Origin of the sequence: Amycolatopsis ponsaeliensis (assembly GCF_030182635.1) — a bacterium.
GTDB lineage: Bacteria > Actinomycetota > Actinomycetes > Mycobacteriales > Pseudonocardiaceae > Amycolatopsis > Amycolatopsis ponsaeliensis.
The window spans coordinates 1-45644 of sequence record NZ_JAPZLD010000068.1 but is presented as its reverse complement, the minus strand read 5'-3'; the positions used below and the strand labels follow the sequence as shown (position 1 = coordinate 45644).

At 70.6% G+C, this 45644-nt stretch carries 41 protein-coding genes; 26 read left to right on the top strand and 15 right to left on the bottom strand.

Translation table 11 applies throughout. The features are described 5' to 3' along the window. On the top strand, window positions 1–1798 hold a 1798-nt coding region (locus QQ657_RS51670; protein ID WP_284749827.1), incomplete at its 5' end, for a GH92 family glycosyl hydrolase. Then, complete coding sequence (locus QQ657_RS51665) at window positions 1795–3879, top strand: FUSC family protein (RefSeq protein ID WP_284749826.1); 2085 nt, start codon at window positions 1795–1797, stop codon at window positions 3877–3879. The genes QQ657_RS51670 and QQ657_RS51665, both read left to right, overlap by 4 nt. A 55-nt stretch (window positions 3880–3934) precedes the next feature. On the opposite strand, the gene QQ657_RS51660 is transcribed toward QQ657_RS51665, so the two are convergent. The 4 genes from QQ657_RS51660 to QQ657_RS51645 all read right to left on the bottom strand — a co-directional run bounded on the left by QQ657_RS51660 (window position 3935) and on the right by QQ657_RS51645 (window position 6430). Then, entirely contained in the window at window positions 3935–4537 is a 603-nt protein-coding gene (locus tag QQ657_RS51660) for a DUF4360 domain-containing protein (protein ID WP_434056864.1), read from the bottom strand. A 269-nt stretch (window positions 4538–4806) separates the two neighbouring features. Next, window positions 4807–5661 (bottom strand): LLM class F420-dependent oxidoreductase, encoded by an 855-nt coding sequence (locus QQ657_RS51655; protein ID WP_284749825.1) that lies wholly within the window; start codon window positions 5659–5661, stop codon window positions 4807–4809. Between the two features lie 2 nt (window positions 5662–5663). Then, on the bottom strand, window positions 5664–6029 hold the full coding sequence (locus tag QQ657_RS51650; protein WP_284749824.1) for a VOC family protein: 366 nt from the start codon (window positions 6027–6029) through the stop codon (window positions 5664–5666). Continuing rightward, on the bottom strand, window positions 6026–6430 hold the full coding sequence (locus QQ657_RS51645) for a nuclear transport factor 2 family protein (protein WP_284749823.1): 405 nt from the start codon (window positions 6428–6430) through the stop codon (window positions 6026–6028). The genes QQ657_RS51650 and QQ657_RS51645 overlap by 4 nt, the downstream gene beginning before the upstream one ends. 98 nt (window positions 6431–6528) lie before the next feature. Here QQ657_RS51645 and QQ657_RS51640 point away from each other — a divergent pair, with 98 nt between their 5' ends. The 3 genes from QQ657_RS51640 (at window position 6529) to QQ657_RS51630 (ending at window position 9322) form a co-directional block, all read left to right on the top strand. Continuing rightward, complete coding sequence (locus tag QQ657_RS51640) at window positions 6529–6972, top strand: MarR family winged helix-turn-helix transcriptional regulator (protein WP_284749822.1); 444 nt, start codon at window positions 6529–6531, stop codon at window positions 6970–6972. A 79-nt stretch (window positions 6973–7051) separates the two neighbouring features. After that, window positions 7052–8242 (top strand): Kelch repeat-containing protein, encoded by a 1191-nt coding sequence (locus tag QQ657_RS51635; RefSeq protein WP_284749821.1) that lies wholly within the window; start codon window positions 7052–7054, stop codon window positions 8240–8242. A gap of 99 nt (window positions 8243–8341) precedes the next feature. After that, window positions 8342–9322, top strand: a complete 981-nt coding sequence (locus QQ657_RS51630; protein ID WP_284749820.1) for a malate dehydrogenase — start codon at window positions 8342–8344, stop codon at window positions 9320–9322. 207 nt (window positions 9323–9529) lie between these two features. Here QQ657_RS51630 and QQ657_RS51625 read toward each other — a convergent pair whose 3' ends face one another. After that, the gene (locus QQ657_RS51625; protein WP_284749819.1) at window positions 9530–10066 is read right to left on the bottom strand and encodes a DUF305 domain-containing protein; all 537 of its coding nucleotides are present in this window, start codon (window positions 10064–10066) and stop codon (window positions 9530–9532) included. Further along, window positions 10063–10995, bottom strand: coding sequence for a DUF1996 domain-containing protein (locus QQ657_RS51620; RefSeq protein ID WP_284749818.1), 933 nt, complete (start codon window positions 10993–10995; stop codon window positions 10063–10065). The genes QQ657_RS51625 and QQ657_RS51620 overlap by 4 nt, the downstream gene beginning before the upstream one ends. A gap of 214 nt (window positions 10996–11209) precedes the next feature. Between QQ657_RS51620 and QQ657_RS51615 the strand changes: the two genes are divergently transcribed. Further along, a complete protein-coding gene (locus QQ657_RS51615) occupies window positions 11210–13345 on the top strand; it encodes a discoidin domain-containing protein (RefSeq protein WP_284749817.1) in 2136 nt (711 codons plus the stop codon). Between the two features lies 1 nt (window position 13346). On the opposite strand, the gene QQ657_RS51610 is transcribed toward QQ657_RS51615, so the two are convergent. Further along, window positions 13347–13694 (bottom strand): VOC family protein, encoded by a 348-nt coding sequence (locus QQ657_RS51610; protein WP_284749816.1) that lies wholly within the window; start codon window positions 13692–13694, stop codon window positions 13347–13349. Window positions 13695–13767: 73 nt separating this feature from the next. On the opposite strand from QQ657_RS51610, the gene QQ657_RS51605 reads away from it, so the two are divergent. The 5 genes from QQ657_RS51605 (at window position 13768) to QQ657_RS51585 (ending at window position 18250) form a co-directional block, all read left to right on the top strand. Continuing rightward, window positions 13768–14613 (top strand): AraC family transcriptional regulator, encoded by an 846-nt coding sequence (locus QQ657_RS51605; protein WP_284749829.1) that lies wholly within the window; start codon window positions 13768–13770, stop codon window positions 14611–14613. A gap of 229 nt (window positions 14614–14842) precedes the next feature. After that, window positions 14843–15895 carry a hypothetical protein gene (locus tag QQ657_RS51600; RefSeq protein WP_284749815.1) on the top strand — a complete coding sequence of 351 codons (1053 nt, stop codon included), beginning with the start codon at window positions 14843–14845 and terminating at the stop codon, window positions 15893–15895. A 215-nt stretch (window positions 15896–16110) separates the two neighbouring features. After that, the gene (locus tag QQ657_RS51595) at window positions 16111–16545 is read left to right on the top strand and encodes an XRE family transcriptional regulator (protein WP_284749814.1); all 435 of its coding nucleotides are present in this window, start codon (window positions 16111–16113) and stop codon (window positions 16543–16545) included. A 97-nt stretch (window positions 16546–16642) separates the two neighbouring features. Further along, window positions 16643–17155, top strand: a complete 513-nt coding sequence (locus QQ657_RS51590) for a hypothetical protein (RefSeq protein ID WP_284749813.1) — start codon at window positions 16643–16645, stop codon at window positions 17153–17155. Window positions 17156–17164: 9 nt separating this feature from the next. Beyond that, window positions 17165–18250 carry a hypothetical protein gene (locus QQ657_RS51585; RefSeq protein WP_284749812.1) on the top strand — a complete coding sequence of 362 codons (1086 nt, stop codon included), beginning with the start codon at window positions 17165–17167 and terminating at the stop codon, window positions 18248–18250. 300 nt (window positions 18251–18550) lie between these two features. On the opposite strand, the gene QQ657_RS51580 is transcribed toward QQ657_RS51585, so the two are convergent. Both QQ657_RS51580 and QQ657_RS51575 read right to left on the bottom strand, forming a co-directional pair. After that, window positions 18551–19036: a 2'-5' RNA ligase family protein gene (locus QQ657_RS51580; RefSeq protein WP_284749811.1), complete on the bottom strand. Its 486-nt coding sequence runs from the start codon at window positions 19034–19036 to the stop codon at window positions 18551–18553. 68 nt (window positions 19037–19104) lie between these two features. Beyond that, the gene (locus tag QQ657_RS51575; RefSeq protein WP_284749810.1) at window positions 19105–19524 is read right to left on the bottom strand and encodes a hypothetical protein; all 420 of its coding nucleotides are present in this window, start codon (window positions 19522–19524) and stop codon (window positions 19105–19107) included. Window positions 19525–19679: 155 nt separating this feature from the next. On the opposite strand from QQ657_RS51575, the gene dinB reads away from it, so the two are divergent. Continuing rightward, window positions 19680–20951, top strand: coding sequence for a DNA polymerase IV (gene dinB, locus QQ657_RS51570; protein ID WP_284749809.1), 1272 nt, complete (start codon window positions 19680–19682; stop codon window positions 20949–20951). A gap of 13 nt (window positions 20952–20964) precedes the next feature. Here dinB and QQ657_RS51565 read toward each other — a convergent pair whose 3' ends face one another. Next, window positions 20965–21864 (bottom strand): class I SAM-dependent methyltransferase, encoded by a 900-nt coding sequence (locus QQ657_RS51565; RefSeq protein WP_284749808.1) that lies wholly within the window; start codon window positions 21862–21864, stop codon window positions 20965–20967. A gap of 218 nt (window positions 21865–22082) precedes the next feature. Between QQ657_RS51565 and QQ657_RS51560 the strand changes: the two genes are divergently transcribed. The 3 genes from QQ657_RS51560 to fdhD all read left to right on the top strand — a co-directional run bounded on the left by QQ657_RS51560 (window position 22083) and on the right by fdhD (window position 25202). After that, the gene (locus QQ657_RS51560) at window positions 22083–22493 is read left to right on the top strand and encodes a histone-like nucleoid-structuring protein Lsr2 (RefSeq protein WP_284749807.1); all 411 of its coding nucleotides are present in this window, start codon (window positions 22083–22085) and stop codon (window positions 22491–22493) included. A gap of 563 nt (window positions 22494–23056) precedes the next feature. After that, window positions 23057–24367 carry an OFA family MFS transporter gene (locus tag QQ657_RS51555; protein ID WP_284749806.1) on the top strand — a complete coding sequence of 437 codons (1311 nt, stop codon included), beginning with the start codon at window positions 23057–23059 and terminating at the stop codon, window positions 24365–24367. Between the two features lies 1 nt (window position 24368). Next, on the top strand, window positions 24369–25202 hold the full coding sequence (gene fdhD / locus QQ657_RS51550; RefSeq protein WP_284749805.1) for a formate dehydrogenase accessory sulfurtransferase FdhD: 834 nt from the start codon (window positions 24369–24371) through the stop codon (window positions 25200–25202). Here the strand turns inward: fdhD and QQ657_RS51545 are convergent. Genes QQ657_RS51545 through sucC form a run of 4 tightly spaced genes read right to left on the bottom strand, consistent with a single transcriptional unit; the run spans window position 25190 to window position 28481 of the window. Beyond that, window positions 25190–26026: a LysR family transcriptional regulator gene (locus QQ657_RS51545; protein ID WP_284749804.1), complete on the bottom strand. Its 837-nt coding sequence runs from the start codon at window positions 26024–26026 to the stop codon at window positions 25190–25192. The two genes, fdhD and QQ657_RS51545, sit on opposite strands and share 13 nt — an antisense overlap. Next, complete coding sequence (locus QQ657_RS51540) at window positions 26026–26451, bottom strand: beta-class carbonic anhydrase (protein ID WP_284749803.1); 426 nt, start codon at window positions 26449–26451, stop codon at window positions 26026–26028. The genes QQ657_RS51545 and QQ657_RS51540 overlap by 1 nt, the downstream gene beginning before the upstream one ends. Beyond that, window positions 26451–27332 carry a succinate--CoA ligase subunit alpha gene (sucD, locus tag QQ657_RS51535; RefSeq protein WP_284749802.1) on the bottom strand — a complete coding sequence of 294 codons (882 nt, stop codon included), beginning with the start codon at window positions 27330–27332 and terminating at the stop codon, window positions 26451–26453. The genes QQ657_RS51540 and sucD overlap by 1 nt, the downstream gene beginning before the upstream one ends. 3 nt (window positions 27333–27335) lie before the next feature. Beyond that, window positions 27336–28481 carry an ADP-forming succinate--CoA ligase subunit beta gene (sucC, locus tag QQ657_RS51530; RefSeq protein WP_284749801.1) on the bottom strand — a complete coding sequence of 382 codons (1146 nt, stop codon included), beginning with the start codon at window positions 28479–28481 and terminating at the stop codon, window positions 27336–27338. A gap of 284 nt (window positions 28482–28765) precedes the next feature. Between sucC and QQ657_RS51525 the strand changes: the two genes are divergently transcribed. From QQ657_RS51525 to QQ657_RS51510, 4 genes are all read left to right on the top strand, one after another. Then, the gene (locus QQ657_RS51525) at window positions 28766–30502 is read left to right on the top strand and encodes a thiamine pyrophosphate-binding protein (RefSeq protein WP_284749800.1); all 1737 of its coding nucleotides are present in this window, start codon (window positions 28766–28768) and stop codon (window positions 30500–30502) included. Between the two features lie 11 nt (window positions 30503–30513). Then, window positions 30514–31743, top strand: a complete 1230-nt coding sequence (frc, locus tag QQ657_RS51520; RefSeq protein ID WP_284749799.1) for a formyl-CoA transferase — start codon at window positions 30514–30516, stop codon at window positions 31741–31743. Beyond that, window positions 31744–33870, top strand: coding sequence for an acetate--CoA ligase family protein (locus QQ657_RS51515; protein ID WP_284749798.1), 2127 nt, complete (start codon window positions 31744–31746; stop codon window positions 33868–33870). A gap of 102 nt (window positions 33871–33972) precedes the next feature. Further along, a complete protein-coding gene (locus tag QQ657_RS51510; protein ID WP_284749797.1) occupies window positions 33973–35352 on the top strand; it encodes an OFA family MFS transporter in 1380 nt (459 codons plus the stop codon). Window positions 35353–35441: 89 nt separating this feature from the next. Here QQ657_RS51510 and QQ657_RS51505 read toward each other — a convergent pair whose 3' ends face one another. Beyond that, on the bottom strand, window positions 35442–36179 hold the full coding sequence (locus tag QQ657_RS51505) for a GntR family transcriptional regulator (protein ID WP_284749796.1): 738 nt from the start codon (window positions 36177–36179) through the stop codon (window positions 35442–35444). Between the two features lie 185 nt (window positions 36180–36364). Between QQ657_RS51505 and QQ657_RS51500 the strand changes: the two genes are divergently transcribed. The 7 genes from QQ657_RS51500 to gcl all read left to right on the top strand — a co-directional run bounded on the left by QQ657_RS51500 (window position 36365) and on the right by gcl (window position 45616). Continuing rightward, entirely contained in the window at window positions 36365–37360 is a 996-nt protein-coding gene (locus QQ657_RS51500; protein ID WP_284749795.1) for a 2-dehydropantoate 2-reductase, read from the top strand. A gap of 13 nt (window positions 37361–37373) precedes the next feature. After that, window positions 37374–39293, top strand: coding sequence for a molybdopterin oxidoreductase family protein (locus tag QQ657_RS51495; RefSeq protein ID WP_284749794.1), 1920 nt, complete (start codon window positions 37374–37376; stop codon window positions 39291–39293). Window position 39294: 1 nt separating this feature from the next. Next, window positions 39295–41037 (top strand): NAD(P)H-dependent oxidoreductase subunit E, encoded by a 1743-nt coding sequence (locus QQ657_RS51490; RefSeq protein WP_284749793.1) that lies wholly within the window; start codon window positions 39295–39297, stop codon window positions 41035–41037. Beyond that, a complete protein-coding gene (locus tag QQ657_RS51485; RefSeq protein ID WP_284749792.1) occupies window positions 41034–41891 on the top strand; it encodes a 2Fe-2S iron-sulfur cluster-binding protein in 858 nt (285 codons plus the stop codon). Before QQ657_RS51490 ends, QQ657_RS51485 begins: the two co-directional genes overlap by 4 nt. Window positions 41892–42220: 329 nt before the next feature. Next, window positions 42221–43033 carry a hydroxypyruvate isomerase family protein gene (locus QQ657_RS51480; RefSeq protein WP_284749828.1) on the top strand — a complete coding sequence of 271 codons (813 nt, stop codon included), beginning with the start codon at window positions 42221–42223 and terminating at the stop codon, window positions 43031–43033. Next, window positions 43030–43917 carry a 2-hydroxy-3-oxopropionate reductase gene (locus tag QQ657_RS51475; protein WP_284749791.1) on the top strand — a complete coding sequence of 296 codons (888 nt, stop codon included), beginning with the start codon at window positions 43030–43032 and terminating at the stop codon, window positions 43915–43917. The genes QQ657_RS51480 and QQ657_RS51475 overlap by 4 nt, the downstream gene beginning before the upstream one ends. A 1-nt stretch (window position 43918) precedes the next feature. Next, window positions 43919–45616 (top strand): glyoxylate carboligase, encoded by a 1698-nt coding sequence (gene gcl / locus QQ657_RS51470; protein WP_284749790.1) that lies wholly within the window; start codon window positions 43919–43921, stop codon window positions 45614–45616. Window positions 45617–45644: the final 28 nt, after the last annotated feature.

Below are 45644 nucleotides of genomic sequence, written 5' to 3'. Positions count from 1 at the left end.
GTCCGGGGTGTTCCTCTACCCTAAGGTCGCCCCCGAGAACACCCGGCCGGGCACCGGGCCCGCCTGCCGGGGGGTGCGCGGGGGGTGGCGGAGCCCCCGCGGGCGCACCGGCGCGAAGGTCGTCGACGGCGAGCTGTACGTCAACAACGGCTTCTGGGACACCTACCGCACCACCTGGCCGGCGTACGCGCTGCTGACTCCGGAGCACTGCGGCCGGATGGTCGACGGGTTCGTGCAGCAGTACCGCGAAGGCGGCTGGATCTCCCGCTGGTCCTCACCGGGCTACGCGGACCTGATGACCGGCACCAGCTCCGACGTCGCCTTCGCCGACGCCTACCTCAAGGGCGTCCGCGACTTCGACGTCGAAGCCGCCTACGACGCGGCGCTGAAGAACGCCACCGTCACGCCGCCGCACCGCTCGGTCGGGCGCAAGGGCCTCGACCGGTCGATCTTCCTCGGCTACACCCCGGCGTCGGTCCACGAAGGACTGTCCTGGGCACTCGAAGGCTGCGTCAACGACTTCGGCCTCGCCAACCTCTCCGACGCACTTTCACGTGAAAGTGCGGGGCCGCGGGCGCGGATGTACGCGGACTACGCCGCCTACTTCCGCGAGCGCGCGAAGCACTACGTCCACCACTTCGACCCGAAGATCGGCTTCTTCCAGGGCCGCCATCGCGACGGCCGCCGCAAGTTCGCCCCCGAGGGCTACGACCCGGCCGCGTGGGGCGGCGACTTCGTCGAGACCAACGCCTGGAACACGGCCTTCACCGCACCCCACGACGGCCCCGGTCTCGCGGCGCTGCACGGCGGCAACGCCGGTCTCGAAGCCAAGCTCGACGAGTTCTTCGCGACTCCGGAGACCGGCCGCCGCCCGGGCGCGTACGGCGGCCTGATCCACGAGATGACCGAAGCCCGCGACGTCCGCATGGGCCAGTACGGCCACTCCAACCAGCCCTCGCACCACATCCCGTACATCTACAACTACGCGGGCGCGCCGGCGAAAGCCCAGCGCGTGGTGCGGGAGGTCCTGCGACGGCTCTACCTGGGCAGCGAGCTCGGCCAGGGGTATCCCGGCGACGAGGATAACGGCGAGATGTCCGCGTGGTGGCTGTTCAGCGTCCTGGGCTTCTACCCGCTGGCCGTCGGCAGCCCGCGCTACGCCATCGGCTCGCCGCTGTTCGAAAAGGCGACCGTGCACCTGGGCGAGGGCAAGAAGCTCGTCGTCCGTGCCCCCGGCAACACCGACGAGACCGTCTACGTCCGCGGCCTCACCGTCGACGGCGAACCGCACGACGCCACGACCATCGCCCACGCCACCCTCGCCGGCGGCGCCGAGCTGGTCTTCGACCTGACCACCGAACCGGCCGAGTGGGGTGCCCCGCCACCGCCCGCCGAACAACCGGACCCGGTCTCCGACCTCACCGGCACCGCCACCAGCGAGGACGCCAAGAGCGTCGACGCCCTCTTCGACGACACCACCCGCACCCAGGTCACCTTCCGCGGCGCCACCCCGGCGATCGAGTTCACCGTCACCGGCGAGCCCCGCGAGGTCACGATGTACACGCTCACCTCCGGCGACCGCGGCGGCGACCCCAGCGCCTGGGTCCTCGAAGGCTCCGACGACGGCACCGAGTGGACCACCCTGGACGAACGCACCGGCGAGCTGTTCCGCTGGCGCCGCCAGACCCGGCCCTTCACGCTCGACACCCCCGCCGCCCACCCGCACTACCGGCTGCGGATCACCGCCACCCGCGGCCGCCGCGCCACCCTCGCCCAGTGGGAGCTGCTCGCCCGATGAACCACTTCCGCACCGCCGCCCTCGACCGGCTGGCGGCGGCCGACCCCGGCCTCGTCCGGCTGCGGCTGGCCGGGTCCGCGGTCCTCGGCATCGTCCTCGCCGTGACCGCCCTGCTGCCCGCGCACGTCCCGCTCACGGTGATGCTGGTCGGCGCGATCGCCGCGATGATGACCGCGTTCACCGTCAACGACCCGACGCCCGGCAGCCAAGCCGTCACGCTCGTGCTGGCGTTCCTCACCGGAGCCGCGTCCATCACGGTCGCCAGCCTCGGGTCGGCGCTGCCGCCGATGGACAGCATCGTGTTCGTCCTGCTGATCTTCGTCGCCGTCTACGCCCAGCGCTTCGGCGCCCGCGGCACCGCGCTCGGCTCGATCGGCTTCTTCCTGTTCTTCTTCCCGATGTTCCTGCAGGCCCACCTCACGCAGGTCCCGCAGCTGCTGATGGCGCTCGGCGTCGGCGTGCTCGCCAACGCCGTCGTCCGGTTCGTCCTCCTGCGCCACAACGCCGAAGCCGAGTTCCTGCGCGTGCGCCGGGCCTTCCGCGCCCGGCTGGCCGCCGTCGTCCGCGCCACCGAGGCCCACCTCGCCGTCGGTGGCAGCGAGCGCACCCGCAAGCAGCTGCGCAGCACGCTCGCCCGGCTGCACGAGTGCGTCCTGCTCATCGAGGACGCCGCACCCGACGTCGTCGACGCCCGCGCCGCGGACCGCCTGCGCCGCCGCGCCATCGAGGTCGAGCTCGCCCTCGAGTGGCTGGTCAGCACCGTCCAGCGGACCTGCTCCGACGAACTCACCGCCGAAGTCCGCGACGACCTCATCGCCCGGCTCGCGCGCTTCCGCGCCCTGATGGAACGCGACCCGCGCGAGCTCCCGCTGATCAGCCAGACCGGCGAGTACAGCCGCATGCTGGTCGAAGGCAGCCGCATCGACGAGCACGCCGCGCCCGGCGACGGCGTCCGCAAGGCGCTGGCCGAGCTGGCGTTGGCCGACGACCGCGCCCAGCGCGCCGCCGCCCCCGAGTCCACAGTGGATCCGCTCGACGAAGAGGACGACGAGCCGACCCCCGCGTTCGCCTACGACAACCGCACCCGCAGCGCCATCCAGGCCGTCGTCGGCGGCGGGCTCGCTGTGGTCGGCGGCGAACTCGTCTCCCACCAGCGCTGGTACTGGGCGGTCCTCACCGTCTTCGTCGTGTTCATCGGCGCCTCCAGCGCCGGCGCCACCTTCGTCAAGGGCGTCCGCCGCCTCGGCGGCACCCTCATCGGCATCGTCGGCGGCGTCCTGCTCGCCCTGCTGGTCGCCGGCAGCACCCCGGCCACGCTCGCGCTGATCCTGGTCTGCGTCTTCGGGATGGTCTACACCGCCCGCGTCTCCCAGGTCGTGATGGCCTTCTTCATCACCAGCATGCTCGGCCTGCTCTACAGCCTGCTCGGCACGTTCAGCCTCGAAGTGCTCTGGATCCGCGTCGCCGAAACCGCGGTCGGGGCCGCCGCGGGCATCCTCGCCGCCGTCGTCATCGTCCCGGTCCGCACCCGCTCGGTCATGCTCGACGACATCGGCGCCGTGCTCGACGAGCTGGCGGAGTTCCTCGAACACACCCGCGACCTCCTCGCCGGCGAAGAGAACGTCAACATCATCGAGCTCTCCCGCGACCTCGACCGCGCCGTCGAACAGGTCCGCACCACCATCGAACCGCTGACCCACCCGGTCAACCTCCGCAGCGCCCGCCGCGACTACGGCTGGCACGTGCTCACCACGCTGGAGACCATCGCCTTCCGCGCCCGCCACGTCGCCGCCCGCGCCCAGCCCGGGCAGCTCGCCGGCGAGAACGCCGACCGCCTGCGCCAGTTCACCGGACGGCTGCTGGCCAACATCGACGTCCTGCGCAAAGCACTCGACGCACCGGGTGGCCCCACACCCGGCACGCTCGTGCGCGACGACGGCACCCCGGTGTCCGACCGCATCGAACAGGCCGAAACCCGGGCCGTCCTCTCCAGCCTCAGCCACCTCGACGAAGCACTCGTCTCCCTCGGCCGCGTCTTCGACGTCCAGGCCACCGATCCCCGCGCCCCCGCGAAGAAGTGACCCGCCGGGGCGGCGCGGTACCGAGCCGCGCCGCCCCGGGTTCACCGGTTCCCGGTCACGGGCAGGACAACCACGCGAAGTGGTACGTGGTCGTGATGCTGCCGTCGGTCGAGTCCATCGTCACGAAGCTCGTCGTCTTCTTCGGATCCGACGTCCCGGCCGCGGCCCGCAATTCGGTGTTGACGTTCAGATTGCGTTCCTCACCGCACGGCTTGAACACGATCGCACCGACCTCCGTGGAATCGGTGAAATGCCAGTCGTCCTCGAACGGCCCGGTCAGCGGGTGCTGCATGAACGCCGTCGGGGAATTGCCTTGGAAATAGTAATTCGCTCTCTCCAGGCCGGTCGCACCCCGTTCCAGATGGGCGAATCCGCGGTAGTCCGCTTGCGCGATTCCGTAGGTGAACCCCTGTGGCACGTGCACCCGCAGGCCGATCTGGCAGTTCTTCCGGGCGTCCAGCGGCCCGGCGCCGACCCCGACCAGCGCCGTGTAGGCGCTGTAAGTCACGGTGAACGCCGTGTTGTCCTGCGACACCGCCACCGCGGACGTGCCGGCCGGGCAGCCCGTGCCATTGGCGTTCACGACGTCGATGACGATTTTGTCGGGCGGCGGAGGGGTGTTCCACGAATGCGGGGTGACCACAGAGGACAACGCCATTACGGCAGCAACGACCGCAGACAGCATGGGAATCCTTCCCAATACATTCGAATTGGGTACGGGGGCGCCGACCATGGTAGCGAATGGATCATGGTCCGAAACCCCGCTGAACGGAGCAACAAGCCGTAGCCGTCCCACCACGCGGTATACCGATAATTTCGGGCCGTCATTCCCGCGGAAACGGAGAAATGCGACCGGAAAACGATTTCGCGCCCCCGGACCGCCGCCCGCCGTCCGCGATCACCCCGCGACGTCCGGGCTTGATCGTTTCACTCCGCCACGAGACCCGCGACCCGCCCGAGCGTCGCCACCCCGGCGGCCGACCACGGCCCGGCCGTGATCACGACCGCGTGGCCGATCCCCCACTCCGCGAACTCCCCGCACCGCCGCGCGAACGACTCCGCGGACTCACCCGGCTCCAGGCGCGTGCTGATCGTCTTCTCGATCTCCCCGTACGGCCGCCCGGCCTCCTCGCAGTGCCGCGCGAGCACCGACAGCTTGTGCCGCACCGTCATCCCGCCGTCGGGGATGTCGAACACGTTGCACGCGTCGGCGTAGCGCGCGACCAGCCGCAGCGTCTTGCGCTCACCGGCGCCGCCGATCAGCACCTTCGGCCGCCGCACCGGCCGCGGAATCCCGATCGGACGGTCCAGGCGGTAGTGCTCGCCCTCGAACGCCGAGTCGTCGCCGGCCCACATCCGCAGCGCCAGCCGGATGGTCTCCTCCATCCGCTCGAAGCGCTCTCCCACCGGCGGGAACGGCAGGCCCATCGCCCGCGCCTCGCCGTCGTGGTGCCCGGTGCCGATCCCGAGCCGGGCCCGGCCGCCGGAGAGGACGTCGAGCGTCGTGACGGCCTTGACCAGCAGCGCGGGCGGCCGGAACGTCACCGCCGAGACCATCGTGCCCAGCCCGATCCGGCTGGTCCGCGCGGCCAGGAACCCCAGCGTCGTGTACGCCTCGAGCATCGCCGAATCCGGCGTGCTGTGCGGGTCGGCCTGCAGCAGGTGGTCGGCCACCCACAGCGTGTCCAGTCCGGCGTCGTCGGCCGCGACGGCGATGTTCGCCAGTTCGTCCGTCAGCTTGTCCGGCCACGAGAAGTCCGTGACCCCGATGCTCAACCGCATGGCTACCCCCTCGTGAGCAGTTCCAGGTTGTGGCCGTCGGGGTCCTCGAAGTAGACCCCGCGGCCGCCGTCCAGGTCGTTGATCTCGCCGGCCCGCTCGTGGAACGGGTCGGCCCAGTAGGTGAGGCCGGCCCGTTCGATCCGCGCCATCGCGGCGTCGAAGTCGTCGTCGCCGACCAGGAACGCGTAGTGCTGGCCCGTCACGCGGTCCACCCGCAGGTAGTCGAGCGTGACGCCGTTCGCGAGCCGGACGGGCACGAACGGGCCGTCGACCGGCTCGGTCCGCAGGCCCAGGATCCCGGCGAGGAACTCCGCCGACTTCTCCCGGTCGGTCGCGCACACGATCGTGTGGTTCAGCTCGACGCTCATCGCCCCGCCCCTGCCGGTGCGAACGGCGGCGGGCCACCGATCGGGCTCAGGTGGATGCCGGCCAGGCGCCAGCGGTCCTCGTCGCGGACCAGGACGTGCGTGGCGCGGAACCGGCCGTTCACCGGGTTCCCCTGGTGCTTCGCGACCTGGGCGTGCACGCCGATCGCGATCGCGGTCGTGCCGAAGTCGCGGACCTCGACCTCGGCCCAGTCCAGCTTCTCGGTGACCAGGGCGCCGCCGCTGTAGCGGGCCAGCCACTGGTCGCGGTCCAGGACGAAGCCGAGCGGGCCGACCAAGCGGAAGCCGTCGGCGGCCAGACCGGCCAGGACCTCGGTGTCCCCGCGCTCCTCGGCCGCGGCCCAGACCCGGCCGAACTCGCGGACCTGCTCTTCGGTGCTCATCGCGTTTCCCCTTCCGGTTCGATGAGCACAACGTTAGATGTCTAACCATTAGATGTCAAACGCTTAGATGCCTCTCCATCTGCGGTAGGGTCCGACCCGTGCCAGCACCCACCACCACCCCCATCGGCGTCGTCCTCGCCCACACCGCCAAGACCGCAGGCCGCGCCTTCGACCACGCCCTCGCCGCCGCCGGCGGCTCCCAGCCCGTCTGGCAGATCCTCATCTCCCTCAAAACCAGACCCGTCGCCAACCAACGCGAACTCGCCGACGCCGTCGGCATCCAAGGCGCCACCCTCACCCACCACCTCAACAGCATGGAAACCACCGGCCTCGTCACCCGCCGCCGCGACCCCGCCAACCGCCGCGTCCACCTCGTCACCCTCACCCCCGACGGCGAACAGCTCTTCCTCCGCCTCGCCTCCGCCGCCATCGCCCACGACGAACGCATGCGAAAAGGCCTCACCGACGCCGAGATCACCCAGCTCGCCGACCTCCTCCACCGCCTCGCCGGCAACGTCACCGACAACCCGGACTCCCCATAGAAACCGTTGCACCGCCCCAAAAGGCCGGCCTTCGGGCGATCCCTTGACGATGATTCCCCGCACCCGCGATGGTCGGATCATGACCGCACAGACGGAACTCCCGACCACCACGACCACCGGCTGGGCCCCCACCGGCGACCTCCCCTGGCCGCGCCAGTGGGACCACCCCTACGAAGGCCCGGTCCTCCTCCACGACGGCCGCGTCCTCGCCGCGGGCGGCGGAAACAACCGCGGCTCCCAGACCTTCGCCGACGCCGCCCTCTACGACCTCGCCACCGGCCAATGGACCCCCACCGGCCCGATGCTCACCAGCCGGCGCATCCACACCCTCACCACGCTCGCCGACGGCCGCGTCCTCGCCGTCGGCGGCGGACACGGGCACCCCTCGGTCAAGCCGTTCATCCTCGCCTCGGCGGAAATCTACGACCCCGCCACCGGGACCTGGACCGAGACCGGCTCACTGCACCAGAGCCGCTGCCTCCACTCCGCCACCCTCCTGCCCGACGGCCGGGTCCTCGTCGCCGGCGGCGCCACCGACCAGCCACCCCTGCCCGCCCAGATCGTCACCACCACCGCCGAGATCTACGACCCCGCGACCGGCCAGTGGACCCCGGCGGCCCCGATGCTCCACCCTCGCGCCTCGTTCTCCGCCGTCCTCCTGCCCGACGGCCACGTCATGGCCGTCTCCGGCCTCGTCGAAACCGGCGGCGACCTCGCCGGCCTCACCTTCTGCGAGACCTACGACCCCACCGCCGGCACCTGGACACCGACCGACCCCATCGGCACCCCCGTGCCCCTCGAAACCGGCACACCCCGCGTCAACGCCCAGGCCGTCGCGCTCGACGACGGCGCCGTCCTGCTCACCGGCGGCCACCAGGGCGGCCCCGTCAACTGGAGCTACAGCCCTTTCAGCCTCAGCGACACCGAGCGGTACGACCCCGCCACCCGGCGCTGGGCGCCGACCGCCTCGATGAAGGTCGCCCGCGACGAATTCCGCATGATCAAGCTCGACTCCGGCAAGGTCATCGCCATCGGCGGCCTCGAATACGGCGGCTACGACACCGGTTACCAGAACTCCGAGACCTACGACCCCGCCACCCGCACCTGGGCCCCGCCCATCGGCCTCTCCGCCGGCCGCGCGAAGTTCGGCGCCGTCAAGCTCGCCGACGGCCGCGTCCTCATCGCCGGCGGCGCCACCGTGCTCGGCGCCGCCGGCCCCGACGGCGAAAACACCGTCCTCATCACCAGCACCGACCTCTTCACCCCCTGATCGATCCAGCGAGAGTGACTGGACGCACCCGACCCGCAACCACGAGGAGAGATAGGCTCCCTACCACAAGCCGAAGTCGTCTCAAGCTGGAGAACCGCAATGACCCAAGCCCCTGTCAACGTGACCGTCACCGGCGCCGCCGGCCAGATCGGCTACGCGCTGCTCTTCCGCATCGCGTCCGGTCAGCTCCTCGGCCAGGACGTCCCGGTGAAGCTGCGGCTCCTCGAGATCCCGCAGGCGGTCAAGGCGGCCGAGGGCACCGCCATGGAGCTCGACGACGGCGCGTTCCCGCTCCTGGCCGGCACCGACATCTTCGACGACCCCAAGCAGGCCTTCGAAGGCACCAACATCGCCCTCCTCGTCGGCGCCCGCCCCCGCAGCAAGGGCATGGAGCGCGGCGACCTCCTCGAGGCCAACGGCGGCATCTTCAAGCCCCAGGGCGAAGCCATCAACGCCGGCGCCGCCGACGACATCAAGGTCCTCGTCGTCGGCAACCCCGCCAACACCAACGCCCTCATCGCCCGCTCGCACGCCCCCGACGTGCCCGCCGACCGCTTCACCGCGATGACCCGCCTCGACCACAACCGCGCCCTCGCCCAGCTCTCCAAGAAGCTCGGCGTCCCCGTCACCGAGCTCAAGAAGCTCGCCATCTGGGGCAACCACTCCGCCACCCAGTACCCCTCGGTCCAGCACGCCGAGGTCGGCGGCAAGAGCGTCGAGGTCGACCAGGCCTGGCTCGAGAGCGACTTCATCCCGACCGTCGCCAAGCGCGGCGCCGCCATCATCGAGGCCCGCGGCCTGTCCTCCGCCGCGTCCGCGGCCTCCGCCGCGATCGACCACGTCTACAGCTGGGTCAACGGCACCCCCGAGGGCGACTGGACCTCCGCCGGCGTCGTCTCCGACGGCTCCTACGGCGTCGCCGAAGGCATCATCTCGTCCTTCCCGGTCACCGCGAAGAACGGCAAGTACGAGATCGTCCAGGGCCTCGAGATCGACGACTTCTCCCGCGCCCGCATCGACGCCTCGGTCGCCGAGCTCGTCGAGGAGCGCGACACCGTGCAGAAGCTCGGCCTCATCTGAAGCTGACACACCGAAGGGGGGGGGGGGGGGGGCCCCCCCCCCCCGCGCCCGGCTCGGCCACCATGTGGGGTGATGGCCCTCCACGGCCCGGTCCGAAGTCACGTCGACCTCGGTCCGGGCCGTTGCTCGTGGGACCGCGCAAGTCCGCGCATGGCCCGTCGAAGTCTCTCGACGGGCCATGCACGGAATGGTGGGTCACTCGCTCGATCAAGCCGCGTTCGCCAGCTCCTTCTCCTGCTGAGCTCCCTCGGCGCCGACCTCGCCGGCGAGCCGCTTCGTCTCCGCGTCCGCGCCCGAGGTCTGCTCACCCTTCGCCAGCACCACCAGCTGCGCCGCATGCGCCCGCAGCAGCGCGATCAGCCGCTGGTCGAACTCCGCGCCGCTGCCGGTGCGCAACGCCACCAGGTCCGCCGCGGTGACCATCCCCGGCATCCGATGTCCACTGTGGACGTCAGCGGCCGGCAACCCCGCCCGGTCGCGGGCTGCCTTCAACCGCACCAGCAGCCCTTCCTGTGCCCCTGAGACCGAGTCCGCGGCCTTCCGGACCGCCGGGCTCGCCGCACGCGAAGGAGCCAGCCGGGCCGCCGACAGCGCGTTCTCCGTCATCGGCACGACCAGTTGCAGCCACGCCACGTCCGTCGGGTTGAACGGCGACGCGGGGCCGGCGGTGGGGGCGGGGCCGGTGGTGGCGCACCCGCCCATGGTCGCCACCACCGCCGCCCCCACCAGGAGCAGCCGTCTCACGGACGGCCGGGCAGCCGGTAGTTCGGCCCGAGCACGGTGCCCCGGTCCGGCTTGTACAGGTCGAACCCGCGCGGGTCGCACTGGAGACCACCGTTGATGCAGTGCGTGACCAGGGCGGCGAGGGTCGGCGGGTCCCACGCGTTGAAGAAGTCGTAGTGCCACGAGTACCCGCGCCCGCTGGCCAGGTGCACGCCCGACATGTCCCCGCTGACCGGGAACGCGATCTTGAACTCCAGCATCGGCACCGCGACCGGGTGGTCGGCCGGGCACGTCAGCGTCGTCTTGTCCGGGTACGCCATGTGACTCTTGTGGTCGGCCGAATCCAGGTGGACGCCGTCCCAGCAGCTCGGTGCCTGGTAGCGGATGTTCAGCTGGCTGCCCGGCGTGCACTGCACCGGGATGTCCCAGTTGTGGAAGCTGTCCCCGCACTCCCAGCCCTCGATCGCGCCGGGCGCGTTCTGGAACTGGTCCTGCGTCGCCGTGACCGTCCCGGCGACGTAGCGCAGGCCGGGCGGGAACGGCACCACCTTGGTGTAGTCGAGGATGCCGGACTTGTAGTACACGACCTGCGCGAAGTTCGGCAGGATCACCTGGTTCCCGTTGTAGACCGTCGGGAACCAGTACGCGGACAGGTCGTCCGGCGCCAGGCAGGTCGTGTTGCCCACGCCCGCGGCCTGCAGCGACTGCGTCGTGGTGTTCGCGTTGGTGGTCTTGTTGCCGATGAACGTGTGGTCGTGGGACGCGCCGGGCAGCCCGGGGAAGACGATCGGGTCGTCCGGCTGGTGGTGGCTGGGGGAGCAGTTGACCTGGAACTCGTGATGGGTCACCAGGTCGTCGGCTCCGGCGGGCGACCAGGTGGCCGCGGTCAGGAAGGCGCCTGCCAGCACGGTGGCGGCGGTGCAGGCGAGGAGCGCGGCTTTCGTTGCCAAGGGTCCTCCACGGTGAGGTGCCAAGGATGGGAGAGCGCTCTCCCACAGCATGCGCAGCGAGCCGCCGCCGTGTCAAGGAGTACCCGGATCCGCCGCAAGACAGGCATTGTCCGATTCCCGGCCGGAATCTTGACAACGCGGGGCTGGTGCCGTTCCATCGGACAGCCGGAGAGCGCTCTCCAATCTCCGTCCCCCTTTTCGCGCGGGAGTCATCGTGGACCGACCGTTGCCCCTTCGTGCCGTCCCGGCACTCGTGGTCCTGCTGGTATTGGGCCTGTTAGCCGGCCCCGCACCAGCGGCACACGCCGCGACCCTGCTCTCGCAGGGCAGACCGGTGACCGCCTCCAGCAGTGAGGGGGCCTCGACTCCGGCGTCCGCGGCGGTCGACGGCGACGCCGGCACCCGCTGGGCGAGCGCCTGGAGCGACCCGCAGTGGCTGCAGGTCGACCTCGGCGCGTCCGCGGACATCAGCCAGGTCACGCTGAACTGGGAAGCCGCCTACGCGACCGCCTACGAGATCCAGGTTTCGGACAACGCCGCGTCTTGGCAGACTGTATACAGTACGACGACCGCGACCGGCGGCGTCCAGAACCTCGCCGTCACCGGCCACGGCCGTTACGTGCGCTTCTACGGCACCCACCGCGTCGGCGGCTACGGCTATTCGTTGTGGGAGTTCCAGGTCAGCGGCACCCCGGGCACGTCGACGCCGGGCGGCCCCGGCGTCACGAAGGTGACCGGCAGCCAGGGCAACTGGCAGCTGAGCGTCGACGGCCGGCCGTGGACCGTCAAGGGCCTCACGTGGGGTCCGCCGGTGAGCGAAGCGGCGACGCGGATGCCGGAGCTGCACTCGATCGGCGTCAACACCGTCCGCACCTGGGGCACCGACGGCTCCAGCCAGCCCTTGCTGGACGCCGCCGCGGCCAACGGCATCAAGGTCGTCGCCGGGTTCTGGCTCCAGCCCGGTGGCGGACCCGGTAGCGGCGGCTGCGTCGACTACACCACCGACACGAACTACAAGAACACGATGCTCGGCGAGATCCAGAAGTGGGTCAACACCTACAAGGCGAACGCCGGCGTGCTCATGTGGAACGTCGGCAACGAGTCGATCCTCGGCATGCAGAACTGCTACTCCGGCACGCTGCTGGAGCAGAACCGGATCGCCTACGCCCGGTTCGTCGACCAGGCCGCGCAGGCGATCCACGCCATCGACGCCAACCACCCGGTGACCTCGACCGACGCCTGGACCGGCGCGTGGCCGTACTACAAGGCCTACACGCCGAACCTCGACCTCTACTCCGTCAACTCCTACGCCCAGGTCTGCCAGGTGAAGCAGGACTGGATCAACGGCGGCTACACGAAGCCGTACATCATCACCGAGACCGGCCCGGCCGGTGAGTGGGAGGTCCCGAACGACGTCAACGGCGTCCCTGCGGAACCGACCGACCAGCAGAAGCGTGACGGGTACACGAACGCCTGGAACTGCGTGCTGGCCCACCCGGGTGTGGCCCTCGGCGCGACGCTGTTCCACTACGGCACCGAAGGCGACTTCGGCGGCGTCTGGTTCAACATCACCACCGGCAACGAGAAGCGGCTCGCCTGGTACGCCGTCCGCAAGCTCTACAGTGGACAGACCGGCGGCAATACGCCGCCGGTGATCTCGGCGATGAACCTCAGCCGCACCACCGACGTCCCGGCCGGCGGAACGTTCACCCTGACCACCGCGGTGTCCGATCCGGACGGTGACCCGATCACCTACACCATGGGCTACAACAGCAAGTACATCAACAACGCGGCCGGGCTGATCCCGGCGCAGTTCACCGGGAACGGGACGTTCACGGTCACCGCGCCGCAGCAGCTGGGCGTCTGGAAGATCTACCTCTACGCCCGGGACGGCCACGGCAACGTCGGCATCGAGACGCGTTCGCTGCGCGTGGTCGCCCCGCCGGTGCCGGGCACGAACCTGGCCCGCGGCGCGGCGACCACGGCGTCGACGTACCAGGCCGACGGCCCGGGTGCGCCGTACCCGCCGCAGGCCGCGACGGACGGCAACACCGCCACGCGCTGGGCGAGCGCGTGGGCCGACCCGCAGTGGCTGCAGGTGGACCTGGGCAGCCGGCAGGCGTTCGACCACGTCCAGCTGATCTGGGAGTCGGCCTTCGGGAAGGCGTACGAGATCCAGGTCAGCGACGACGCGGCCAACTGGCGGTCGGTGTACTCGACGACGTCGGGCGACGGCGGCGCCGACGACCTGGACCTCTCGGCCACCGCCCGGTACGTGCGGATGTCCGCGACCCAGCGTGGGTCGGCGTACGGCTATTCGCTGTACGAGTTCGGCGTCTACCGCCGGTGACTCAGCCCGGGATCAGGCAGAAGAGGTGACCTTCGGGGTCGGCGAGCACGACCCAGTCGGCGCCACCGGGCTGGAAGTCCGGCTTGGTGGCGCCGAGCGCCTCGAACTCCGTGACAGCGCTTTCGAGGTCGCCGACGCTGAGGTCGAGGTGGGCGTGCTTGGCGTCGTCCGGCCAGGCCGGGCCCCGGTAGCCGGCGACGCGCTGGAAACCGAGCCCGACCGGGCCGCCGAGCTGGACGGTGTCGTCGTCCTGATAGGTCACTTCCAGGCCGAGTCCCTTGGCGTAGAAGGCGGCGAGCGCGGCCGGGTCGGCGCAGTCGAGGACGATCGTGGTGAGTTCCGCGGGCATTTCCCGACTCCTTTCGTTCTGCCGGCAGCTTGCCTTTCGCGTCGGCCCGGGGTCTTGAAGATCCTTGCGGAAACTGTCGGACCCCCGGCGTAGCGTCCGGGGCGTGCTGGAAACAGTCGAAGTCGCGGCCCGCCCGGGATACGCGGTGAGCGTGGTGCGGTGCGCGGACGACCACCCGGGCTGGTCCCCGCCCGAGGTGGCGTCGGGCCACCGGATGGTGCTGGTCCGCCGTGGCCGGTTCCGCCGCCGCGCCCGGGGGAGGGTCGAGGACGCGGACTCGACGGTCGCGTACCTCGCGTCGCCGGGGGAGGAGGAGAGCTTCGCGCACCCGGCGGGCGGCGACGTGTGCACATCGGTGACGTTCGGCGAGCGACGCTGGCGTCAGCTCGCGGGCGACGGGTCGGTGTCTCCGACGGTGTACGTCGACGGGCGCCTCGACCTCGCCCATCGCCGGGCGGTCGCGTCGGTCGCCGACCCGGACTACGCGCTGGCGGAGGAACTGCTGGTTCTCGTGGGTGCTGCGATCACCCAGGCGGCCCCGTCGCCGACGCCTGCATCCGGCGGCCGTGTGGACGATCGTGCGTTGGTGTCGCGCGCTCGCGAGGCGATCGCCGCGGAGGACCCGGGTGGGCTCTTTCCGCTGGCGGACCTGCTGGGGGTTTCGCCGTACCGGCTGAGCCGGGCTTTCCCGCGTGAGCTGGGGGTTTCGCTGACGCGGTACCGCAACCGGGTCCGGGTGGGCCGGGCTCTGGACCGCCTGGAGGCGGGGGAGCGAGGCTTGGCTGCGTTGGCGGCGGACCTGGGGTTCGCGGACCAGGCCCACCTGACCCGCACGGTCCGCGAACACGCGGGAACAACCCCGGCAGCCCTGCGCGAACTGCTGGCAGGGGAGCGACGCCAAAGCCCACGACAACCGTGATGCCCGCGCAATCACACGAGATGCCCCGCCAATCACACGTGATGCCCGCGCAATCACACGAGGTGCCCGCCCGGCCGCGCGAGATGCCCGCGCGAGATGACTTCCCAACTGCACGCGGCGCCTCCCAGCCACCAACCCGCGCGCGGGCTGACTCGGCCGGTCGAGAACCCTTGCCAGGAGGGTACTTTTGCCGCACCGCGCCCACATCCGGCGCCCTACGCTCCCACCCATGGCGGACACCCCGACGCGCGTGGTCCCGCTCTCGCGCGCCCGCCGGTGGACCTGGGTCCTCGTCGCGGTCGCCGCAGCCCTCGCCGCGTGGCACCTCTACGGCATCTTCGTCACGCCGGAGCGGCCGTTCTTCTGGATCGGCCTGGCTTTCGACGTCCTCGTCGCGGTCGTCGGCTGGCTGCTCGGTCGCGCCTGGCCGCCCGTCGCTCGCTTCGGTCCCGACGGCATCCGCTTGGACGGATCCCTCCTCCCCTACACCACGATCACCGAAGTCCGGCGGGGAGCCGTGTCGGCCAAGCCGTTCTGGCTCGCCTTCTGGCTGCCGACCTCGCTGCTGGTCGGGCTGATCGTCGCGCTCCGGCCGTCCGGGGACTTCGACCGCGAAGTCGTCGAACTGCGTACCGACGGCGGCCGGGTGCGCGCCCGCTGGCGTGACCACCGGGCCGCGGAAGACTTCCTCGCCGCGCTGCGGGAGCACCGTCCCGACCTCGAAGTCCGCTACGGCGTCGACTCCGATGTCTTCGCGCGGGACCACTCGCCCCGGCTGGGCGTCGGCGGTGGGTTCCTCGCCTTCGGGCTCGGGCTCTGGCTGTTCCTCGGCGGCTGGTTCGGGCTGCAGTTGCTCGACCAGTCCCTCGAGCACGGCCCCTTCCCGTCCGGGCCGACGTCGGCTGCGATCACCCGGCTGACCTCCGGCCTCGACGGCTTCGCGCCGCTGCCCGGCGTTGCCCGCGACTTCACCGAGTGGTCCTGCGACCGCACGAACGGTCTGATCCTCGGCCCGGACCCCGGCGCCGCCGATCTGCACCTGAAACTGGAAGGCCGGACGCCGCAGGCAGGCGCCGTCGAAGCGCGGCTGCGGCAGGCGGCCGGGATGGACGCGGACCAGTACTTCGAGCGGCTCGGCCCGGACGACCTCGACTTCGAGCTCGACATCCCCGAGGACGACGACCTCTACATCGAGTTCTCCACCGGCTGCGTCACCGACGAAGCGGTTCCGGGCCTGCGCGACGACTTCACCAAGCTGGCCGCGGCACTGGGAGTGAGCTGAGGTGGGGCGGCGCGGCGGGAACGCGGGCTGGGCGCGTGGCCACCCCCAGCGGCCACGTGACTTCGCCCGGCGGCCGCTGCGCCACCCCGGGGTCCGATGTCCTGTTTTCGAAACATCGAACGGGAGTATCGTAGTCTTTCCGGGACAGGCTGTGTCAAGTTTTCGGAACAGCTACGCTGACGGTTGTCACGTTTCCTGGCTGAAGGTGGTGTGTGGTGAGCGATGAGCGCAGTTTCGCCGAACGACTGGCGCACTTGATCGCGACCGTGCACCCGCCGGACCGCAAGCCGTACTCCTACCGGGAGATCGCCCACGGCGTCGCCGAGCAGACCGGCGTGACGATGTCGGCGACCCACGTCCAGCAGCTCGCCGTCGGCGCGCGCAAGGACCCCAAGCGCTCGCACATCCAGGCCCTCGCTCAGTTCTTCGGCGTGCCGGTGACGTACTTCTTCGACGACGAGGTCGCCGGGCAGGTCGATCGCCAGGTCGAGGACGTCGTCGCGTGGCGCGACACCGAGGCGCGGAACCTGGCGCAGCGGGCCATGCAGCTGTCCCCACGCGACCGCGAAACCGTGACGGCGCTGCTCGACCAGCTGGCCGGCTACGACGAAACCCGGCGTCGCGACGGCCGGCGGCGGAAGCCGGAGTGATCGCGGGAAGTCGGCTACGATGACCTCGTCCGTGATCGCGCCCCGGTGCACCCGGCTGGCGCCCGGTGACCGGGGAGGGCCCATCGACGAGCGCGGCTTGACGGACCTCCGAGCCGGCGCCCGGCAGCGGGTGCGGACCGTGCTCGCCGCCGTCCCGGTGCCCCGGCCGTGGTCGATGAACGCCTGGGTGGACCGTCTCGAGGCTTGGCGCGGACGCGAGATCGACCTCGTGCCGGTCGAGTACCGGCCCGGCCGGCCGTCAGGTGCGTGGCAGGCCCGCCCGGACTACGACCTGATCGCCTACGTCGAGCACACGTCGGCGCTGCACCAGGACCACATCATCGCCCACGAACTCGCCCACATGCTGTGCGCTCACACCGGGTCCTGCCAGATGTCGGAGTCCGAAGCCGCGCAGCTCGCGCCGGACCTGGCGCCGCAGGCGCTGTCGCACCTCCTGACCCGCGTGACGACCGGCACCGACGAGTACGAGGCCGAGCTGATCGCGGTGCTCCTGATGAGCGCGGCGACGAGCGAGCCGCCCGCCGTTCAGCCGGGTGCGTCCGGCCGGGCGGCGGATCAGGCTAGGCGGCTGGCCGCACTCCTGGGATAGTCGCGTCTCGTGATCGACATTCTGTTCGTCGGGGTCGGGCTTTTCGCGTTGGCAATCGGGATCTGGCGGGCGGTCCGCGCCCGGCGCACCGGCGCGGGCGCCGGCCTGGCCGTCTCGCTCATCGCGCTCGGCGCGGCGTTCTGCTTCCTGTCCAACCGCGCGCAGCAGTTCGAGAGCGAGCTTTACCCGAGTCTCGGCCGGCTGCTGTCGAACCTCGCGACGATGGTCGCGGCCTACGGGATCGGGCTGACGGTCGCGGAGATCAGCGGCACCCGCGACCGCGGACGCCGCACGCGGCTCGTCGCACTGGGCGTCGCGCTGACTCTGCTGACGGTGATGTTCTTCAGCACGCAGGGGCTGCCGCGCGGCGTCGGGGTGTTCGACGAGCTGTACGGCACGCACCCGACGCTGGTCGTCTACGTGTTCGTGTACACGGTCTACCTCGGGTTGGCGGTACTCGACATCGGCGTGGTGGCGGCGGTGACGATCCGCGCGAGCGGCGGCGCGCTGCGTGCGGGGCTCACGCTGTTGCTGCTGGCGTCGGCGTTCGCGGTCGCCTACCTCGGGGGCAAGATCGTCGCGACGATCAAGGCGCTGCAGGACGACCACCCGGCGAAGGCGTTGTGCCGCGGGCCGTTCTCGACGTTGCCGTGCACGCTCGACGTCGGGTTCCCGGCGGTGTCGGTGCTGCTGATCGTGGTGGGGCTGACGATCCCGTCGATCCCGGGGCTGGTGGCCGGGCGTCGTGACGCGAAGACGCTTCGCTTGCTGCGCCCGCTGCGCGCGCACCTGACGCGGCGGTTCCCGGAGATCGTGCGCATCGACCCGGGCGGACCGTCTCGCCGCGAGCGGCTGCTGACGGCGATGAGCGAGACGAACGACGGGCTGATCCTGGCGGGGGTGACGCCGGAGCTGGCGGCTCCGGCAGCGGCTCGGCTGGTGCGGGATCTGCCGGATGAGCCGGGGGAGGAGGAGCCGCCGGTCGCGCAGGCGGAGCCTTTCGCCGCGGACGTCGCGCGGCTGCGGGCGATCGCGCTTGCGTACCGGAAGGTCGGCGGCGAGACGGCGGGCGAGGTGGCCAGCCCGGTGCGGTGACTTCGAAGTCGCACCGACTACAAAGGTGTACTGACTACGGAAATGCACTCACTTCGCAACGGCACTGGGTGCAAAGGTGTACTGACTACGGCAGTGAACTCACTTCGCGACGGCGGTGGCCGCAAAAGCGGACTGGCTGCGACCTTGGACTGCGCAGCTGTAGTCGCTACATAAGTGTAGTCACTACGCGATCGGCTGGGGCTGCTTGGTATGTAGTGATTACATAGCTGTAGTCACTACATGAATGCAGTGGCTACACGAGCGCAGTGACTGCGTGAACGCAGTGATTGCGTGGTCGGTTCATCCGGTGAACGGTGCGTCCAACCGCAGCTCCCAGCCGCGTTCGGTGAGCGCCACCAGCTGCAACGCCGTCGCGCGATCGGTCAGCGGCAACAAGGGCCGCACTTCGTCGCCCACCCGGGAAAGCGTCTCCTCGTCGCCACCCATGGCGACATTCACGTGCGCGGGCGGGCGAGGCCCGAACCGTCCACCGTAAGGCGCAACCTCCGGCCAGCGATCGCACACCGCATCAGTGATCGGCTGAAGCGAAGGAGCCGGCAGTGCAGCAAAACCCGGCGCGGAAAGAAACTCGTCGAGCTGCACCTCGGTCGGCGCAACAGTCGAGGCAAGCGACCGGACCGCATCCAAAACCGAGGAACTCACCAAGCCATCCGGCAAGAAGGGGTACAAAGCCGTCACGTGCGCGGGCAAACCGGGGCGGACCAAAGCCGGATCGATCCGCCGGGCCGCGGCCAATGCGGGTTCGGCGGCGGGCAGCAGGATCACCAGCGCGGTGGTTCCGGGTGGAGGCACCCCCGCATCATGACAGTCAGGCGATCACGACAGTCAGGCGATCAGGCGACAGCCGACTCCGGGAACCGTCCCGAGCGGGCCAGTGCGAGACTGCGCCGGCACAACTCCACGAGCTCCAAGTTCGCGCGGCTCCGCGGGCTCCGCCCACACAGCCCGCAGTGGATCGCCACCTCGCCGGTCAGCTCGTCCACCGCGACGAGCGCCTGGTGGTCGCACCGGCGGCACCAGCGGTAGCCGATCGCCGGGTTCGTGTGCACCGGAGAAGAAACGCAGTCGTGCAGCCAACGGCGGTGCGTGCGGCACGTGACGCGGTCGGTCGGGTCGAGGTGGCCGTCGTCCTCGGATCTGTCTTCGCCGGCCAGCGTCGAAGCCAGCAACGGCTGGCGTGCCGCCGCCGGGCGGTCCTGCGGATTGGGACTGGCCCACGCGTGGTGGTCGCCGCATCGGCACTTCTCGGACATGGTGCCCCCAGTGGTCGGGTGGTTCGATCCGTCGAGTGTGACCGCGGCAACAGAGGGTGGACAACCGGGAAAACGCTCAGTTTCGACCAGCGGCAGGGGTTCCGCGGCGGACGGAGAAGCGGACTTCGGCGCCCGTGTATGCGAACATATGTTCTATGACCGCCGAGGGGCCCATCCTGCACGCCGACCTCGATTCGTTCTACGCGTCGGTGGAACAGCGTGACGATCCGGCGCTGAAAGGGCGCCCCGTGATCGTCGGCGGCGGGGTCGTCCTGGCCGCGAGTTACGAGGCCAAGGCCTATGGCGTGCGCACGGCGATGGGGGGCGCGCAGGCCCGGCGGCTGTGCCCGCACGCCGTCGTCGTGCCGCCGCGGATGTCGGCTTATTCGGCCGCGAGCAAGGTGGTCTTCGAGGTCTTCCACGACACCACTCCGTGGGTGGAAGGCCTCTCGATCGACGAAGCCTTCCTGGACGTCGGAGGGTTGACCAGGATCGGCGGACGGCCCAGCGACATCGCCGAACGGCTGCGCGTCGCCGTCGCCGAGCGGGCCGGGCTGCCGATCACGGTAGGGGTTGCGCGGACGAAGTTCCTCGCGAAGGTGGCCAGCCGCGTCGCGAAGCCGGACGGCCTGCTGGTCGTCCCGCACGACGCGGAGCTGGAGTTCCTGCACCCGCTGCCGGTCGGCGCGCTCTGGGGCGTCGGCAAGGTCACCGCCGAAAAGCTGCACGCGCGGGGGATCACGACGGTCGGCCAGCTGGCCGCGTCCGAGCCGGTGGACCTGGTGAGCATGCTCGGCCGGGCGGCCGGCGGGCACCTGCACGCCCTGGCGCACAACCGGGACCCGCGCCGCGTCGAGGTCGGTGTACGGCGCCGGTCGATCGGCGCCCAGCGGGCACTCGGCCGTGGTCGGCGGACTCCGGCCGAGCTCGACGTCGTGCTGGTGGCGCTGATTGACCGGATCGCCCGCCGGCTGCGCGCCGCTCGGCGCGTCTGCCGGACGGTGACGATCCGCCTGCGCTTCGCCGACTTCACTCGGGTCACGCGCTCGCACACGCTGAACGAGCCGACCGCGGGCACGGGCGTCCTGCTCGCCGCGGCGCGGGAGCTGCTCGTGGCCGCGCTGCCGATGATCGCCGACCGCGGCATCACCCTGCTCGGCGGGGCACTGTCCAACCTGGCCGACGAAGATCCGTTCCAGCTCGCGCTGCCGTTCGAGCGGCAGCGGGCGACCCAGCTCGACACGGCGCTGGACGCGGTGCGGGACCGGTTCGGCAAGGCGGCGGTCGGGGGGGGGGCGGGGGGGGGCCCCCCCCCCGGCCGCGGGGGGGGGGCGGGGGGGGGGGCGGGGTGGGGCGGGGGGGGGGGGGGCGGGGCGGGGGCGCCGGCCCCCCCGGACGACCTCGAAGTGCCCCTGTTGCCGGATTGACGGCGAAACGGCTTCAGTTTCCGGTGCCTGCCATTCCGGGCCGATCGGGAATGCGGGCGTGGACCAGTGCGGAAAGCGCAGCGGGACGCAGCGCGTCCGTGCGGTTCCACAGTCGCGGGTCGACGCTCTCGCGCTGGCCCGCCTCTTCGACGACTTCGAACCCGGCGTCGCGCAGGAGGCCGCTCATGGCCGCGGGGGAGAGGAAGGTGAGCCACGGCTCACCCTGTTCCGCGGCGACCGGTGCGACGGCTTCGGCGTAGGCGTTTCCGGCCGTGTCGCGCAGTTCCGCGGGAAGCAGGTGATCGGTGACGATTTCCGATCCGGGTGCGAAACGGCCGAGATCCGTCAATGTGGCGAGAATCGCCTTCCGCGTCAGGTACATGGTGACACCGAGCCAGCTGACGAACACGGGGCGAAACGGGTCCAGTCCACTCTGGACGAGCCGTTCCCGGAGCGGATCGGCTTCGAAGTCGACCGGGACGAACGTGACCGAAGCGGGCACGGCGACGCCGGCGCCCTCGAGCAGTTCTCGTTTGGCCGCCTGGGTCGCGGGCCGGTCGACCTCGAACACCCGGAATCGCGCGGACGCGTCCCGATACGCGAACGAATCGAGTCCGGCGCCGAGAATCACATACTGGTCTATACCGGAATGGGGACGAAGGAGCCGGTCTTCGGTGAACCGGCTGCGGCACACCGCCTGGGCGCGGGCGCCGGCCAGGACCGGATGGGTGCCGTGGAGATGATGGTAGGCCAGGAGTTCCTCGGCGCGCTCGCCGAGGAGGGCTGCGGCGAGAGTGTCGGAGAAGACGATCGGCTCGGCATCGACGAGCAAATGTGCCGCCCGCGCGGCGGCAGCGGTGAACGCCGTGCGGCTGATGCGGGGAGCAATACCGGGAAAGTCGGCGGTGGTCATGCGGACACGGTACCGATTCGATTTCGACTATATCACAAAAACAAATATTCGACAAGACGACGCGCATTTCGGCTCGGTTGCGGTCACCCTGGACGGGGGCGGCGCGGTCGCCCGGGCGGCCATTGTGGACGCTTCACCGGTGTCGCGCGTGCCGGGCGGGATTCGACAGGTTAGGGTCTGTCCGACCGTGTTCTGGAGAAGATGAGGAACGACGAACCATGGCACAACGGGTGCACGTCGAGATGGTGGACGACCTTGACGGGAGCGAGGCTTCGCAGACCGTCCCCTTCAGCCTCGACGGGGTGACTTACGAGATCGACCTGTCCGAGGACAACGCGTCAGCGCTCCGGGACGAGCTCGCCCGCTACGTCGCGGTCGCGCGGCGGACCGGCGGCCGCAAGGTGCGCCTCGCGACCGGCCAGTCGCTGTCGGGCTCCTCGAGCTCGGGCACCGACCGCGAGCGCAACCGCCAGATCCGCGAATGGGCGCAGGCCAACGGCTACGAGGTCGCGGAGCGAGGCCGGCTGTCGAGCGAGATCATCGCGGGCTTCGAAGCGGACCAGGTCGCGGCCGTCGAGCCGGTCGAAGCCAAGCCGGCGCGCAAGCGGGCGACGCGCAAGAAGGCCTGACGCCGGATCGGTTGCCGGACAACGAACTTCGCGCCGCTGCGCTGGGGAGCACGACGGTGCGGAGTCCGGTAGCGGTGTTTCGCGCGCCCGGGGTTGGGGAGATCCCGGCGCGCGAAAAGCACGCCGGCGGGTGCTGAGCCGCTCGCGTTTGTTTGTTTCCCACTGTGCTGTCTCCGTTTGGCGGGCCGGATCCGCCGACGGCTCGCCGCGACTGTCCTGATCGGCTTGTCGCGTAGGGAGTCGCTCGCTCTCCGTCGCGTGTGGATCTTCCGCCGGGGGCGAGCGGACATTTCCCGGCCGGTAAAGCTTGTCGGAGGGTGGCTCCGATGGCCAGACTGTCAGTGCTCCACGCGGCCGGTACCGCGCCGGAGCACGGCCCGGTGGCCGCCTCCTCCCTCGATGGCCACCGGGCCGCCTTCCTCTAATCCCCTCCTGACACCGTGCCGCCCGTCGCGTGCGGCCGATCGGGCATCGCTGTAGACAATCGACCGCGACAAGCGCACACTCGGACTACTCCATACTGCATACAATCTTCAGTTGAGAGTTCTGAGGAGGCGGTCACGATGTCCGAGGTCCGCGAGCTCCGGGACGTCTACGGACGGCGGTACCGCGTCGGGGAGTCCGACCGGGAGCTGCTCGGCCGGCCGCGGACGTGGATCACCTGGCTGGCCGCGGCGGCGATGCTCGCCGCCGGGGTGCAGCAGTACGGCTTCGGCGCGATCGTCCCCGCGCTGAGCCGCGCGCACGGCTGGACGTTCGGCGGGATCGTCCTCTCGCTCGCCGTCTGGGCGATCTGCCAGGCCGGCACGGCTTTCCCGGCGGCGTGGCTGCGCGAACGCGGCCTGCTCCCGGCACCCGCCGCGATGGCCGCCGGCGCGGTGCTGTGCGCCGCGGGCCTGGTGACGCTCGGGCACGCGACCAGCCCGCTCGCCGTCTTCCTCGGCTACTCCGTGCTCGGCGGGCTCGGCACCGGCCTCGTCTACGCCACCTGCGTCGGCGCGGTGCTGGCGTGGTTCCCGGACCGGACCGCGGCGAGCGCGGGCATCGTCAGCGGCGCGTTCGCCTACGGCAGCGTGCCCTTCGTCGTGCTCGCCGCCGCGCTGCCGGCCGCGCGACCGGCGCTCCTGGACGTCACCGCCGCGGTCGTGCTCGCCGTGATCGCCGGGTGCGGCGCGCTGCTGCGGTACCCGCCGCGGAACTGGTGGCCCGCGACGCCCGAGCCGCGCACCTGGGCCCTCGACCGGGCGCACAACCGGCGCCCGGCCGTCCGGCACTACCGGCCGGCGGAGCTGTTCCGGTGCGGGACGACCCTCGCGCTGTATCTCGTCGTCGTGCTCGCGGCCGCCGTGCTGCTGTTCGACCTCGCCTACCTGGCGACCTTCGTCGCCGAGCGCACCGGGCCCGGGCTCGCCGCGGCCGCGCTGGCGCTGCTCGCGGCGGCGACCGGCAGCGGGCGGGTGCTCATCGGCCGGCTCGCCGACCGGCTCGGCCGGCACCGGATCCTGCGGTTCGCGCTGCTCGCGGGCGGTGTCGCCCAGTTCGTCCTCTTCTACTCGGGCGAGCACCGGCACGCCGTCGGACTGCTGCTGGGCGTCGCGCTCGCCGGCCTCGGGAACGGCTGCTGCTACACGCTGCTGGTCGGCCTCGTGCGCGAGTACTTCGGCGAGGAATCGGCGGCGCAGAACTTCGGGATCCTGTACTCCGCCAAGGCGGTCGGTGCGGTGCTCGGGATCGGGCTCGCCGCGCTCGTCGTGACGTCGCACGGGTTCGCCGGCGCGTTCGCCGCGGCCGGGGTGCTGAGCCTGGCCGGCGCGGTGCTGTCCGGGCGGCTGACCCAGCCCGGTCGGCCCAAGTCGCTGCTGCCGGTGGCCTGACGTGGGGCGGATGACAAGCCGACGGCGGGTGCTGCGCGTCCGCGACGGCGTGCCGACCGCGCGCCCGGACACGCTGACCGTCGAGGAACCCCTCGAGATCCGGGTGGCCGGGAAAGCGCTGTCGATCACCATGCGGACCCCGGGCGACGACTTCGACCTCGCGGCCGGGTTCCTGGTCGGCGAGGGTGTGGTGCGGGCGGCCTCGGACGTCCACTCGATCCGGTACTGCGCCGGGGCCACGGCCGACGGCGGCAACACGTACAACGTGCTCGACGTCGTGCTCGCTCCGGGCGTCGCGCCGCCGGACGCCACGGTGGAGCGGAACTTCTACACGACGTCCTCGTGCGGGCTGTGCGGCAAGGCGAGCCTGGACGCCGTCCGGACGACGGTGACGTGGCCGATCGAGGACGACCCGTTCGGCATCGACCCGGCGACGCTCGCCGGGCTGCCCGACGAACTCCGGGCGGCGCAACGGGTCTTCGACCGTACGGGTGGCCTGCACGCGGCCGGGCTCTTCGACGCCGACGGGAAGCTGCTGTGCCTGCGCGAGGACGTCGGCCGGCACAACGCGGTGGACAAGGTGGTCGGCTGGGCGACCCGCGACGGCCGGCTGCCGCTGGCCGGGACGGCGCTGATGGTGAGCGGGCGGGCGTCGTTCGAGCTGGTGCAGAAGGCGGCGATGGCCGGGATTCCTTTGCTGGCGGCGGTTTCCGCGCCGTCGTCGCTGGCGGTGGACCTGGCCGCGGAACTGGGGCTGACGCTGGTGGGGTTCCTGCGCGGCACGTCGATGAACGTCTACACGCGACCCGACCGGCTGGGCCTTCAGCCGAGCTGAGCGAGCAGGGCGGCGACGGCGGGCGAGGGATCGCCCCGGTGCACGGCGGCGAGCTGCCACGGCGGCGGCCGGTCGAACCGCCGGACGGTGAGATCGGCGAACCGCGAGGCGGCCGACGCGGGCAGGACGCACGCGGCCAGCCCGGCCCGCACGAGCCCGGCGGCAACGGCGAGATCATCGACCTCGAGCGACCGCCGGCGACAGGGAAACGCCCGGTCGACGGCGTCGCGGATGGCCCAGCCCGGCGGGAAGTCCACGAGGGACAGCTCGGAGAGATCGGCCGGTGCGGAAGGCGAGCCGCCGGGTGCGGTGGCGAGGACGAGCTCTTCGCGGGGGAGCGGGGTAGTGACCAGATCGGTCGAACCGGCAGAAGGCACCACTTCCTGAGCGGCACCAACCGCGACCACCGTCAGCACCACGTCCACAGTGGACTCCGCGCAAAGCACCTCACCGGCCCGGACCTGCCGCACCTCCACCACCAACGCCGGATGCACGTGCCGCAATGCCGCCAGCACCCGATGCCACTCCGACAGCAACCCCGGGCACACCCCGAGCTGCACCCGGCCCGCCACCGGCGACACCGCCGCCCGCGCGCGGGCCACTGCCTCCAGGGCCGCCCGCGCGGCGGGCATGAACGCCTCGCCGGCGGGCGTCAGGACCACCCGGTGCGTCGTGCGGTGGAACAACGGCGTCCCGAGGTCCCGCTCCAACGCGCGGACCACTGTGGACACCGTCGACTGGACCGTCCGCAGCCGCTGGGCGGCCGCGGTGAAGCCGCCCTCCTCCGCGACCGCCACCACCACCGCCAGCTGGCGCAGCTCCATCACGACACCTCGTCCAGCGCGCCGGTCTTTTCGTCCAGGACATAGCCGCGGACGGCGTCCGTGTGGGGCAGGAACGGTGACGCCCGCAGCCGCGCGATGCACTGGCGGATGTCCTGGACCGGGTCGGTGAACGTCTCCGCCGCCCAGCCCGGCCGCATTCCCGTCGACGACTCCAGGCGCCGCGCGAGGTCCGTGTCGGTGAACGTGCGCATCCCGCAGTCCCGGTGGTGGATCAGCACGATCTCGCGCGTGCCCAGCAGGTGCTGGCTGACCGTCAGCGAACGGATCGCGTCGTCGGTCACCGCGCCGCCCGCGTTGCGGATCACGTGCGCGTCGCCCTCGCCGAGGCCGAGCAGCCGGTGGACGCTGAACCTCGCGTCCATGCACGCGAGCACCGCCAGCTTCAGCCGCGGCTTCGCGAGCATCACCCCAGCACCTCGCGGACCAGCGCCGCCGTCTCGCTCGGCGTCCGCCCGACGCGGATTCCGGCCGCCTCCAGCGCTTCCTTCTTCGCCGACGCGGTTCCGGCCGAGCCGGAGACGATCGCGCCCGCGTGGCCCATCGTCTTGCCCTCCGGTGCGGTGAACCCGGCGACGTACCCGACGACCGGCTTGGAAACATGAGTCCGCACGAACTCCGCGGCGCGTTCCTCGGCGTCGCCGCCGATCTCGCCGATCAGTACGATCAGGTCCGTCTCCGGGTCCTTTTCGAACGCTTCGACGGCGTCGATGTGCGTCGTCCCGATGATCGGGTCGCCGCCGATGCCGACGCACGTCGAAAACCCGATGTCGCGCAGCTCGTGCATGAGCTGGTAGGTCAGCGTGCCGGACTTCGACACCAGCCCGATCCGCCCCGGGCCGGTGATGTCGGCCGGGATGATCCCGGCGTTCGACTTCCCGGGGGAGATGATGCCCGGGCAGTTCGGCCCGATGATCCGGGTCCGCCCGCCCGCCGCGACCGCGTGCGCCCACAGCCGGGCCGTGTCGTGCACCGGGACGCCCTCGGTGATCACCACCGCGAGCCCGATCCCGGCGTCGACGGCTTCGACGACGGCGTCCTCGACGAACGGTGGCGGCACGAACAGCACGCAGACGTCGGCCGCGGCCGACGCGATCGACTCCGCGACACTGCCGAACACCGGCAGCGAACGACCGGAGATCTCCACGTGCTGCCCGGCTTTGCGCGGGTTCACCCCGCCGACGACGTTCGTGCCGGCGGCCAGCATCCGCCGGGTGTGCTTGGCGCCTTCGGAACCGGTGATGCCGGAGACGACGATCCGGCTGGTCTCGTCCAGGAAGATGGCCACGGCTCAGACCTCCGCGATCGCGAGCTTCGCCGCCTCGCGGGCGGCGTCGTCCATGGTGGCCACCACGGTGACCAGGGGGTGGGCGGCTTCGGCGAGGATCCGCCTGCCTTCGGCGACGTTGTTCCCGTCGAGCCGGACGACCAGGGGCTTGGTGGCGCGGGATCCGAGGATCTCCAGCGAGCGCACGATCCCGGTCGCGACGGCGTCGCACGCGGTGATCCCGCCGAAGACGTTGACGAACACGCTCCGCACCTGTGGGTCGCCCAGGATGACGGTCAGCCCGTTCACCATCACCTCGGCCGAGGCGCCGCCGCCGATGTCGAGGAAGTTCGCCGGCCCGCGCGCGCCCGCCTCCGCGGCGGCCGCCGCGACGACGTCCAAAGTGGACATCACCAGGCCGGCGCCGTTGCCGATCACGCCGATGTCGCCGTCGAGCTTGACGTAGTTGAGGCCCTTGGCCTGCGCTTCGCGTTCGAGAGGGTCGCCGTCCAGCGGGTCGTCGAAGGCGGCGAGACGGCGGAACGACGCGTTGTCATCCAAAGTGATCTTGCCGTCGAGCGCGACGATTCCCGTCGACGTGCTGGCCAGGGGATTGACCTCGACGAGCGTGCAGTCCTCGGCGACGAAGACGTCCCACAGCTTCTCGACGACGCCGGCGACCTCGCCGCGGACGTCGGCGGGGAACGCCGCGGCCACCGCGGCCGAGTCGACGCCGGCGAGCGGGTCGACCGGAACTCGCACCAGGGCGTCCGGCCGGGTCGCCGCGACCTCCTCGATCTCCATCCCGCCTTCGGTCGACGCCATCGCGAGGAACGTCCGCCCGGCGCGGTCGAGCAGGAACGAGACGTAGTACTCGTCGGTGATCTCGCTGGCCTCGGTCACCAGGACGCGGTGCACGGTGTGGCCCTTGATGTCCATGCCGAGGATGTCGTCGGCGGCCTGCTCGGCGTCGTCGGCTGTATGTACTACGCGGACGCCGCCCGCCTTGCCCCGTCCGCCCGTCTTCACCTGCGCCTTCACGACAACCGGGCCGCCGAGTTCGGCGGCCGCGGACCGGGCCGCGGCGGGATCGGCGGCGACCCGGCCACGGGGGACGGGAACGCCGTGCTTCTCGAAGAGATCTCGGGCTTCGTGTTCGAAGAGGTCCATGCGGGGGCGTCCTTTCCGCGGCGGTGCAGGGCAAGGAGGTCCGCCGTGTCCGGGGGTGCGGTGACGGTCCGCGGGGGCCGGATCGAGGCCCGGGAAAAACCCTGCGGATAGCCCTGGACACGGGCTGCTTGAAGAGTGACTATATGCCTACCCCATACGGTATGCAATCTACAGTCTGCCGCGAAGAGGCCGCTGACCTCGACGGACAGGGGGCGGCGGCGAGCGGACCGGAGTACGGAGCGCCGGACAAGAGAGATCCGGCGGCGGACCAGAGGAGTTGAGCAATGGCGCTGACCACGACCGGCACCACCGCGGGGGAGAGTGCCCGACCGACGATCGGCGCCGAGCCCGCGCCGGCCGGGATATCCGGCGGCCACCTGGTGGCGAAGGCGTTGAAGGCCGAAGGCGTCGACACGATCTTCACGCTCTGCGGCGGTCACATCATCGACATCTACGACGGCTGCGTCGACGAAGGCATCGAGGTCATCGACGTCCGCCACGAGCAGGTCGCGGCGCACGCGGCCGACGGCTACGCGCGGATCACCGGCAAGCCCGGCTGCGCGGTCGTCACCGCCGGCCCCGGCACCACCGACGCCGTCACCGGCGTCGCGAACGCCCTGCGCGCGGAAAGCCCGATGCTGCTCATCGGCGGCCAGGGCGCGCTGACCCAGCACAAGATGGGGTCCCTGCAAGACCTCCCGCACGTGGACATGATGACGCCGATCACGAAGTTCGCCGCCACTGTCCCGCACACCGCGCGCGTGGCCGACCTCGTCTCGATGGCGTTCCGCGAGGCCTACGCGGGCGCGCCCGGCCCGTCGTTCCTCGAGATCCCGCGTGACGTCCTCGACGCGCGGGTTCCCCTCGATCAGGCCCGGATCCCGGAAGCCGGCCGCTACCGCGCGTCGACGAAGAACGCCGGCGACCCCGCCGACATCGACAAGCTCGCCGACCTGCTGGTGCACGCGAAAAAGCCGGCCATCCTGCTCGGCAGCCAGGTCTGGACGACCCGCGCCACCGAGCCGGCCGTCGACCTGGTGCGCACGCTGAACATCCCGGCGTACATGAACGGCGCCGGCCGCGGCACACTGCCGCCGGGCGACCCGCACCACTTCCAGCTCTCGCGCCGCTACGCCTTCGACAACGCCGACGTCATCATCATCGTCGGGACCCCGTTCGACTTCCGGATGGGCTACGGCAAGCGGCTGTCGAAGGACGCCACCGTCGTGCAGATCGACCTCGACTACCGCACGGTCGGCAAGAACCGCGACGTCGACCTCGGCATCGTCGGCGACGCCGGGCAGGTCCTGGCCGCGGTCGCCGAGGCCGCGTCCGGGCGCGCCGACAACGGCGCGGTCGGCCGCAAGGCCTGGCTCGAAGAGCTACAGGCCGTCGAGGAGAAGGCGAAGCAGAAGCGGCTGCCGCTGCAGCACTCCGACGCGAGCCCGATCCACCCGTACCGGTTGGTCCACGAGATCAACGAGTTCCTCACCGAGGACTCGATCTACATCGGCGACGGCGGCGACATCGTCACCTTCTCCGGCCAGGTCGTGCAGCCCAAGTCGCCCGGCCACTGGATGGACCCCGGTCCACTCGGGACACTCGGCGTCGGCATCCCGTTCGTCCTGGCCGCCAAGCATGCCCGCCCCGACAAGGAAGTCGTCGCGCTCTTCGGTGACGGCGCCTTCAGCCTCACCGGCTGGGACTTCGAGACGCTGGTGCGGTTCAACCTGCCGTTCGTCGGGATCGTCGGCAACAACTCGTCGATGAACCAGATCCGCTACGGCCAGGCCGCGAAGTACGGCCTGCCGCGTGAGCGCGTCGGCAACACCCTCGGCGACGTCCGCTACGACGAGTTCGCCCGGATGCTCGGCGGCTACGGCGAAGAGGTCCGCGACCCGGCCGACATCGCGCCGGCGCTGCAGCGGGCCCGCGAGTCGGGCAAGCCGTCGCTGATCAACGTCTGGGTCGACCCCGACGTGTACGCCCCCGGAACCATGAACCAGACCATGTACAAGTGAGCGGAGGCCACATGGGTAAGGCACTGGAGGGCGTGCGCGTCCTCGACATGACGCACGTGCAGTCCGGACCGTCGTCGACGCAGCTGCTGGCCTGGCTCGGCGCGGACGTGATCAAGCTCGAGACCCCCGGCCGGGGCGACATCACCCGCGGCCAGCTGCGCGACCTGCCCGGCGTCGACAGCCTCTACTTCACGATGCTGAACTCCAACAAGCGCAGCATCACGCTCAACATGAAGAGCGCCGAGGGCAAGGAAGTCTTCGAGAAGCTCGTGTCCGGAGTGGACATCCTGGTCGAGAACTTCGGCCCCGGCGTCGTCGACCGGTTCGGCTACCCCTGGGACAAGCTCTCCGCGCTCAACCCGCGGCTGATCTACGCCTCCATCAAGGGGTTCGGCCCCGGCCGCTACGCGGACTTCAAGGCCTACGAGGTGATCGCGCAGGCCATGGGCGGCGCGATGAGCACGACCGGCTTCGAGGACGGGCCGCCGACCGCGACCGGCGCGCAGATCGGCGACTCCGGCACCGGCATCCACCTGGTGGCCGCCATCCTCGCCGCCCTGTTCCAGCGGACCTCCACCGGCCGCGGCCAGCGCGTCCAGGTCGCCATGCAGGACGCCGTGCTCAACCTCTGCCGGGTGAAGCTGCGCGACCAGCAGCGCCTCACCCACGGCCCGCTCGGCGAATACCCGAACGACCAGTTCGGCGACGAGGTCCCACGCTCGGGCAACGCCTCCGGCGGCGGCCAGCCCGGCTGGGCGGTCAAGTGCGCGCCCGGCGGGCCGAACGACTACATCTACGTGATCGTCCAGCCACCCGGGTGGGCCCCGCTCGCCCGGCTGATCGGCAAGGAGGAGCTGGCCGAGGACCCGGCCTGGGCCACTCCCGAAGTCCGGCTGTCCAAACTGGACAAGATGTTCGCGCTCGTGGAGGAGTGGACCGAGAAGCACACCAAGTGGGAAGTGATGGAGAAGCTCAACGCCTGCAACATCCCGTGCGGCCCGATCCTGTCCACCAAGGAACTGATCGAGGACGACACCCTGGCCGAGCTCGGCTCAGTCGTCGAGGTGGCGCACCCGGAGCGCGGCAGCTTCAAGACCGTCGGATGCCCGCTCAAGCTGTCCGACTCACCGGTCGAGATCGAACGGCCGCCGCTGCTGGGCGAGCACAACGACGAAGTGCTGGCCGAGCTCGGCTACGGCGAGGCGGAGCTCGAGAAGTTCCGCGCGGCGGGGGTGATCTGAGTGGCGGATCGCGCGGCGGTCGAGAAGATCCTCGACCAGGCGGCCGCCGAGGGCCGGTCTTCGCTGACCGCGCCCGAGGGGCGTGCGGTTTGTGAGGCCTACGGGATCCCGACGCCGGCCGAGCGGCTGGCGGCCACCGCCGAGGAGGCCGTGGCCCACGCCGAAGAGATCGGCCTGCCGGTCGTGCTCAAGATCGTCTCGCCGGACATCCTGCACAAGACCGAGGCCGGCGGCGTGCTCGTCGGCCTGAGGGACGCCGAAGCGGTGAAGGCGGGCTTCACGAAGATCGTCGACAACGCGAAGGCGTACGACGCCGACGCGCGGATCCTCGGCGTCCAGGTGCAGCAGATGCTCACCGAGGGCCAGGAAGTGATCATCGGCTCGGTCACCGACCGGACCTTCGGCAAGATCGTCGCGTTCGGCCTCGGCGGCGTGCTGGTGGAGGTGCTCAAGGACGTCACCTTCCGGCTCGCGCCGACGAGCACCGAGGAAGCGCTGTCGATGATCGACGGCATCCAGGCCGCGGAGATCCTCCGGGGTGTGCGCGGCGCCGAGCCGGTCGACCGAGACGCGCTCGCCGCCGTGATCACCGGGCTCGGGCAGCTGGTCGCCGACTTCCCGCAGCTGTCCGAAGTGGACCTCAACCCGGTCCTCGCGACACCGTCCGGAGCCACCGCGGTGGACGTGCGGATCCTGGTCGACCCGGACGCGGCGAAGGAACCCTTCCGGTTCACCCAGGAGGAGATCCTCGCCTCGATGAACCGGATCATGAAGCCGGCGTCGATCGCGGTGATCGGTGCGTCGGCCGAGGCCGGCAAGATCGGCAACTCGGTGATGAAGAACCTGGTCAACGGCGGTTACGCGGGGGAGATCCACCCGATCAACCCGAAGGCCACCGAGATCCTCGACCGCAAGGCGTACGCCAGCATCACCGACGTACCCGGCGACGTCGACGTCGCGGTCTTCGCCATCCCGGCGAAGTTCGTCCCCGCGGCGCTGGAAGAGGTCGGCAAGAAGGGCGCGGCCGGTGCGATCCTCATCCCGTCCGGCTTCGGCGAGACCGGCAACATCGAGCTGCAGGACGAGGTCGTCGCGATCGCGCGCAAGCACGGCGTGCGCATCCTCGGGCCCAACATCTACGGCTACTACTACACGCCGGAGAACCTGTCGGCGACGTTTTGCACCCCGTACGACGTCAAAGGCGGCGTCGCCCTGTCGTCGCAGAGCGGCGGGATCGGGATGGCGATCCTCGGGTTCAGCCGCTCGGCGAAGATGGGCGTGTCCTCGATCGTCGGCGTAGGGAACAAGGCCGACATCGACGAGGACGACCTGCTCACCTTTTTCGAGCAGGACGACAACACGCAGCTCGTCGCGATGCACCTCGAAGACCTCAAGGACGGCCGGTCGTTCGCCGAGACGGCGAAGCGCGTCTCGAAGCGCAAGCCGGTCGTGGTGCTCAAGGCCGGGCGGACGTCGCAGGGTGCCAAGGCGGCCAGTTCGCACACGGGCGCGCTGGCCGGCGACGACAAGGTGTACGACGACATCCTCCGGCAGAGCGGCGTGATCCGGGCGCCCGGGCTGAATGACATGCTCGAGTACGCCCGCGGCATCCCGCTGCTGCCCACGCCGCAGGGCGAGAACGTCGTCATCATCACCGGCGCCGGCGGCTCGGGCGTGCTGCTCTCGGACGCCTGCGTCGACAACGGGCTGGACCTCATGGAGATCCCGCCGGACCTCGACACGGCGTTCCGGAAGTTCATCCCGCCCTTCGGCGCGGCCGGCAACCCGGTGGACATCACCGGCGGCGAGCCGCCCTCGACCTACCGCAACACGATCGCGCTGGGCCTCGAGGACGACCGCATCCACGCCCTGATCCTGGGCTACTGGCACACCATCGTCACCCCGCCGATGGTGTTCGCGGAGCTCGTCTCGGAAGTGGTCGAGGAGTACCGCGCGAAGGGCATCCACAAGCCCGTCGTCGCGTCGCTCTCCGGTGACGTCGAAGTCGAGGAGGCGAGCACCTACCTCTACGACCACGGCGTCGTCGCCTATCCCTACACGACCGAGAAGCCCGTCGCGGTGCTCGGCGCGAAGTACCGCTGGGCGCGGGCCGCGGGCCTGCTCTGAGCGTCCTCCACAGGGGCTGGCTCACTGAAGGAGAAAGGACGAAGATCCACCGCACGACGGCAACAGAGGGACACGAGTCAACGGTGACGAAAGAGAACTCTTATGACCGCAGCGACTTACCAGGAGATCGTTGACGAGAACGGACGGGTCTACCGAGTAGGCGAGACACCTCAGGACATCATGGGGCGCTCGCGAAGCTGGATGGTGTGGCTGCCCTGGATCGCCATGATGGCGGTCAGTGTCTTCGAATACGGCTGGGGCGCTGTCGAAGGCACGTTGGAAGACAAGTACGGCTGGTCGCTGAGCGACGCCTTCTGGCTGGCCAGCATCTGGGCCGTCTTCCAGGCCGGGGTGGCGTTCCCGGCCGGGCGGTTGCGGGAGAAGAACATCGTGTCGGCCAAGACGGCCATGCTGGCCGGAGCGGTGTGCAGCGGCATCGGCTACTTCACGATCTCGCACAGCGGCAACCTGGCGGTGGCGTTCGTCGGGTACTCCGTGCTCGGCGGCACCGGCGCCGGGCTGGTCTACGCCACCTGCATCAACATGGTCGGGAAGTGGTACCCCGAGAAACGGGGTGCGAGGACGGGCTTCGTCAACGGCGGGTTCGCCTACGGCGCCGTCCCGTTCATCTACATCTTCGCCGCGTTCCTGACCCCGACCAACTACACGGTGATCCTCGACATCATCGGCGTCTACATGCTGCTGGTCGTCGGGGTCTGCGGGTTCCTGTTCAAGGACCCGCCGAAGAGCTGGTGGCCGCAGGAGGTCGACCCGAAGAACTGGGCCGCGAACCGGCGGACCAAGAGCGGCGGCCTGGCCAAGAACCCGCCCGCGGTGAAGCAGTTCTCCCCGATGGAGGCGATCCGGACCGGCATGCTCCCGCTGATGTGGGTGTGCCTGGTGATCATCGGCGGGGTTTCGCTGTTCGGCATCAACTTCCAGGTGCCCTTCGCCAAGGAAAGCGGTTTCGGGGCGTTCGTCGCGGCGTCGTCGGCGGGCGTGCTCTCGATCGTCAACGGCACCGGGCGTGCGGTCGTCGGCTGGGTGTCGGACCGGATCGGCCGGCGGCAGACGCTCACCATCGTCCTGGTGATCGCCGGTGGCGCGCAGTTCGGCGTGATGTACGCCGGGAACACGCACAACCTGTTCCTGTTCATGGTGTTCGCGTTCCTGACCGGGTTCGGCGGCGGGGCCTTCTACCCGCTGTTCGCCGCGCTGGTGCCGGACTACTTCGGCGAGAACAACAACGCGTCGAACTACGGCCTGGTCTACAGCGCGAAACTGATCGGTGGTGTCGGCGGCGGCGGGCTCGCCGCGGGGGTCATCAGCGCGTGGGGCTACACCGGCGCGTACGTGCTCGCCGGGTGCATCGCGCTCCTGTCCGCGGTGCTGACGCTCTTCCTGCGCCAGCCTAAGCGGACGCGCCACCAGCTCGCCGAAACCGAGCTGGTGGCGCGGCCTTCCGCCACTGCGGGCGGCTAACCCCTCTCTGGGGGGGTCCGGGGGGCTTGCCCCCCGGGGTCTGGGGCTCGGCCCCAGAAGGCGGAGCGTGCTCCCCGGTCCTGCCGAAATCAGGATCGGGGAGCCTCCGGACGTTCGTGGTAGGCCTGGCGGGTCCGTTCGGTGTGCTTGCCCATGATCTTCTCGGCCATCTCCGCGTCTTCCGTGGCGATGGCGGTGATCAGTTCCTCGTGTTCGTGCCAGGCGTCCTGGCCGCGGGGCCGGGCGATCGGCGTGTAGTACCAGCGGACCCGGCGGTCGACCAGGCCGATCAGCTCCGCCAGTACGGCGTTCCCCGACAGCTGGGTGATAAACGCGTGCAGGGCGGCGTTGGCGGCCACCAGGCCTTCGGTGTCTTCGGCTTCGAGGGCGTCGACCCCGACTTTCTGGAGTTCCCAGAGCCGGTCGACGTCCGCCGGGGTGGCGTGCTGGGCGGCGAGCTTCGCCGAGTGCGTCTCCAGCACGCTGCGGACGCTCAGCAGCTGGTCGGCCTCTTCGTCGGTCGGCAGGTGCACGAACGCGCCTTGCGCCGGGCGGAGGTCGACCCAGCCTTCGCTCTGCAGGCGCTGCAGGGCTTCGCGGACGGGCTGCCGGCTGACGCCGAGGTATTCGGCCAGGTCGGCTTCGACCAGGTGCTGCCCGGGCTCGAGCGTGCGGTTGATGATCAGCTCGGCGAGGGCCTCGTAGACGACCTGGCGCAGGGGGGCGGGCCGCTCGACGCGCTTGGCGGCGGTCGAGCTGAGCGAGCCCTTGGCCGTGCGGCGGCCGGACGGGCCGCGGTCGTGGAGCGGGGAAGCGGGCTGGCTCACGGGACACCTCGGAAGGGAGAGGAACGCGAAGATCTCTGATCAGGATACAGGTTTTGGTATGCAAAATCCCAGAATCTCACCCTGTCGGGAGTTTCACGCACTCTCCGGTCGCCAAAACCTGGTCTCGGCGGTGGATCCAGGATACTGTATGCAATTACGTGCTGGACCGAAGTGGGAGGCACAACATGAAGGTGGCTGTTCTCGGGGCCGGGGCGATCGGTGCCTACGTCGGGGCCGCGCTGCACCGCGGCGGGACCGAAGTGCACCTGATCGCCCGGAGGGCCCACCTCGCCGCGATGCGCGAGCACGGCGTCCGCGTGCTCAGCCCGCGCGGCGACTTCACCGCACACCCGCACGTCACGGACGACCCGGCCGAAGTCGGCCCGGTCGACTTCGTCTTCCTCGGCCTGAAGGCCAACTCCTACGCCTCGTGCGAACCGCTCTTGGCCCCGCTGCTCGGCCCGGACACCGCAATCGTGGCCGCACAGAACGGCATCCCGTGGTGGTACTTCCACGGCCTGACGGGACATCCGCTCGAAGGGCACCGCGTCGAGACCGTGGACCCGGGTGGCTCGGTGACCGCCGTGCTCGAGCTGCGGCGCGCGATCGGCTGCGTCGTCTACTGCTCCACGGTCATCGAAGAACCGGGCGTGATCCGGCACCTCGAAGGCACCCGGTTCTCCCTCGGCGAGCCGGACGGCGAGATCTCCGCGCGGTGCAAGGTGCTCAGCGCGGCGATGATCGCCGGCGGGCTCAAGGCGCCGGTCGAACCCGAGCTGCGCAACGACATCTGGGTCAAGCTGATGGGCAACGTCGCCTTCAACCCGCTCTCGGCGCTGACCCGGGCGACCATGGCGCAGATGTGCGAGCACGACGACACGCGCGCGCTCGTGGCCACGATGATGACCGAAGCCCTCGCCATCGCCCGCGCGGCCGGCAGCGACCCGGGCGTCTCGGTCGAGAAGCGCATCGACGGCGCCTGGCGCGTCGGCCACCACAAGACGTCGATGCTGCAGGACCTCGAAGCGGGCAAGCCCCTCGAGATCGACGCGATCATCGGCGCGGTCGTGGAGCTGGCCGGCCTCACCGGCGTGCCCGCGCCGGCGCTGCGGCACGTCCACGCCGCCATCTCGCTGCTCGACCACACCAGCAACCCGCCCGTCCCCGTCGGGGCGCACTGAACCGGAGGTGCCCGTGAAGCGCAAGAAGACCGAGCCGTACATCCGGCTCACCCAGCCCCTGGTGCGCGACTCCGGCGTGCTGCGGCCGGCGACCTGGGAGGAGGCTCTCGACCGGGCCGCCGCCGGGATCCGCCGCACGCTCGACAGCAAGGGCCCCGAGGCGTTCGGGATGTTCTCGTGCGCCCGGGCGACCAACGAGATGAACTTCGTCGCCCAGAAGTTCACCCGCGCGGTGATCGGCACGAACAACGTCGACTCGTGCAACCGCACCTGTCACGCGCCGAGCGTCGCCGGGCTGGCGCGCGTGTTCGACAGCGGCGGCGGGACGTCGTCCTACCAGGAGATCGAGGACGCCGACGTCATCGTGATCTGGGGCGGCAATCCGCGCGAGGCGCACCCGATCTTCTTCCACCATGTGCTCAAAGCCGTCCACCGGGGAGCGAAGCTCTTCGTCGTCGACCCGCGCCGGACCAGCACCGGGAGCTGGGCGCACCGCCAGCTGCAGCTCGAAGTCGGCACCGACATCCCGCTGGCCCACGCCATCGCGCGCGAGATCATCCACTCCGGGCTGGCGAACACGACGTTCATCGAGCGCGCCACCGAGGGCTTCGCCGAGTTCGCCGCATCGGTCGAACCGTGGACCCTGGAGGTCGCGGAGAAGACCACCGGCGTCCCGGCCGAGCTGATCAAGGAGCTCGCGCACACCTACGCCCGCGCCGACCGCGGGCAGATGTCGTGGACCCTCGGCATCACCGAGCACCACAACGGCACCGACAACGTCCTCTCGCTGATCAACCTCGCGCTGCTGGCCGGTCAGGTCGGCCGCTACGGCGCCGGGCTGAACCCGCTGCGCGGGCAGAACAACGTCCAGGGCGGCGGCGACATGGGCGCCATCCCGGACCGCATGCCGGGTTTCCAGGATGTCCTCGACGCGGATGTCCGGGCCAAGTTCGACGCCGCGTGGGGCTCGTCGATCCCGCCGTACAAGGGCCTCAACCTCACGCAGATGCTCGACGCGATGGACCGCGGCGACCTGACCTGCGTGTACATCATCGGCGAGAACCCGGTCCAGTCCGAAGCGGACTGCGAGCACACGATCAAGCGACTGTCCAACGTGGATCACCTGATCGTTCAGGACATCTTCCTCACCAAGACCGCGCAGCTGGCCGACGTCGTGCTGCCCGCGTCGGCGGCCTGGTGCGAGAGCGACGGCACCTTCACCAACTCCGAACGCCGGGTCCAGCGCGTCCGCAAGGCCCTCGAACCGCCCGACGGCGCGCGCGACGACATCGAGCTGCTGGCGGAGCTGGCCCGCCGGCTCGGCCACGACTGGCGCTACACCGGCGGCGAGGAGGTCTGGGACGAGCTGCGTTCGCTGTCGCCGATGCACGCCGGGATGTCCTACACGCGCCTCGAAGAGCTCGGCGGCATCCAGTGGCCGTGCTACTCCGAAGACACCCTCGAACCGACGTTCCTGCACGGCCGCCTGTGGGCCGACGACCCCGCCGAGCGCGGCCGCCCGGCGCCGTTCACCGTGCTCGAGCACAGCCCGCCGGTCGACCTGCTCACCGAGGAGTTCCCGATCCGGCTGACCACCGGGCGGCGGCTGGATTCCTACAACACGGGCGTCCAGTCGGGCGGGTTCTCGTCCCCGATGCGGCAGGGCGAGACGCTCGACCTCTGCCCGGAGGACGCGCGGTCGCTGGGCGTCGAACCCGACGAGCTGGTCCGGATCTCCTCGCGGCGCGGGGAAATCGTCGCGCCGGTCCGGCTCGACACCGGGCTGAAGCCGGGGCTGGCGTTCATGACCTTCCACTTCCCGGACGAGGTGGACGTCAACGTCATCACCATCGAGGCGACCTGCCCGATCGCCGGGACCGCCGAGTACAAAGCCGCGGCGATCCGCGTCGAGAAGCTGCCGGCGGAGGTCTGAGGTGGACCTCAAGCTCCTCGACGCCGTCGCCACCAGCGAGGAACGGGACGCTGTCGCCGGGTTCGCCGGTGGCGGCCGCGACCTGCTGCTGCCCGCCCTGCACGCGGTCAACGACCGGGTCGGCTGGATCAGCCAGGGCGCGCTCAACCTCATCTGCGAGACGCTGCACGTGCCGCCCGCCGACGCGTACGGCGTGGCGAGCTTCTACTCGCTGTTCGCGCTGGAGGAGCGGCCGGAACGGGTGGTGCACGTGTGCACCGACCTGGCCTGCCGGCTCAAGGGCGCGGACACCGTGTGCGACGTCCTCACCGAGCACGTCGGCGCCGCGGGGAAGGCGCGCGCCGGGGTCACGTGGCTGCGCAGCCCGTGCCTCGGCGTCTGCGAACGAGCCCCCGCGGCGCTGACGTTCCAAGCCGGCGACCCGGCCACCACCGAGCTGCTCGCCCCGGCGACCGGCGCTTCGGCCGTGCTGGCGGCGGGGCGGGAACCCGCGGGCGAGGGCTCGCCACCGGTGATCCACCAGCAGGACGGCCTGCGGCTGCTGCGCCGGGTCGGCGTGGTCGATCCGTCCAGTTTGGACGGCTACCGCGCGGCCGGCGGCTACGCGGCACTGCGGAACGCCCTGCGCATGGGCGAGGCCGCGGTGATCCGCGAGGTGACCGACTCGGGGCTGCTCGGCCGCGGCGGGGCGGCGTTCCCGACCGGGCGCAAGTGGGCCGCGACGGCCGCCCAGCCCGCTGGTCCGCACTACCTGGTGTGCAACGCCGACGAGAGCGAGCCCGGCACGTTCAAGGACCGGGTGCTGCTCGAAGGCGACCCGTTCGCGCTGGTGGAGTCGATGACGATCGCCGCGTTCGCGATCGGCGCCCGGCAGGGCTACGTCTACCTGCGCGGCGAGTACCCGCGAGCCCTGCGGCTGCTGCGCAACGCGCTGGAGGTCTGCCGGGAACGCGGGTTCCTCGGCGTGGACATCATGGGACACCGGGGGTTCTCGTTCGACATCGAGATCCGGCGCGGCGCGGGTGCCTACATCTGCGGCGAGGAGACCGCGATCTTCAACTCGATCGAGGGCTTCCGCGGCGAGCCCCGCACGAAGCCGCCGTTCCCGGTCGAAAAGGGGCTGTTCGGCAAGCCGACCGTCGTCAACAACGTCGAGACGCTGGTGAACGTGCCGCTGATCCTCACCGAGGGCGCGGCCGCGTACCGTTCCCTCGGCACGGAGGCCTCGGCCGGGCCGAAGCTGTTCTGCCTGTCCGGGAACGTCGAACGCTCCGGCGTCTACGAAGTGCCGTTCGGCACGACGCTGCGTTCGCTTCTCACCATGGCCGGGGGAGTACCCGAGGGCCGGTCGCTGCGCGCGATCCTGCTGGGTGGCGCGGCGGGCGGGTTCGTCCGGCCGGACGAGCTGGATCTGCCGCTCACGTTCGAGGACGCGCGGGCGGCGAAGACGACGCTGGGGTCCGGTGTCGTGCTGGTGCTCGACGACCTGGCCGACCTCGGCGGGTTCCTGCTGCGGATCGCGTCGTTCTTCCGCGACGAGTCGTGCGGGCAGTGCGTCCCGTGCCGGATCGGGACCGTGCGGCAGGAGGAAGCGATCCAGCGCGTCCTGACGGCCGGGTCGGACGAACGGCCGCTGCTGCGCGAAGTCGGGCAAGTGATGCGGGACTCGTCGATCTGCGGGCTCGGCCAGACCGCGTGGAACGCCATCGAGTCCGCGATCGACCGGTTGGGAGTACTGCAATGACCATTGTGGACATCGGGATCCCGCGGCGGCTGGTCGAGTTCACTGTGGACGGTTCGACGGTTCGCGTGCCGGAGGGCTCGACGATCCTCGACGCGTGCACGGCGGCGGGCAAGGAGATCCCGACGCTGTGCTACGGCGACACCCTGGAACCGGCGAACGCCTGCCGCGTCTGCATGGTGGAGGTCGAGGGATCGCGGACGCTGGTGCCGTCGTGCTCGCGCAAGGCCGAGCCGGGCATGGTGGTGCACACGGACTCGGAGCGGACGCGGACCAGCCGCAAGGTGGTCCTGGAGCTGCTGGCGTCCGCGACGGATCTGTCGACGACCCCGGATGTCGATCGCTGGATGGCTTCGGCGGGCGCGGATCCGGATCGCTTCGGCCCGGACGCCGCGACCGTGGCGCAACCGGCCCTGGTGGACAACGAGCTGTACGTCCGGGACTACGCGAAGTGCATCCTCTGCTACAAGTGCGTCGACGCGTGCGGCGACCAGTGGCAGAACTCGTTCGCGATCAGCGTGGCGGGCCGCGGGTTCGACGCGCGGATCTCGACGGAGTTCTCGAACCCGTTGCCCGACAGTGCCTGCGTGTACTGCGGCAACTGCGTCGAGGTCTGCCCGACCGGGGCGCTCAGCTTCAAACGCGAGTACGACAAGCGCGAGGACGGCACCTGGGACGAGTCCCGCCAGACGGCGACGACGACCGTGTGCACGTTCTGCGGGGTCGGCTGCAACCTGACGCTGCACGTCCAGGACAACGAGATCGTCAAGGTGACGTCACCGCACGAAAGCTCGGTGACGCACGGGAACTTGTGCATCAAGGGCCGCTTCGGCTGGCAGCACGTCCAGAACCGCTAGTGCCGCGAGTTGCCAGGTACTTGACGTTCGGGCCGCTGGAGCCGGCGAGCTCGCCGAGCCCGCGCCAGGCCGGGCAGCCCGCACCAAACGTCTTGAATGAGTCATACAGGTCTTCGGAGGTCCTGAATGACTCATTCAAGACGTTCGCACTTGCCCGCCGAGCTGTCACCGAAGCTTGGACGCGCGACACCAGCGGCACGTTCGCGCGAAGGCGCCGTGGCTCGACGAGCCACGGCGCCTTCGTCGTCCAGCCGTTGACCGCGACGCAGGTCAGCAGCTATTCTCGATATGCGAAAGAAAAATTCCGGATAGTGAAATTCGAGGTCGCGATGCCAGACGAGGGGCACTCCCTGCCGTACGCCGCCAACCTGTCGATCCTGTTCAAGGAGATCCCGCTCCTCGAGCGCGCGGCCGCCGCTCGGGACGCCGGGTTCACCGACGTCGAGTACTGGTGGCCGTTCGACACCGCCGTTCCCGCGCGCGATGAGGTGGATGCCTTCGTGCGGAGCCTGGACGGCGTCCGGCTGCGCGGGCTGAACTTCTTCGCCGGCGACATGGCGGCGGGGGAGCGGGGACTCGTGTCGTGGATCGGCCGTGAGGCCGAGTTCGCCGACAGCCTCGGCGTCGCGCTCGGGATCGCCGAACGCACCGGCTGCCGCAGCTTCAACGCGCTCTACGGCAACCGGCTCGACGGCGAAGAGGCGGCCAAGCAGGACGACCTGGCGCTGGTCCACCTCGCGACGGCCGCGGAGGCCGCCGCGAAGATCGGGGCGCAGCTGGTCCTCGAACCGCTCTCCGGCGCGGACCGCTATCCGCTCAAGACCGCCGCGGACGCCGTGGCCGTGCTCGACGACCTCGGGCGCGGCAACGTGCGGCTGCTGGCCGACCTGTACCACCTGGCAGTCAACGGCGACGACCTGGACGCACTGGCGACGCAGCACATCTCCCGGATCGGGCACGTGCAGATCGCCGACGCGCCCGGGCGCCACCAGCCCGGCACCGGCTCGCTGGACATCGGCGGGCACCTCGCGAAGCTGCAGAACGCGGGCTACGACGGGTTCGTCGGGATCGAGTACGTCCCGGAGCCCGACACCGTCACATCGCTGGCCTGGCTGCCGAAAACCCGAAGGGGACGAGCATGAAACTGGGATTCATCGGACTCGGCGTGATGGGCGCCCCGATGGCCGCGCACCTGGTCGCGGCCGGGCACGACGTCAGCGGCTACGACGTCAACGCCGCGGCCGGCGAGAAACTGGCGGCCGCCGGCGGGCGGGCCGCGAGCAGCGTCGCGGACGCGGTGGCCGGGGCGGACGTCGTGGTCACGATGCTGCCGAACCACCCGCAGGTCGAGGAGGTCGTGCTGGCCTCGGGCGGCGTGCTGGAGACCGCGGAGCCGGGCACGCTGCTGATCGACATGAGCACCATCCGGCCCGAGACGTCGATCGCGGTCGCGGAAGCCGCGCGGGACAAGAAGATCCGCGTCCTCGACGCTCCCGTGTCCGGCGGGCAGGCCGGCGCCGAGCAGGCGTCGCTGTCCATCATGGTCGGCGGCTCCGAAGACGACTTCGAGGCCGGGAAGCCCGTACTGGAAGCGCTCGGCAAGACGATCGTGCACGTCGGCCCGCACGGCGCCGGCCAGGTCGTCAAGGCCGCCAACCAGCTCGTCGTGGGCGGCATCTACGGCCTGGTCGCCGAGGCGATCGTGCTGCTCGAAGCGTCCGGTGTGGACGCTGCCACGGGACTCGACGTGCTCGCCGGGGGACTGGCCGGCAGCCGGATCCTGGAGCTCAAGCGCAAGTCCATGGTGGAGCGCCAGTTCGCGCCCGGGTTCCGGATCGACCTGCACCACAAGGACATGGGGATCGCGCTGGCCGCCGCCCGGCAGGCGGACGTCGCGCTGCCGCTCACCGGGCTGGTCGCCCAGCTCGTCGCCGCCGGCCGCGCCATGGGCCACGGCTCCCTGGACCACTCGGCCTTGCTGAAGGTCGTCGAACAGTTGTCGGGCCGCGTCCCGGCGGAGGTGTGACATGCCCAGAATCCCCGCCATGCAAGCGGTCGTCGACGTCCTGGAGAGCGAAGGCGTCGACACCGTCTTCGGCTGCCCCGGCGCCGCGATCCTCCCGCTGTATAACGCCCTACAAGGCCGGGCGATCGGGCACCTGATCGTCCGCCACGAAGAGGGCGCGACGCACATGGCCGACGGCTGGGCCCGGACGAACGGGAACGTCGGCGTCGCGATCGGCACGTCCGGCCCGGCCGGGACGAACATGATCACCGGGCTCTACACCGCGCACGCGGACTCGATCCCGATGATCTGCATCACCGGCCAGGCGGCGACGAACAAGCTGCACCAGGAAGCCTTCCAGGCGGTCGACATCGTGGAGATCGCCAAGCCGGTGACGAAGTGGGCGGTGCAGGTCAAGGAGGCCGCGCAGCTGCCGTGGATCTTCCGCGAAGCCTTCCGGGTCGCCCGCTCGGGCCGCCCCGGACCGGTGCTGATCGACCTCCCGATCGACGTCCAGAAGCAGGACATCGAATGGGACTCCTCGATCGACTCGCCGCTGCCGGTGACGGCCGTGAAGCCCGCGTCCGCGCGGGTCGAGCGGGCCCTCGAGATGCTCCTCCAAGCCGAACGTCCGCTGATCCTCGCGGGCGGCGGGGTCGTCCTCGGCGAGGCGAGCGAGCAGCTGCGGGCCGCGGCCGAGCGCCTGGACGTCCCGGTGCAGGTGACGCTGATGGGCAAGGGCAGCTTCCCCGAGGACCACGAGCTGTTCGCCGGGATGGCCGGCATCCAGACGTCGCAGCGCTGGGCGAACGCGGCGTTCCTGGAGGCGGACCTGGTGCTGGCCCTGGGCGCGCGGTTCGGCGACCGGCACACCGGCGAGCTGTCGGTGTACCGCGGCGACCGGAAGTTCATCCACGTCGACATCGAACCCACCCAGCTGGGCAAGGTGTTCGGGCCGGACCTCGGGATCGTCTCGGACACGCGTGAGTTCCTGGACGCGCTGCTGGCCGCCTTGGAGAAGCGCGAAATTTCCCGGAGGCGCGACTGGGTCGGCCGGATCGCGGAGCTGAAGGAAGCGCTTCCCCGCCGCGACGACTTCGACAGCCTGCCGATCAAGGCGCCGCGGGTCTTCAAGGAGATCAACGAAACCTTCGGCGAGGACACGTACTTCGTCACCGCGATCGGGCTCTACCAGATCTGGTCGGGCCAGTTCCAGAAGGCGCACAAGCCGCGTCACTACCAGGTCTGCGGCCAGGCCGGGCCGCTCGGCTGGGAGATCCCGGCCGCGATCGGCGTCAAGAAGGCGCGGCCGGAGGCCGAAGTCGTCGGTGTGGTCGGCGACTACTCGTTCCAGTTCCTCGTCGAGGAGCTGGCGGTGGCCGCCCAGTACGACGTCGGGTTCGTGCTGATCATGCTCAACAACGAATACCTCGGCCTGATCCGCCAGGCCGAGACCGGCTACGACATGAACTTCGAGGTCGACATCCACTACGACTCGAACGGCACGGACAACGTCAAGATCATGGAGGCCTACGGCTGCTCGGGCACCCGCGTGCACGAGCCGGCCGAGATCCGGACGTCGCTGGAGTGGGCCCGCAAGGAGGCCGAGCGGACCAGCCGGCCGGTCCTGGTGGAGATCATGATCGAACGCGAGGGCAACGCCGCGATGGGTGCCGCCCTCGACTCGGTCCGCGAGTTCGAACCGGTCGTGAGTGCGTAACAGTGTTCTAACACTGTTACGCACTCAC

Coding starts and splice junctions, on each gene's coding strand:
- QQ657_RS51525 (WP_284749800.1), top strand. CDS start 28,766: ATGGCGCTGACCACGACCGGCACCACCGCGGGGGAGAGTGCCCGACCG.
- QQ657_RS51540 (WP_284749803.1), bottom strand. CDS start 26,451: ATGCTCGCGAAGCCGCGGCTGAAGCTGGCGGTGCTCGCGTGCATGGAC.
- dinB (WP_284749809.1), top strand. CDS start 19,680: ATGACCGCCGAGGGGCCCATCCTGCACGCCGACCTCGATTCGTTCTAC.
- QQ657_RS51610 (WP_284749816.1), bottom strand. CDS start 13,694: ATGCCCGCGGAACTCACCACGATCGTCCTCGACTGCGCCGACCCGGCC.
- QQ657_RS51660 (WP_434056864.1), bottom strand. CDS start 4,537: ATGGCGTTGTCCTCTGTGGTCACCCCGCATTCGTGGAACACCCCTCCG.
- QQ657_RS51655 (WP_284749825.1), bottom strand. CDS start 5,661: ATGCGGTTGAGCATCGGGGTCACGGACTTCTCGTGGCCGGACAAGCTG.
- QQ657_RS51575 (WP_284749810.1), bottom strand. CDS start 19,524: ATGTCCGAGAAGTGCCGATGCGGCGACCACCACGCGTGGGCCAGTCCC.
- QQ657_RS51665 (WP_284749826.1), top strand. CDS start 1,795: ATGAACCACTTCCGCACCGCCGCCCTCGACCGGCTGGCGGCGGCCGAC.
- QQ657_RS51545 (WP_284749804.1), bottom strand. CDS start 26,026: ATGGAGCTGCGCCAGCTGGCGGTGGTGGTGGCGGTCGCGGAGGAGGGC.
- QQ657_RS51475 (WP_284749791.1), top strand. CDS start 43,030: ATGAAACTGGGATTCATCGGACTCGGCGTGATGGGCGCCCCGATGGCC.
- QQ657_RS51510 (WP_284749797.1), top strand. CDS start 33,973: ATGACCGCAGCGACTTACCAGGAGATCGTTGACGAGAACGGACGGGTC.
- gcl (WP_284749790.1), top strand. CDS start 43,919: ATGCCCAGAATCCCCGCCATGCAAGCGGTCGTCGACGTCCTGGAGAGC.
- QQ657_RS51500 (WP_284749795.1), top strand. CDS start 36,365: ATGAAGGTGGCTGTTCTCGGGGCCGGGGCGATCGGTGCCTACGTCGGG.
- QQ657_RS51485 (WP_284749792.1), top strand. CDS start 41,034: ATGACCATTGTGGACATCGGGATCCCGCGGCGGCTGGTCGAGTTCACT.
- QQ657_RS51555 (WP_284749806.1), top strand. CDS start 23,057: ATGTCCGAGGTCCGCGAGCTCCGGGACGTCTACGGACGGCGGTACCGC.
- QQ657_RS51650 (WP_284749824.1), bottom strand. CDS start 6,029: ATGAGCGTCGAGCTGAACCACACGATCGTGTGCGCGACCGACCGGGAG.
- QQ657_RS51645 (WP_284749823.1), bottom strand. CDS start 6,430: ATGAGCACCGAAGAGCAGGTCCGCGAGTTCGGCCGGGTCTGGGCCGCG.
- frc (WP_284749799.1), top strand. CDS start 30,514: ATGGGTAAGGCACTGGAGGGCGTGCGCGTCCTCGACATGACGCACGTG.
- QQ657_RS51635 (WP_284749821.1), top strand. CDS start 7,052: ATGACCGCACAGACGGAACTCCCGACCACCACGACCACCGGCTGGGCC.
- QQ657_RS51560 (WP_284749807.1), top strand. CDS start 22,083: ATGGCACAACGGGTGCACGTCGAGATGGTGGACGACCTTGACGGGAGC.
- QQ657_RS51600 (WP_284749815.1), top strand. CDS start 14,843: ATGGCGGACACCCCGACGCGCGTGGTCCCGCTCTCGCGCGCCCGCCGG.
- QQ657_RS51565 (WP_284749808.1), bottom strand. CDS start 21,864: ATGACCACCGCCGACTTTCCCGGTATTGCTCCCCGCATCAGCCGCACG.
- QQ657_RS51480 (WP_284749828.1), top strand. CDS start 42,221: ATGCCAGACGAGGGGCACTCCCTGCCGTACGCCGCCAACCTGTCGATC.
- QQ657_RS51630 (WP_284749820.1), top strand. CDS start 8,342: ATGACCCAAGCCCCTGTCAACGTGACCGTCACCGGCGCCGCCGGCCAG.
- sucC (WP_284749801.1), bottom strand. CDS start 28,481: ATGGACCTCTTCGAACACGAAGCCCGAGATCTCTTCGAGAAGCACGGC.